This window comes from Bifidobacterium leontopitheci (assembly GCF_009193355.1).
GTDB lineage: Bacteria > Actinomycetota > Actinomycetes > Actinomycetales > Bifidobacteriaceae > Bifidobacterium > Bifidobacterium leontopitheci.
The window spans coordinates 1-57,423 of record NZ_WBVT01000001.1; the positions used below are offsets into that span (position 1 = coordinate 1).

52 protein-coding genes (1 of these 52 only partly in view) are annotated in these 57,423 nt (G+C 65.6%); 36 read left to right on the plus strand and 16 right to left on the minus strand.

Annotated features, from left to right (window positions below; translation table 11 throughout):
• A partial coding sequence (locus tag F7D09_RS00005; protein WP_193312234.1) for a transposase occupies nt 1-228 on the plus strand: 228 nt, incomplete at its 5' end.
• A 49-nt stretch (nt 229-277) separates the two neighbouring features.
• Here the strand turns inward: F7D09_RS00005 and F7D09_RS00010 are convergent.
• Nucleotides 278-898 carry a transposase gene (locus F7D09_RS00010; protein WP_152233400.1) on the minus strand — a complete coding sequence of 207 codons (621 nt, stop codon included), beginning with the start codon at nt 896-898 and terminating at the stop codon, nt 278-280.
• A complete protein-coding gene (locus F7D09_RS11255; RefSeq protein WP_226835776.1) occupies nt 899-1,465 on the minus strand; it encodes a transposase family protein in 567 nt (188 codons plus the stop codon). It abuts the gene before it with no gap.
• Nucleotides 1,466-1,699: 234 nt separating this feature from the next.
• Between F7D09_RS11255 and dtd the strand changes: the two genes are divergently transcribed.
• The gene (gene dtd / locus F7D09_RS00020; RefSeq protein WP_152233401.1) at nt 1,700-2,173 is read left to right on the plus strand and encodes a D-aminoacyl-tRNA deacylase; all 474 of its coding nucleotides are present in this window, start codon (nt 1,700-1,702) and stop codon (nt 2,171-2,173) included.
• Nucleotides 2,174-2,369: 196 nt separating this feature from the next.
• Here the strand turns inward: dtd and F7D09_RS00025 are convergent, their stop codons facing one another.
• The 3 genes from F7D09_RS00025 to F7D09_RS00035 form a co-directional block, all read right to left on the minus strand.
• Nucleotides 2,370-3,641, minus strand: coding sequence for an MFS transporter (locus tag F7D09_RS00025; RefSeq protein WP_152233402.1), 1,272 nt, complete (start codon nt 3,639-3,641; stop codon nt 2,370-2,372).
• A 179-nt stretch (nt 3,642-3,820) separates the two neighbouring features.
• Nucleotides 3,821-4,714, minus strand: coding sequence for a carbohydrate kinase family protein (locus tag F7D09_RS00030; RefSeq protein WP_152233403.1), 894 nt, complete (start codon nt 4,712-4,714; stop codon nt 3,821-3,823).
• A 72-nt stretch (nt 4,715-4,786) separates the two neighbouring features.
• Nucleotides 4,787-5,995, minus strand: a complete 1,209-nt coding sequence (locus F7D09_RS00035) for an ROK family transcriptional regulator (protein WP_152233404.1) — start codon at nt 5,993-5,995, stop codon at nt 4,787-4,789.
• 232 nt (nt 5,996-6,227) lie between these two features.
• Here F7D09_RS00035 and F7D09_RS00040 point away from each other — a divergent pair, with 232 nt between their 5' ends.
• From F7D09_RS00040 to F7D09_RS00050, 3 genes are all read left to right on the plus strand, one after another.
• Nucleotides 6,228-6,962 carry a copper homeostasis protein CutC gene (locus F7D09_RS00040; RefSeq protein ID WP_152233405.1) on the plus strand — a complete coding sequence of 245 codons (735 nt, stop codon included), beginning with the start codon at nt 6,228-6,230 and terminating at the stop codon, nt 6,960-6,962.
• A gap of 204 nt (nt 6,963-7,166) precedes the next feature.
• The gene (gene nagB / locus F7D09_RS00045) at nt 7,167-7,979 is read left to right on the plus strand and encodes a glucosamine-6-phosphate deaminase (RefSeq protein ID WP_152233406.1); all 813 of its coding nucleotides are present in this window, start codon (nt 7,167-7,169) and stop codon (nt 7,977-7,979) included.
• Between the two features lie 147 nt (nt 7,980-8,126).
• Nucleotides 8,127-9,383, plus strand: a complete 1,257-nt coding sequence (locus F7D09_RS00050) for an N-acetylglucosamine-6-phosphate deacetylase (protein WP_152233407.1) — start codon at nt 8,127-8,129, stop codon at nt 9,381-9,383.
• 98 nt (nt 9,384-9,481) lie between these two features.
• Here the strand turns inward: F7D09_RS00050 and F7D09_RS00055 are convergent, their stop codons facing one another.
• The gene (locus tag F7D09_RS00055) at nt 9,482-10,003 is read right to left on the minus strand and encodes an NUDIX hydrolase (protein WP_152233408.1); all 522 of its coding nucleotides are present in this window, start codon (nt 10,001-10,003) and stop codon (nt 9,482-9,484) included.
• A gap of 92 nt (nt 10,004-10,095) precedes the next feature.
• Nucleotides 10,096-11,694, minus strand: coding sequence for an aminopeptidase P family protein (locus tag F7D09_RS00060; protein ID WP_152233409.1), 1,599 nt, complete (start codon nt 11,692-11,694; stop codon nt 10,096-10,098).
• A gap of 225 nt (nt 11,695-11,919) precedes the next feature.
• Here F7D09_RS00060 and F7D09_RS00065 point away from each other — a divergent pair, with 225 nt between their 5' ends.
• The 6 genes from F7D09_RS00065 to smc all read left to right on the plus strand — a co-directional run bounded on the left by F7D09_RS00065 (nt 11,920) and on the right by smc (nt 21,076).
• Entirely contained in the window at nt 11,920-12,444 is a 525-nt protein-coding gene (locus F7D09_RS00065; RefSeq protein WP_152233410.1) for a hypothetical protein, read from the plus strand.
• A 96-nt stretch (nt 12,445-12,540) separates the two neighbouring features.
• Nucleotides 12,541-13,143: a response regulator transcription factor gene (locus F7D09_RS00070; protein ID WP_193312235.1), complete on the plus strand. Its 603-nt coding sequence runs from the start codon at nt 12,541-12,543 to the stop codon at nt 13,141-13,143.
• Nucleotides 13,119-14,387 (plus strand): hypothetical protein, encoded by a 1,269-nt coding sequence (locus F7D09_RS00075; protein WP_193312236.1) that lies wholly within the window; start codon nt 13,119-13,121, stop codon nt 14,385-14,387. Before F7D09_RS00070 ends, F7D09_RS00075 begins: the two co-directional genes overlap by 25 nt.
• A gap of 139 nt (nt 14,388-14,526) precedes the next feature.
• Nucleotides 14,527-15,228 carry an excalibur calcium-binding domain-containing protein gene (locus tag F7D09_RS11695; protein ID WP_152233413.1) on the plus strand — a complete coding sequence of 234 codons (702 nt, stop codon included), beginning with the start codon at nt 14,527-14,529 and terminating at the stop codon, nt 15,226-15,228.
• A gap of 347 nt (nt 15,229-15,575) precedes the next feature.
• On the plus strand, nt 15,576-17,219 hold the full coding sequence (locus F7D09_RS00085; RefSeq protein WP_152233414.1) for a bifunctional folylpolyglutamate synthase/dihydrofolate synthase: 1,644 nt from the start codon (nt 15,576-15,578) through the stop codon (nt 17,217-17,219).
• A gap of 122 nt (nt 17,220-17,341) precedes the next feature.
• On the plus strand, nt 17,342-21,076 hold the full coding sequence (gene smc / locus F7D09_RS00090; protein ID WP_152233415.1) for a chromosome segregation protein SMC: 3,735 nt from the start codon (nt 17,342-17,344) through the stop codon (nt 21,074-21,076).
• A 255-nt stretch (nt 21,077-21,331) separates the two neighbouring features.
• Here the strand turns inward: smc and F7D09_RS00095 are convergent, their stop codons facing one another.
• The gene (locus F7D09_RS00095; RefSeq protein ID WP_152233416.1) at nt 21,332-22,582 is read right to left on the minus strand and encodes a carboxylate--amine ligase; all 1,251 of its coding nucleotides are present in this window, start codon (nt 22,580-22,582) and stop codon (nt 21,332-21,334) included.
• Nucleotides 22,583-22,758: 176 nt separating this feature from the next.
• Between F7D09_RS00095 and F7D09_RS00100 the strand changes: the two genes are divergently transcribed.
• Nucleotides 22,759-24,000 carry a DegT/DnrJ/EryC1/StrS family aminotransferase gene (locus F7D09_RS00100; protein ID WP_152233417.1) on the plus strand — a complete coding sequence of 414 codons (1,242 nt, stop codon included), beginning with the start codon at nt 22,759-22,761 and terminating at the stop codon, nt 23,998-24,000.
• Between the two features lie 430 nt (nt 24,001-24,430).
• On the opposite strand, the gene F7D09_RS00105 is transcribed toward F7D09_RS00100, so the two are convergent.
• Both F7D09_RS00105 and F7D09_RS00110 read right to left on the minus strand, forming a co-directional pair.
• Nucleotides 24,431-25,429: a lipid II:glycine glycyltransferase FemX gene (locus tag F7D09_RS00105; protein WP_152233418.1), complete on the minus strand. Its 999-nt coding sequence runs from the start codon at nt 25,427-25,429 to the stop codon at nt 24,431-24,433.
• A 53-nt stretch (nt 25,430-25,482) separates the two neighbouring features.
• On the minus strand, nt 25,483-27,039 hold the full coding sequence (locus F7D09_RS00110; RefSeq protein ID WP_152233419.1) for a UDP-N-acetylmuramoyl-L-alanyl-D-glutamate--2,6-diaminopimelate ligase: 1,557 nt from the start codon (nt 27,037-27,039) through the stop codon (nt 25,483-25,485).
• Nucleotides 27,040-27,193: 154 nt separating this feature from the next.
• Between F7D09_RS00110 and F7D09_RS00115 the strand changes: the two genes are divergently transcribed.
• Nucleotides 27,194-27,946 (plus strand): sigma-70 family RNA polymerase sigma factor, encoded by a 753-nt coding sequence (locus F7D09_RS00115; RefSeq protein WP_193312237.1) that lies wholly within the window; start codon nt 27,194-27,196, stop codon nt 27,944-27,946.
• A gap of 146 nt (nt 27,947-28,092) precedes the next feature.
• Entirely contained in the window at nt 28,093-28,377 is a 285-nt protein-coding gene (locus F7D09_RS11010) for a hypothetical protein (protein ID WP_376863649.1), read from the plus strand.
• A gap of 98 nt (nt 28,378-28,475) precedes the next feature.
• Here F7D09_RS11010 and F7D09_RS11585 read toward each other — a convergent pair whose 3' ends face one another.
• The 3 genes from F7D09_RS11585 to F7D09_RS00125 all read right to left on the minus strand — a co-directional run bounded on the left by F7D09_RS11585 (nt 28,476) and on the right by F7D09_RS00125 (nt 29,773).
• Entirely contained in the window at nt 28,476-28,610 is a 135-nt protein-coding gene (locus F7D09_RS11585) for a hypothetical protein (RefSeq protein ID WP_264371955.1), read from the minus strand.
• A 50-nt stretch (nt 28,611-28,660) separates the two neighbouring features.
• Nucleotides 28,661-28,735 carry a 50S ribosomal protein bL37 gene (locus F7D09_RS11700; protein ID WP_003817083.1) on the minus strand — a complete coding sequence of 25 codons (75 nt, stop codon included), beginning with the start codon at nt 28,733-28,735 and terminating at the stop codon, nt 28,661-28,663.
• An 81-nt stretch (nt 28,736-28,816) separates the two neighbouring features.
• Nucleotides 28,817-29,773, minus strand: a complete 957-nt coding sequence (locus F7D09_RS00125) for an aldose 1-epimerase family protein (RefSeq protein WP_152233420.1) — start codon at nt 29,771-29,773, stop codon at nt 28,817-28,819.
• Nucleotides 29,774-30,009: 236 nt separating this feature from the next.
• On the opposite strand from F7D09_RS00125, the gene F7D09_RS00130 reads away from it, so the two are divergent.
• Together F7D09_RS00130 and ybaK are read left to right on the plus strand one after the other, a co-directional pair.
• Nucleotides 30,010-31,005: a 4-hydroxy-3-methylbut-2-enyl diphosphate reductase gene (locus F7D09_RS00130; protein ID WP_264371956.1), complete on the plus strand. Its 996-nt coding sequence runs from the start codon at nt 30,010-30,012 to the stop codon at nt 31,003-31,005.
• 321 nt (nt 31,006-31,326) lie between these two features.
• Nucleotides 31,327-31,836, plus strand: coding sequence for a Cys-tRNA(Pro) deacylase (gene ybaK / locus F7D09_RS00135; RefSeq protein ID WP_152233422.1), 510 nt, complete (start codon nt 31,327-31,329; stop codon nt 31,834-31,836).
• 258 nt (nt 31,837-32,094) lie between these two features.
• On the opposite strand, the gene gap is transcribed toward ybaK, so the two are convergent.
• Both gap and F7D09_RS00145 read right to left on the minus strand, forming a co-directional pair.
• Nucleotides 32,095-33,150 (minus strand): type I glyceraldehyde-3-phosphate dehydrogenase, encoded by a 1,056-nt coding sequence (gene gap, locus F7D09_RS00140; protein ID WP_152233423.1) that lies wholly within the window; start codon nt 33,148-33,150, stop codon nt 32,095-32,097.
• Between the two features lie 145 nt (nt 33,151-33,295).
• Complete coding sequence (locus F7D09_RS00145; protein ID WP_152233535.1) at nt 33,296-34,078, minus strand: thiamine diphosphokinase; 783 nt, start codon at nt 34,076-34,078, stop codon at nt 33,296-33,298.
• A 168-nt stretch (nt 34,079-34,246) separates the two neighbouring features.
• On the opposite strand from F7D09_RS00145, the gene F7D09_RS00150 reads away from it, so the two are divergent.
• From F7D09_RS00150 to F7D09_RS00230, 17 genes are all read left to right on the plus strand, one after another.
• Nucleotides 34,247-35,920, plus strand: a complete 1,674-nt coding sequence (locus F7D09_RS00150; RefSeq protein ID WP_226835780.1) for a spermidine synthase — start codon at nt 34,247-34,249, stop codon at nt 35,918-35,920.
• Between the two features lie 379 nt (nt 35,921-36,299).
• Nucleotides 36,300-37,004, plus strand: coding sequence for a translation initiation factor IF-3 (gene infC / locus F7D09_RS00155; RefSeq protein WP_152233424.1), 705 nt, complete (start codon nt 36,300-36,302; stop codon nt 37,002-37,004).
• An 18-nt stretch (nt 37,005-37,022) separates the two neighbouring features.
• Nucleotides 37,023-37,217 (plus strand): 50S ribosomal protein L35, encoded by a 195-nt coding sequence (rpmI, locus tag F7D09_RS00160; RefSeq protein ID WP_152233425.1) that lies wholly within the window; start codon nt 37,023-37,025, stop codon nt 37,215-37,217.
• 52 nt (nt 37,218-37,269) lie between these two features.
• Nucleotides 37,270-37,653 (plus strand): 50S ribosomal protein L20, encoded by a 384-nt coding sequence (gene rplT, locus F7D09_RS00165; RefSeq protein WP_152233426.1) that lies wholly within the window; start codon nt 37,270-37,272, stop codon nt 37,651-37,653.
• A gap of 169 nt (nt 37,654-37,822) precedes the next feature.
• Complete coding sequence (gene xerD, locus F7D09_RS00170; protein WP_152233427.1) at nt 37,823-38,779, plus strand: site-specific tyrosine recombinase XerD; 957 nt, start codon at nt 37,823-37,825, stop codon at nt 38,777-38,779.
• A gap of 539 nt (nt 38,780-39,318) precedes the next feature.
• Nucleotides 39,319-40,158 (plus strand): ParA family protein, encoded by an 840-nt coding sequence (locus F7D09_RS00175; RefSeq protein WP_152233537.1) that lies wholly within the window; start codon nt 39,319-39,321, stop codon nt 40,156-40,158.
• Nucleotides 40,159-40,211: 53 nt separating this feature from the next.
• Nucleotides 40,212-41,069: a segregation and condensation protein A gene (locus F7D09_RS00180; RefSeq protein ID WP_152233538.1), complete on the plus strand. Its 858-nt coding sequence runs from the start codon at nt 40,212-40,214 to the stop codon at nt 41,067-41,069.
• Complete coding sequence (gene scpB / locus F7D09_RS00185) at nt 41,066-41,731, plus strand: SMC-Scp complex subunit ScpB (RefSeq protein WP_152233428.1); 666 nt, start codon at nt 41,066-41,068, stop codon at nt 41,729-41,731. The genes F7D09_RS00180 and scpB overlap by 4 nt, the downstream gene beginning before the upstream one ends.
• 78 nt (nt 41,732-41,809) lie before the next feature.
• On the plus strand, nt 41,810-42,625 hold the full coding sequence (locus tag F7D09_RS00190) for an NUDIX hydrolase (RefSeq protein ID WP_152233429.1): 816 nt from the start codon (nt 41,810-41,812) through the stop codon (nt 42,623-42,625).
• Between the two features lie 165 nt (nt 42,626-42,790).
• Entirely contained in the window at nt 42,791-44,074 is a 1,284-nt protein-coding gene (gene nadA, locus F7D09_RS00195; protein ID WP_152233430.1) for a quinolinate synthase NadA, read from the plus strand.
• A 91-nt stretch (nt 44,075-44,165) separates the two neighbouring features.
• Nucleotides 44,166-45,866, plus strand: coding sequence for an L-aspartate oxidase (locus tag F7D09_RS00200; RefSeq protein ID WP_152233431.1), 1,701 nt, complete (start codon nt 44,166-44,168; stop codon nt 45,864-45,866).
• A gap of 24 nt (nt 45,867-45,890) precedes the next feature.
• Entirely contained in the window at nt 45,891-46,802 is a 912-nt protein-coding gene (gene nadC / locus F7D09_RS00205; protein ID WP_152233432.1) for a carboxylating nicotinate-nucleotide diphosphorylase, read from the plus strand.
• Between the two features lie 34 nt (nt 46,803-46,836).
• Complete coding sequence (locus tag F7D09_RS00210; protein WP_152233433.1) at nt 46,837-48,039, plus strand: cysteine desulfurase family protein; 1,203 nt, start codon at nt 46,837-46,839, stop codon at nt 48,037-48,039.
• A 185-nt stretch (nt 48,040-48,224) separates the two neighbouring features.
• Nucleotides 48,225-50,147, plus strand: coding sequence for a translational GTPase TypA (typA, locus tag F7D09_RS00215; RefSeq protein WP_152233434.1), 1,923 nt, complete (start codon nt 48,225-48,227; stop codon nt 50,145-50,147).
• A 282-nt stretch (nt 50,148-50,429) separates the two neighbouring features.
• Nucleotides 50,430-51,050, plus strand: a complete 621-nt coding sequence (locus F7D09_RS00220; RefSeq protein WP_319792546.1) for an alcohol dehydrogenase — start codon at nt 50,430-50,432, stop codon at nt 51,048-51,050.
• Nucleotides 51,047-52,111, plus strand: coding sequence for a prephenate dehydratase (locus F7D09_RS00225; protein ID WP_152233435.1), 1,065 nt, complete (start codon nt 51,047-51,049; stop codon nt 52,109-52,111). Before F7D09_RS00220 ends, F7D09_RS00225 begins: the two co-directional genes overlap by 4 nt.
• Entirely contained in the window at nt 52,105-53,181 is a 1,077-nt protein-coding gene (locus F7D09_RS00230) for a prephenate dehydrogenase (protein ID WP_264371958.1), read from the plus strand. The genes F7D09_RS00225 and F7D09_RS00230 overlap by 7 nt, the downstream gene beginning before the upstream one ends.
• A gap of 116 nt (nt 53,182-53,297) precedes the next feature.
• Here the strand turns inward: F7D09_RS00230 and F7D09_RS00235 are convergent, their stop codons facing one another.
• Complete coding sequence (locus tag F7D09_RS00235) at nt 53,298-53,549, minus strand: DUF6725 family protein (protein WP_152233437.1); 252 nt, start codon at nt 53,547-53,549, stop codon at nt 53,298-53,300.
• A 118-nt stretch (nt 53,550-53,667) separates the two neighbouring features.
• Here F7D09_RS00235 and F7D09_RS00240 point away from each other — a divergent pair, with 118 nt between their 5' ends.
• The 3 genes from F7D09_RS00240 to F7D09_RS00250 all read left to right on the plus strand — a co-directional run.
• The gene (locus tag F7D09_RS00240) at nt 53,668-54,591 is read left to right on the plus strand and encodes a tyrosine recombinase XerC (protein WP_152233438.1); all 924 of its coding nucleotides are present in this window, start codon (nt 53,668-53,670) and stop codon (nt 54,589-54,591) included.
• Between the two features lie 374 nt (nt 54,592-54,965).
• Nucleotides 54,966-56,600: a peptide ABC transporter substrate-binding protein gene (locus F7D09_RS00245; RefSeq protein ID WP_152233439.1), complete on the plus strand. Its 1,635-nt coding sequence runs from the start codon at nt 54,966-54,968 to the stop codon at nt 56,598-56,600.
• A gap of 265 nt (nt 56,601-56,865) precedes the next feature.
• Nucleotides 56,866-57,423, plus strand: partial view of an ABC transporter permease gene (locus F7D09_RS00250; protein WP_152233440.1) — the 5' portion only. The gene runs 369 nt beyond the window's last position; 558 of the gene's 927 nt are visible here — the first part of the coding sequence; its start codon is at nt 56,866-56,868; its stop codon lies beyond the right edge, outside the window.

Sequence of the window (57,423 nt, forward strand, 5' to 3'; positions counted from 1 at the left end):
GACGACTATCCCAGGGAGCACCGGCGGCGCATCCGCACGAACAACATGATCGAACGGCTGAACCGCGAGATCAGGCGCAGGACCCGCGTGGTCGGCTCGTTCCCGGACGGCAGGAGCGCGCTCATGCCCGTCTGCGCGCGCGTGCGCTACGTGACCTCCAGCGAGTGGTCGACGCGCCGCTACCTCGACATGTCCCGACTCGGTGAGAACGTACACGAAGCGAACTGATCATCGTCACAGGGACGGGCGAGAACCAAAGTGCGCAAGAAATCGGGCACTACCGGCCGCCGCAGCGGAGCATGACGAGGCTGATGAGGTCGTCGACGTGGTGGAAGCCGAAGGCCATGCGGATGGTGACCTTGATCCTGTTGTTGAACGCCTCGAGCCTGGCGTTCGGCCAGCCCAGCTCGATGGTTCTGAGGATGTCGGGGCAGCGTCGGCGGATTTTCTGTGAGAGCTCGACAATCTCGGGTATGCGCGAGCGCGACGCCCAGAAAATCCAGTGGTCGAGTTTGCCGCGCGCCTGGTCGAGGGGTGTCTGAGCAGGGTGCGCAGGAGTTCCTTGAGCTGCCACGCGCGGTAGAGCTGGGCCTTTCGGGTCCGTGTTCCTGACGCCGTCGAGCGCGGCGTTCTGCTTGCCGGTCAGGTCGTCGGGGTTCTTCAGAACGGCGTATTTGACGCCGCGCATGCGCTTGGCCGCCTGCTCGTCGCCGTTTCGTCTTGCGTCGTTCCACAGGCGTCTCCTGACCTTGTCGAGCGCGTCGGTCATCCATGAGACGATGTGGAACCCGTCGAGCACGCGTTCCGCGTTCGGGCAGCGCTCCTTGACGCACGAGTCGATCCAACGCGCCCCGTCGCCGGTGACGACCTTGATGGACGCCTTCTGCTCGTCGGTCAGCTATTGGCAGAACAGCCCGAACACCTCCTTGCCTACCCCGTCGTACGCCCGGATGACCCGACGCCGTTCATGGTCGACGACCACGGTGACGTACGTGTGGCCCTTCCTGTAGCCGGTCTCGTCCACGCTGATCGCCGTGAGCCCGTCGAACGGCGAGAGCGTCGACGCCTTCAGCCGCTCGGCGACCCGGCGGGCGATGTCGCCCGCGGTACGCCATGCGACGTGCAGGAAGGAGCCGGCCGTCTTCCGGTTCGCGACTGCCGTCAGCCACGCGCACTCCGCCTCGAAATCCCGCGCGAACCGGCTTCCGGGCTCGGCCCGCGGCAACCGGGCGACCACGACCCCGCATCGGGGGCAGTCCACGCGCGGCATCAAGGCGACCAGCTCGACGCGCCAGCAGCCAAAATCCTGGTGACGCCAGCGGTGCACGTCGCCGCCCCGGTCGTACCCACGGCGTTTCCTCCCGCAGCTGGAGCATCTGAGCGACCCCTTGCGCGAGCGCACGCGGATCTCGAGCACGGGTTCGGGCCTCAGGGACGAATCGTCAATCCGCACGTCCTCGACCACCGTGTTTTTGACGTTGAGGAGCTTGTTGAATATGCTGTCCGTCGGGCGCTTTTCGGTTGTTGTTTTTCTTGGCCGATGAACATCCTACCCGGAAAGCGCCTTTCTTCTACTCCCGCAACAGCTCAACGACGAACCCACACCCACGAAAAACAACAGAAGCGCCTGTTTTGTTTACCGCCGTTGTGTTGTTGCTCCGTCATCGTCCGGACCGGGGCATGGGTTAGGCTGTCGCTCATGAAAGTCGTATTGCAACGGGTATCTCAGGCGTCGGTGGATGTGCTCAACGATCTGGGGGAGCCGGATCCCACGTTCGAGCCGCAGCAGATCGGTCCCGGATTCATGCTGCTGGTCGGCGTCGCCGACGCGGACGGCGATGAGGAGATCGCATGGCTCGCGCACAAGATCCTTCGCCTGCGGGTCTTCGAGGACGAGACCGGCAAGATGAACCGGTCGATCCAGGACATCGGCGGCGAGATTCTGTCCATTTCGCAGTTCACGCTGTTCGCCGACGTGAGCCGCGGCAACCGTCCGAGTTTCGTCGCAGCCGGCAAGCCGGACCATGCGGACCTCGTGTGGATCAAGTTCAACGAGGCGCTGCGCTCCGGCGGCATTCCGGTGCGCGAGGGCCGGTTCGGCGCGCACATGATGGTCGGTCTGGTCAATGACGGTCCGGTGACCATCGTCATCGACACTGACGACCGACGCTGACGACCGACACTGAACAGCGTCACTGAGCGTCTCCGTTCGTCCGGCGGCCGCCGTACGCATCGCCGTACACACGATGAGGCCCCGTCTGCGCAGTCATCCTGCACAGACGGGGCCTCATCATCAGGGGGAGGGAGCCGGTCCCGAGAGACCGGAAGGGTATGCGGTTATGGGATGGTCGTACGACCTACCGGCCGTGTCAGGCCTTCTTGCCTTCGAGCACCTTGTACGCGAAGCCCATCGCCAGCACGTAGAGGCAGCCGACGGCCATCACGAGGATGCCGCCGAACTGACCGGACACGTCGGCCGCCGCACCCATGACGGGCGGGAAGACCGCGCCGCCGATGAGGCCCATGAGCATGAGACCGGAGATCTCGTTCTGACGGTCGGGACGGTACATGAGCGCGTGGGAGAGGAACAGCGAGAACACGTTCGAGTTGCCGAAGCCGACGAGCGCGACCGCGGTCCAGAACAGCCACACCGGCGGGTTCTCCGGCACGAGCGTGAAGATCGCGAAGCAGATCGCGGAGAGCGTCATGATGACGCCGCAGATGCGCAGGCCGACCTTGTTGCTGATCTTCTGCAGCGCGATGCCGCCGGTGAAGCAGCCGATCATACGGGCGACGAAGTAGACCATCGTGGCGGAGGCGGCGATGGAGGTGAACTGGTCGCCGGTGTGCTCGGTGAGGATTCGCGGCGCCTGCGCGTTGATGGCGACGTCGACGCCCACGTGGGCCACGATGCCGAGGAAGCACAGCAGGATGATGTGGTCGGAGAACAGCAGCTGGAAGCACTTGCCGATGGTGGTGGTGCCGGAGTCCGGAGCGGGCTCCTCGATCTTGTCGAAGGCGAGCAGGATGTAGCCGAGGATGCCGATCACGAAGTAGATGATGAAGAGGATCCACCACATGCCGATGGTCTTGCCTTCGGCGTCGGTGTAGGTGTAGGCCTTGATGCTGTTGGCGCCCCACATGGCGATCCACGGGGCGAACAGGGAGGCGAACGCCTTGACGAACTGGCCGGTGGTCAGCGTGGAGGCGAGCTTGTCGCCCTTGACGAACACGGTCAGCAGCGGGTTGAGGGACACCTGCATGAGGGTGTTGCCGATGCCGAGGAACGCGAAGGAGATGACGATGAGGACCAGCTGGGCGGTGGACTTCATCGGGAAGACCAGGTAGGCGATGATCGGCAGGGCCATGGCCACGAGGGTGACGAGGATGGACCACAGCACGGTCTTGCGGCGGCCGATCTTGTTCATCAGCACGCCGGTCGGCACGGAGAAGATGAGGAACCAGAAGAACACCATGGTGGTGAACAGGTTCGCGGTGCCGTCGGCCAGGGAGAACTCGGCCTTGACGTAGTTCGTCGCGGTGCCGACCAGGTCGACGAAGCCCATGACGAAGAACGCGAACATGACGGGCAGGATCTTGGCGAATCCGGCGTTGCCGGTCTTGGTGGTTTCGTTGCTCATTGGTTACTTCCTTGGGTTGAATGAGTCACGATGGGGGATTGTTTGCCGATATTCAGTTGTAAAAGGTGAGAGGCCTTCCGTGGGGTCGGTCGAACTGCGGTGTCGTCGGCCGGCCCCACGGGGGGAGGCGTTCGTGTGGTCCGTCGTGGCGTGTGCGGCTTGGCGGACCGGGGCGGAGGCTACTGGGCCTGCGCGAGGTAGTCGGGCATGGCCTCCGGGTACTCCGGCCAGGCGCCGTTCTGCGTGCAGACGAACGCGGCGGTGTTGACGGCCTTGCGGTGCGCCTCGACCAGCGGGTCGCCGAGCAGGGTGCGGGCGGTGAACGTGCCGGAGAAGGAGTCGCCGGCGCCGACCGTGTCCACGACCTCGACGTGCGGGGTGGCGAGCGTGGAGGACTCGCCGTTCTTCGCGATGATGGTGGAGAACGTGGAGCCGCCGGTCAGGATCACGTAGTCGAGGCCGTACTCGTTCATGAACCAACGGCAGGCGTCGTCATCGGAGGTGCCGCGGATGTCGAACAGGTCGCGCAGGAGCAGCAGCTCGGCGTCGTTGATCTTGAAGACGGTGGCCGCCTTGAGCAGCTCCTCGATGAGTTCCTTGGAGTAGTGGTCGCCGCGCAGGTTGATGTCGAAGAACTTCATCGCGCCCGGCTTGGTGTGCTTGAGCAGCTCGATGATGGTGTCGTGGGTCTCGGGGGAGCGCAGGGCAAGGGTGCCGAAGCACACGGCGTCGGCCTGCTCGACGACCTCGATGAGCTGACGGGTGAGCAGGATGTGGTCCCAGGCGACGCCCTTGACGATGGTGTACTCCGGGATGCCGTTCTTCAGGCTCACCTCGACGGTGCTGGTCGGCCACGCGTTGCGCTGGATGATGGAGTGGATGCCGGCCTTCTCTGCTTCGACGAGCAGCTGGTCGCCGAGCTCGTCCTCGCCGACGGCGCTGATGGACCAGCCGTCCGCGCCGTTCATCATCGCGTGGTAGGCGAAGTTGACGGGGGCGCCGCCGGCTCGCTTTCCGCTGGGCAGCATATCCCACAGGAGCTCTCCGAGAGACAGGACGATGGGCTTTGCCATGATGGTTCCTTCCTTAGTTGGTTGATGGTGGTTTGTTGGTGGTTGCTGTTTTCCGTTGGGAAATCTGGTAGGTCACGTCAGTTCGAAGAACTCCGAGGGGTGGTCGAGGAACTGGGTGATGGCCACTGCGGCGGCGCCGTTGAGCGCGGCGTCGGCGGGCAGTGCGGACAGGGTGATCGTGGTGGTCTCGTTGAGCTCGTGGATGACGTGTTCGTCGATGACCTTGCGCACCTCGTCGAGGAGCGGCTGGCCGGCCTCGGCGACGATATCGCCGAGGATGATCCGGGACGGGTTGAACGTGTTGAAGATGGTGATGCATCCGAAGCCGATGTAACGCGAGACGCGCCGCACCAGCTGCTGCGCCCGCGCGTCGCCGTCCTTCGCCTTGGCGAACAGCGTGCGGCACGCCTGGGCGTGGGTCATGGCGCCGGCTTCGGGGATGAGGTCGCCTTCCTCCATGATCATGTTGTGGATGGCGGGGGCGGAGCAGTACCGCTCGAGGCAGCCGACGTTGCCGCAGTCGCAGGGCAGTCCGTTGATGTCGATGCTGACGTGGCCGATCTCGGTGGCGGCGCCGAGGTTGCCGTTGAGGATGACGCCATGGTCGATGACGCCGAGGCCGACGCCTTCGCCGAGCAGGTAGTAGGCGAGGTTCTCATCGGTGATGGACGGGTCGAAGAGGTACTGCGCCATGGCGCCGGCGCGGGCGTCCTGCTCCACGAATGCGGGCACGCGGAACGCGTTGCCGAATTCCTGGATGAAGTTCACCTTCTGCCAGCCGCGCATGTAGGAGACCACGGCGATTCGTCCGACGTTGCGCAGGTAAGGCCCTGGCACGGCCATGCCGATGGCGAGGATGAGCCGGTCGGCGTCGAGCAGGGCGTTGATGGTGTCGTGCAGTTCCGCGATGGCCGAATCGATGGTCTCTTCGGTCACGTGGGTGAGCTCCTGCACGTTCAGGGGCTTGCCGGCCAGGTCGAACACGCCGATCTGGACGAAGCTTCGGGCGAATTTCACGCCGATGACGTGAAACTGCGTGGTGTCGAGCGTGAGGCCGATCGAGCGACGGTTCTTCATGCCCTCGAGGTCGCCGGTCTCCTTGATCGCGCCCGCTTCGATGAGCTTGGCGGTGATCTTGGTGATGGCGGCAGGGGTGAGATCGAGCGCCTTGGCGATTTGCGCGCGCGAGCTGATGCCGTTGAGATACAGATGCTGCATGATGCGCGACCGGTTCGACTCGGATACGGAGGCCATGGATGCGGTGGCGTTTGTGCTGCTCATCGGCTGCTCCTTTGCTCATATCGTCGGGTCGCGGTCTTTGCGTTTGTTATGCTCGTCATTGAATCTGAACGATGTTTATATATTAACACTGTTAACGAGGAGTGCAATGTCGTTGTCGTTCGGCGTGTCGCGTTGCGCCGCAACGGTTGAGTGGCAACGCGCCGGTTTTCGCTCGCCTGATGCTAGGCTGTTGACGGACATCACCGGACCGTTCATCGAAGGAGATGATGAGATGACGATTGAGATTGCCGTACAGGATGTCGACGGCGCACGCATAGCACTGGAGGAGGGCGCCGACCGCATCGAACTGTGCGCGGCGCTGGAATGCGGAGGGCTCACCCCCAGCTTCGGCATGATTCAGGCCTGCGCCCATGTGGGGGTGCCGATGGGCGTCCAGGTGCTGATTCGCTCCAGGGCCGGGTCGTTCGTGTTCGACGAGGCGGAGAAGCTCGTGCAGATCGCCGACGTCCGTTCGGCCATCCTGGCCGGAGCGTCCGGCGTCGTGGTCGGCGGCATGACGGCCGAAGGCGGCATCGACGAGCCGTTCGCGCGTGCGCTGGTCGAGGCGGCGCGCGACGAGGCCGTGCGATGCAACCGCAAGGTGAAGATCGTCTTCCACCGCGCCTTCGACATGCTTGACGACCCATTCGCCGGACTGGAGACGCTGGTCGAGCTCGGGTTCGACCGTGTGCTCACCTCCGGCGGCGCGCCCGACGCGCCGTCCGGACTGGAGACGTTGCGCGCGCTGGCCGAACGCTCGGCGGGCCGCATCGAGATCGAAGCCGGGGGAGGGGTGACCGTCGACTCCATTCCGACGCTGCTGTCGGCCGGCGTGTCGGCGGTCCATCTGTCCGCCAAGGCGCGTGTCACCTCGGACGGAGGGCCGGGCGGCGGCGGTGACGGAGACATCTTCCGCACCGACCGTCAGACCGTGCGCAAGGCGGTCTCTGCAGCGCACCGGGCGTAGTTCCGAACCGTCCAAAAAGAAAATTCAAGCAAAATTCACGTAATTTTCCGGGCGGACGGCGCTTCGCGTTGTCTATTTTGTTATTATCATTAACAAATAGCGGGAGCAACCACCAGCGCCTTCACGGTCTCATGACCGCAAGGCTGGTCGCTGGCAACAACGGGGTGGCCTATCCGCTGGAGAACACAACACAAGGAGGTAGACATGCCTGAAGTCATCATCGTGAAGAATCAGGAGGAGGCCGGCGAGCTGTACGCCCGCAGCGTCGCCGATCTGATCAAGTCCAAGCCGAACGCGGTCCTGGGTCTCGCCACCGGCTCGAGCCCGCTGGCCGCCTACCAGGCGCTCGCCAAGATCGTCAAGGACGAGTCCATCGACGTCTCCAACGTGCAGGGCTTCGCGCTCGACGAGTACATCGGCCTGCCGCTGACCCACCCGGAGTCCTACCACGCGACCATCCACCGCACCGTCGTCGAGCCGCTCGGCCTCGACCCGGCCAAGGTCCACGTCCCCGGTGACGTCCTCAACGGCGCCCCGCTCGAGGACGGCGAGAAGATCGCCGCCGCCGGCCCGGCCTACGACAAGGCCATCGCCGAAGCGGGCGGCATCGACGTCCAGATCCTCGGCATCGGCACCGACGGCCACGTCGGCTTCAACGAGCCCGGCTCCTCGATCGCCTCCGGCACCCGCATCAAGACGCTCGTCGAGCAGACCCGCATCGACAACGCGCGCTTCTTCGACAACGACATCAACCAGGTGCCGACCCACTGCATCACGCAGGGCATCGGCACGATCCTCAAGGCCCGCCACCTGGTCCTCCTCGCGTTCGGCGAGGGCAAGGCCGAGGCTATCGCCGAGACCGTCGAGGGCGGCGTCTCCGCCTTCTGCCCGGCCTCCGCGCTGCAGCTGCACCCGCACGCGACCATCATCGTCGATGAGGCCGCCGCGTCCCGCCTGCGCCACAAGGACTACTACCGCTACGCCTTCGAGCACAAGCCGGCCTGGCAGGGCATCTGATAGACGACCCTGACAACGGCACCATCCGGGCGACGCCTTCGGAGTCGAACGATTCCGAAGGCGTCGTTGTATGCGGTGCCGGCGATATGACGCCGCCGCCGTAAGATAGGGATGAAACATCCCAGAGATATCAAAGGAGATAACGATATGACGCAATCCCGTGAGCAGATCGTGGCGCAGGTCACCGACGCGCTCAAGAGCAAGGCCGGACGCGTGGCCATCCGCGGTGCACGCAAGGTCGACGCGCGCGGCATCCAGGACCACTTCTGGCTGACCGCCGCCGACGGCGTGATCACCGCGACCGGCACCGACGAGGAGGCGTTCGAGCACGCCTGCCGCTCCATCGGCATCGACCCGGCCGACGAGTCCGCGATCATCGACGCCAAGGGCCAGACCATCACCCCCGGCTACGTGGACATCCACGCCCACGGCGCCTGGGAGAAGAGCTTCGACGACGGCCCGGACGGCATCGACATCGCCCGCGCCGGCCACGCCGTGCACGGCACCACCCGTCAGGTCCTCTCGCTGATCACCAACCCGATCGACGTGATCTGCGCGAACCTGAAGAACGTGCGCGCCAAGATGGACGAGCGCCCCGACATCCTCGGCGCACACCTCGAAGGCCCGTTCCTGGCGCTCGCCCGCAAGGGCGCCCACGACCCCGAGTGCCTCAAGGACCCGGTCCCCGAACTCGTCGACGAACTGCTGGAAGCCGCCGACGGCTGCATCCGCCAGATCACCATCGCCCCCGAGCTGCCGCACGGCATCAGCGCCATCAAGCAGTTCGCCGCGGCCGGCGTCGTTCCGGCGGTCGGCCACTGCGACGCCGACTACGAGACCGCGCAGAAGGGCTTCGACGCCGGCGCCGGCATCATGACCCACATGTTCAATGCGATGAACGGCCTGCACCACCGCAAGCCGGGCCCGATCCCGGCGGCGGTCGAGGATCCGCGCGTCGTCATCGAGCTCATCAACGACGGCTTCCACGTGCAGAACCCGATGCTCAAGCTCGGCTTCGACTTCGCGCCGCACCGCATCGCGTTCGTCACCGACGCCATGGCCGCCACCGACTGCCCCGACGGCGCCTACAAGCTGGGCGCGCTCGACGTGAACGTGGTCGACGGCCACGCGCGACTGGTCTCCAACGGCGCCATCGCCGGCTCCACGCTGCTGCTCGAGGTCGCCGTCCAGCGTGCCGTCAACGTGCTCGGCATCTCTCCGGTCGCCGCCGTCGAGGCCGCCACGCTCACCCCGGCGCACGCGTTCGGCTTCGACCGTCCGAACCCGGTCACCGGCGCCCCGCTCGGCCTGCTCGCCCCCGGATACGCCGCCGACCTGCTGCTCACCGATCCGGAGAGCTGGACCGTCAACCAGGTCTGGTGTGCCGGCCGCAAGATCAAGTGAGTCTGACGGGAACGTTCGCACGTTCGCCGCGATGACATGAAGAAGCCCCGCGAGTCATCCTCGCGGGGCTTCTTCATACGGTGCCGAAGCAGGCGACGTCAGTGCTGTTCGCCGTCGAAGACGAAGAACGCGTGCGCGTCGCCGCGCCGCTTGTTCTCGATGTACCGGCGGAACAGCGCCAGCCGCTCCGTGGTGCTCGCCGCCAGCGGCTGCGGCAGGTCGTCAAGGTCGAACCAGCCGACGTTGAGGCTCTCCTCGTCGCCGACGAACGGGGTCGCGTTGCCGCCCGGCTTCAACGCGCACAGGAACGAATGGTCCATGTACATCGTGTTGTCGCCGTTCGCGTACGTGATGACGCGGTTCGAGGAGGTGACCGCCACCAGGTCGGTGACGATCGCGTCCACGCCGGTCTCCTCCTTGATCTCGCGCACCACCGTGTCCGCCGGCTGCTCGCCCGGCTCGTTGATGCCGTAGACCATCGCCCATTCGCCCGTGTCCGAGCGGCGGCCCAGCAGCAGCCGACCCTGCCCGTCGAGCACGCAGCCGGTCACCCCGTTGAGCCAGAGCAAATCATGGCCGATCTTCTTCCTCAACTCAAGTACGAATTCGGGTGTAGGCATCAGTTCTCCTTTTCTTTGCCGTTCCGCTCCCGCTGGCGGGAGCTGTCATCGCAGATGACTGAGGGTGGTCGTCCTGCCGTCTTGCCGGCCGGTCACCGCTGAGCCGTGGCGGCCTGTTCGGCCATCCAGCGCTCCACGTCCTCCGGCTGCTTCGGGATGCCGGCGGAGATCCACTCCGGGCCGTTCTCGGTCATGAGCACGTCGTCCTCGATGCGGATGCCGATGCCGCGGTACTCCGGCGGGATGAGCAGGTCGTCCTCACGGAAGTACAGGCCCGGCTCGATGGTGAAGATCATGCCGGGCGTGATCTTCGCACCCTGATACGACTCGTAGCGCGCCTGCGCACAGTCATGAACATCCAGACCAAGGTGGTGTGCCACGCCGCAGGCGAGCCAACGACGGTGTTGCTGGCCCTCGGGCGACAGCGACTCCTCCACGTCGACCGGCAGCAGGCCCCACTCGTGCAGCCGCTCGGCGATCACGCGCATGCAGGCGTGGTGGATGTCCGAATACGTGGCGCCCGGCTTGGCCGCCTCGAAGCCGGCCTGCTGGGAGTCGAGCACCGCCTGGTAGAGCCGGCGCTGGAAGGCGGTGAACTTGCCGTTGGTCGGGAACGTGCGGGTGATGTCGGCCGTGTACAGGCTGTTGACCTCCACGCCGGCGTCGATGAGCAGCATGTCGCCGTTGCGCACCACGCCCGTGTTGCGCATCCAGTGCAGGATCGGCGCGTGCTCGCCGGAGGCGATGATCGTGTCGTAACCGAGCGCGTTGCCCTCCTCACGGGCCACCGCGTTGAACGCGCCCTCGAGCAGACGCTCCGAACGCGGCTTGTCCAGCGCCTCCGGCAGTTTGGCGAGGATGCGGTCGAAACCGTGCTTGGTGGCGGCCACCGCCTTGCGCAGCTCGCCGATCTCATACTCGTCCTTGACCATGCGGGCCTCGGCGGCGAACTCGTGCAGCTTATCGTCGTCCGCGTTGTTGCGGTCCGGATCCGTATAGCCGTTCGCCTCGCGGGCCGCCTCCACGAGCGCGGTCACCTGCGGGTCGGCGTCGGCGATCACGCGCACGCGCACGGCGCCCGCCTCGGTGCCGACGTCCTTGGAGAGCGCGTCCGCCAGCTGGGCGATGTCATGCGTTTCCAGGCCGGTCATCGCGGCCATCTCCTTGAGGCCGGCGCGCGGGCCCACCCAGTATTCGCCGTAGTGCGGGTCCATGAAGAAGTCCTGTGTGGCGGTGTCGGCGCGTGGGGCGACGAACAGCTCCGCCGTATGCGTCTTGCCGGCCTTCGCCTCGTCGCTGTCCGGGTCGACAGGGTTGAGCACGAGCACGGCGCCCGCCTCGTAATCCTCGCCGAGACCCGTGTAGTAGGCGAAGCTCGTGTCCGGGCGGAACATGTAGTCGCAGTCGTTGTTTCGCACCTTCGGCTGGCCTGCCGGAATCACCAGACGCTCGCCGGGGAACGCCTTGCCCAGCTTCTCCAGACGCGCCGGCGTGTACTTCGCCGACTCGAGCGGCGCGATGTCCGGCTCGCTCGTGTCCCAGCCGGTCTTCATGAAGTCGATGAACGCCTCGGAACGCGGACGCAGCGACCGGTTGTTCACGCGGTCGCTCATCGGCTGGTCGCCGCCCGGGGCCTTCGCCTCCTCCTGCGCCTCGTACTCCTTGTCCTTGTCGGTGATGACTTCGCTCATCTGGATGCTCCTCCCGTGTCGCCGCGTGGCGTGCGAAACCGCCGCGCGGCCGGATACATGATTCCCCACTCATACTAGTCGGTGCGCGGCGCGATTCGTGTGCAAAGTCTGACCATTCGTATGACATTTGCCCGTGGTGTCGCCGCCGTTGCGGTGGTTCAATGATGGCAACGCGGTGGGAGGCGACCGGCTTGCCGCCGTGGAAACGAAAGGAAAGGAGCCGACATGGGGCGTTCGAACCATCGAGGTCTGCGTTCGGCGTGCGCGCTTGCGGCGGTGTTCGCTTTGACGCTCCCCTTTGCGGGATGCCAGGGCGAAACCTCGGCAAACCAGCCGAAAGCCAGTGCCGATCCCGCCGAGACGGCGTACAGCGAGTTCACGGTAAAGTCGCTGAAACGCTACCTTGACAAGGAGAAGTTCGACACTGGCGATGCCACTAAGGTGCAGGAGTATGGGGTGGCATCCGGCAAGGCAGGCCTGACCATCCCGATCAAGCATGCGGGCAAGCGGACGAACTCGTACGACGTGGAATACATGTGCCGCGCCGACAAGGCCGGTTTTCCGTTCTCGATCTGGCTGACGAAAGACGGCACCGGCCGTCGCATGGTCAAGCATGACGGTTGCAGTGCGGATGTGCAGTCGGTGTCGTTGGCGATCTCCGACTTTCCGGATGCCGACTCGATCATGATTTCCAACAGTGGCAACGATCTGGTCGTCGCCGCCTACGAAATCCAAGGACAGGAGGACTGATAGGCGGGGTGTGCAGGGAGGCGCGACGCCGTCCCTGCACGCCAGTGCGATATAATCATGCCCCATATCGATGCCGTACGATATGGAGGAGCTGCCATGAGGTCTGTACACGATGACGTGACGGTGGGAGTCGTGGACAACGATCCGTTCGCCGTGGATGCGGTGACGGCGATGTTCCGCAACCATGAGGCTCCGATTCGTGTATTATGGTCGGTCACTTCGGCGCGTGATGCGATGGCCATGTGCGATAGAGATTCCCTGCGGCCTCAGGTGGTGCTGACCGACATGCAGATGCCCGGCATGGATGGCGATGCGTTGGCCGACGAGCTGTCTCGGAAGCACCCGGACGTGCATGTTGTGGGCATGACCGCGTTCGATTGCAGTGTTATCGAGCATGACTTTCCCGTATTGCCCAAGGAATCGCCGGTCAATGTTATCGTGCGCGCAATCGGCGAAGCCGCCGGTGATCATCAGACTGCGCAATGGAGTGCCACACGTGACCGCGGCATCGTCCTCTCGCAGTCGGAACTGCAGGTGATCGGCCTGTTCGCGCAGGGACTGACGACGACCGCCGTGGCCGGACGGCTGCATGTGGCGGAGACGACGGTGAAGACCCACCTCAGCCGTGTGTTCGGCAAACTTGGCGTGCACACGAAAGCGGAGGCGATTGCCCTGTGCGCGAGCCGTGGATGGCTGTGACCCCGATGGTTCAGCCTGGCAGGAAGAGATCCGCATATACGATTCGACTGCATAGGTTGCGATTGCCTGCTGAGGCTATCGGCATTGTCGCCTGCTGTATCCCGTTTGCCATTGACTGTCTGCAGATCCGCATATCGCAGTGGCAGGATGTGCTGTTCGCCGTGCTGTACGCCGTGGGGCTCATAGGGTTGTCATGGAGACCGTTGCCGGCGTGCGTGCTGTTGTGCGCGGTGCAGCTTGGCGAACTGCTACTGCCGTTGGATATCCAGGGGCCCGATCCAATCTGGGGCGCCTGCCTGGCTGTCATAGGCCTTGCGGTCTCCAGGCCGGTAGGGGTGGCGGCGTCGACCGCGGTATTGATGATGTGCGCGGTTCCGCTGGGATATTGGATGTATGGTTCCGCTGTCGACATGCTGGCGTTGAGTCCGATGCTGGCGTTCGCCGCGGCGTTCACGGTCGGGTACGTGTCCCGTCTGCGTGAGCGGATGACTGAGGAGCACCGCCGCATCGAGAAGGCACGCAGCGAACTGGAACGTCAGCGTCGACAACTGGAACTGGTGCACGTTCTTCACGATTCCGTTGCCGGTTCGTGCGCGTACTCCATCATGATGTGCCGCAAGCTGCGTGACGGCGACCATGAGCTGGATGCCGACACCGCGTTCGTCATCAGTGATATCGAGCGCACGCTGACGCAGACGTTGCACGAACTACGCAACACGGTCATCAGTCCCATGCGCTCCGAACTCGACGGAGACGGCGCCGTTGACGACATGGCAGATCGGACGTCGCAGTCGTCCAGCGGTCGGCAAGACCGGGCTGCCGTTGCCGGTAGCGATGTAACGGCGCTGTCCTCCCTGCGGTGGCGGCAGGCCGAACGTCTTGCCACGCTGGGATTTGACGGAACGATACAACTGCGTGGCCCGATTGCTGGATGCCGTGAGATACCGTTGCTGCAGACCATCCTGTTGGAAGCGACGAACAACATCATCGCACACGGGTCGGCTGGGCCGTATGCCATCGTCATCACGGCGGAGCCTGACGGCGGCTTCCGGATGTCCGCATCGAACCAGTGCGGCGCCGCGAAACCCGACGATCAACGCGACCATCACGGTCTGACGATGCTCCGCGCCCTCGTGGAGACCCACCACGGCGTCATGCGCGCCGGAGCCACGGACGGGGAGTGGATTCTGTACGTGGAGATTCCGGCAGAGAAGTGCGAGACAGCTGACGACGTGCGGCAGTGACGTGTTGCAGTGCCGTGTCGGCGGCGGTGCCGCGATAGACTGGGATACGTCAGGAAGCGGGTTCGTGTGGTTCATCGTATGCAATGAACCATGGACGGATAAGGATGTCCGCCGCCCGCCATGCTGAAAGGTGGAAACCATGGTTCGTCATATCACCGTACCGTTTGCCTGTCGTGTCCGGGCACTGATCGCCGTACTCGCCGCGCTGGTCATGGCCTTCGGACTTGCCGGATGCTCCTCGGACTCCGATGCGGAAACGACAGCCGAAAGCCCTTCCACGACGGTCTCCGACATCGCGAAGATCGCGGAGAAGGGCCGGCTGCTGTCCGACGTCGAGGACGAGCTGAAGCAGGCGGGTTTCGACAATGACGATTATGACGTCAAAAGCGACACCGGCAAGATGGTCCTGCTCGCATCCAACTGGGTCGTGGAGTCGGTCACGGACGGCGATGACAAACCGGTGATCAACGTGCGTAAGGAAAGCGACGTCAAGGCCGAAGAGGAGGCCAAGAAGAAGGAAGAGGAAGCGGCCAAGCAGAAGGCCGAGGAGGAAGCCAAGAAGAAGGCCGAAGAGGAGGCCGCGAAGAAGGCCGCCGAGGAGCAGGCCGCGCAGCAGAAGGCCGCGCAGGAGAAGGCGGCACAGGAGGAGGCGGCACGCAAGGCCGCCGAAGAGCAGGCGCGACAGCAGCAGTTGCAGCAGCAACAGCAGCAGCAACAGTCCAACGTGTACTACCAGAACTGCACGGCCGCGCGTGAGGCGGGCGCCGCGCCGCTGTACCGCGGCCAGCCGGGCTACAGCAGCAAGCTCGACCGCGACGGTGACGGCATCGCCTGCGAATAGCGGCGGGCCGGCCCGCTGCGGGAACTGCCCGTGACTGACCACCCTCAGTCTCGCTACGCTCGACAGCTCCCGCCAGCGGGAGCGAAAACGATAAGCGCCCCCGCTGGCGGGGGCTCCCGCGTAGCGGGTGGGGGTGGTTGTGGCTGAATGACCACCCTCAGTCTCGCTACGTTTGACAGCTCCCGCCAGCGGGAGCGGATACCATAAGCGCCCCCGCTGGCGGGGGCTGTCAGCGGGAGCTGACTGGGGGTGGTTGCGCTGTGCACGAACCGCCGCCACAGATTCAGGGCGGCAACTAGACTGGTGACGGTTCACAAGTCGTCACACAGAGAGGAAGCCACGCGGGCATGTCATTCGAGCATCCGAACCGCAACAACGAGTCGATACTGGACGTGGAGCGCGACATCATGCGCCGGCCGCCGGAGCACAACACCACGAACATGGATCTCGACCGGATGACCCTCATGCTGGACATCCTCGGCCACCCCGAGCAGTCGTTCCGCGTCATCCACGTCACCGGCACCAACGGCAAAGGCTCCACCGCCCGCATGGCCGAAGCCATCTGCCGCGCCTACGGGCTGCGCACCGGCCTGTACACGTCGCCGCACCTCGAACGCATCAACGAGCGCATCGCCATTGACGGTCAGGAGCTTTCCGACGATGATTTCGTCGACATCTGGGATCAGGTCAAGGATCTCGTGGACCTCGTGGACGCCAAGATGACCGAGCAGGGCAAGCCGCGCATGAGCTTCTTCGAGGTGCTCACCGCCATGGCCATCTGGAAGTTCGCCGACGCGCCGGTCGACGTCGCCATCGTCGAGGTCGGCATGGGCGGCCTGCAGGACGCCACCAATGTTCTGGACGCCGACGCCGCCATCATCGGACCGGTCGACATGGACCACATGATGTGGCTCGGCGACACAGTCGAGCAGATCGCCGAACAGAAGGCCGGCATCATCAAGCCGGGCTGCACCGCCGTCATCGGCCGGCAGCCGCACGAGGAGGAGGTCATGCCGATCCTCATGGCCGCCGCCGAACGCAATCACGCGACCGTGGTGCGCGACGGCTACGAGATGGAGGTCACCGACCGCATCCCCGCCGTCGGCGGCCAGGTCGCCACGCTGCACACGCCCAAGGGCACGTACACGCAGGTGCCGATCGCCAAGATGGGCGAGCATCAGGCGCACAACGCGCTCGCCGCGCTCACCGCCGCCGAAGTCGTGATCCCCGTCAACGGACCGCTTGACGGCGACCTGGTGGCCGAAGCGCTGCAGGGCGTCAAGGTGCCGGGGCGCATCGAACAGATCCGCACGTCGCCGACCATCATCCTCGACGGCGGCCACAACGTGAACGCCGCCGAAGCGCTGCGCCACGCCATCGAGGAGAGCTACGACTTCACGCAGTTGGTCGGTGTGATCTCGATGATGGGCGACAAGCAGGTCGAGGAGTATCTCGGCGTGCTCGAGCCGATCCTCAACACGGTGGTCGTCACCGAGAACTCGTGGAAGGCGCGCGTCATGCCCGCCGAGGAGCTCGAGAAGGTGGCGGTCAACGTGTTCGGCCGCGACCGCGTGGTGCGCAAGGACAGCCTACCCGACGCCATCCAGGCCGCCGTCGACATGGTCGACACCGAGGACGAGACCGGCGTCGGCTACGGCCGCGGCGTGCTCATCTGCGGCAGCTTCGTCACCGCCGGCGACGCGCGCACGTTGCTGAAAGAGCAGATGAACCAGGATCTTGCCAAGCCGAAGGCCGAGCGCGTCGAACCGGACCTCGGCGGCGGCGCGGCGCAGGACGGCGCGGCACAGGGCGGGCAGGAGTCCGGCGCCGCCGACGACGGCATGGACGACGCCGACCGTGACTTCGCCACCGACGCGAACCCCGACTTCAACGCCAACGACTTCGGCGACTTCGGCTTCGACAAGGCGCTTGAGGCCGCCAAGGAAGACACCGCCGAGGATGCAGAGGAGTCCAAGGAGTCCGAGAAGTAAGCCTCACGGCCGCACTTTCGCCGGTCCGCCGCAGCACAAAATTTGGCGGCGGACCGGCAGGGCGCGCGGTACCATAGGTCAGACAATCGGCGACGGCGAACGAGGGAGGCGAAGCGGCGGCCATGTATCTCAAGGAACTCACCCTTCGCGGCTTCAAATCGTTCGCATCCGCCACGACCCTGCGCTTCGAGCCGGGCATCACCGCCGTCGTCGGTCCGAACGGGTCCGGCAAGTCGAACATCGTCGACGCGCTCACCTGGGTGATGGGCGAGCAGGGTGCGAAGAACCTGCGCGGCACGTCCATGGAGGACGTGATCTTCGCCGGCACGTCGTCACGGCCGCCGCTCGGCCGCGCACAAGTGAGCCTGACCATCGACAACACCGACCACGCGCTCGACATCGACTACACGGAAGTCACCATCTCGCGCACGATCTTCCGCAACGGCGGCTCCGAATACGCGATCAACGGCTCGCCATGCCGTCTGCTCGACATCCAGGAGCTGCTCAGCGACACAGGCCTCGGCCAGCAGATGCACGTGATCGTCGGCCAAGGACGGCTCGACTCGATCCTGCGCGCCGACCCCAGCGGCCACCGCGCTTTCATCGAAGAGGCCGCCGGCATCCTCAAACACCGCAAACGCAAGGAACGCGCACTGCGCAAGCTTGCCAACACGCAGGCCAACCTCGACCGTCTCGACGACCTGCTCAAGGAGATACGCCGACAGATGGGGCCGCTCGGCCGGCAGGCGCGCATCTCACGGCGTGCAGACGGCATCCGCGTCACCCTGCGCGACGCGCAAAGCCGCCTGTACGCCGACGACGCCGTCGCCGCGACCCGCAAACGTGACGAGGCGCGGCGCGAACTCGCCGCCGTACGAGGGGAACTGCAGACGGCACAAGGCGAACTGGCGAAGGTCAAGGTGCGCATCGAACAGATCGAGGCGCTCACCGCGCAATCCAGCCCGGCGCTCGCGCGCGTCAACCAGACCTGGCATGAGATGACGCAGCTCAAGGAACGGTTCACCGCGCTCGCCTCGCTGGCCGACGAGCGCAGCCGGTCGCTGCTCGGCCAGATCGTCACCTCGCTTGGCGAGGATCCGGACATGCTCAACCGGCGCGCCGACGAACTCGAACGGCAGGCCGCGGAACAGTCCCGGCAGGTGGACGACACGCGCATCGCACTCGACCAGGCGATCCAGTCGCGCGCCGATGACGAGAAACGGCTCGCCGCACTGCGCCAGACCATCACCGAACTGCGCAAGGCCACGCAGCGCCGGCAGTCGCAGGTCGCCGAACTCAAGACGCTCATCGCCCGCGAGGAAGCCGCCGTGCAGCTGGGCGACACACGAGCCAAGGACCTTGCCACGCAGCATGACGACCTGACCGGGCAGTTCGACCAGGCGCGCACGCAACGCGACACGCTCGCCGCCAAACAGGACGCCGCCACCGACGACGGCACGGCGGCGCTGGACGAAGCGAAAGAGATGCTCGCCGCACGCCAGGAGACCCTCGACGACGCCGCGGCCCGCAAGCGCGACCTCGACAACCGGATCATCGCCCTGCAGGCCAAGGCGGACGCCCTGCACGACACCTTGGAGGCGCGCAACGCCTCCGGCGCGCTGGAACACGACGACGAGGTGGCCATGCTGGGCCGTCTCGCCGACTTCATCCACGTCGAAGACGGGTGGGAGAACGCCGTCGCCAGAGCGTTGGGCGAGTTCGCCGCCGCGATGATCGTGCCCGGCGAGACCAACCTGCTGCACGCGTTGACGCGCGCCCACGAGGAACACCTCGGCAAGGCGGTCATGTTGATGCCGGACGACGGGGAAACGGCGGAGACCGGCGGCGCTGGCGCGGACGATGACAGCGACGCCGAGACCGCCGCGCCGCAGAACGGGTTGCAATCGCGTTCGGTCGCGTCGCTGGTGACCGTCAGCCCGGCCGCCCGCGACAGTGAACAGGCGCAGCGCGTCGTTACGGCCGCACGCTCGCTGCTCGGCGACGTGGCCGCCGTCGACACCGTCGAGGAGGCGCTCGCCGCCGTGCATGACATGTCGCGCGACGGTGCGCATGACGTTGCGTCCGGCGTTGCGGCTGCGCGCGGCGCCCGACCGCGCTGGCGGTGCGCCGTCACGAAACACGGTGATGTCATCAACCGTGCAGGCGCGGCAGGCGGCGCGGCAGGAGCGCAAAGCGACCTTGCGTTGGCTGCGAGACGGGACAAGGCGCTCGCGCAGATCGGTGAGCTCAACGGCAGACTGGAGGCGCTCGCCGCCGACGTCACGGCCGCGACGCAGCAGCGTGACGAGGCTCGCGTCGCCGTCGACCGCGCGGCGCAACGGCGCATGCAGGCGCGGCTTGACGCACAGCAGACGGCGAAATCGCTGGCGGCGGCCGAAACCCGGCTGTCGGGCATCGAACGCCGGATCGCCGACGTCAACGACCGTATTACACGCACGCAGGAGGAACGGCGGCACCACCAGCTCAAGCTCGACGACCTCACTCAGGCGTTGGCCGCCGCCCAGGCCAGCGAGGACGGCCAGACCGACATCAACGACCTCGTCGAACGCGAGCGGACGCTCGAAACCTCGCTCACGGTGACGCGCGAACAGGAGACCACGGCCAACATCGCATGGAACGACGCCAAACGCAAGGCCGAATCGTTCACCCGACAGGCCGGGCTGCTGCGAGACAACGCGAAGGAAGCGCAGCGCCGGCGCGAACGCATCGAAACCATGAACGCCCAGCGCCGCGAACAGGCCGCGCACGCCAGGCGCATCGCCGCCGACGCCGCGCAGGCGGCTGCGCTCATGGACGCCGACATCAGCCGCGTGGTCGAACGGCGGGAGCGGTTGCAGCGGCAGACCAGCGACCATGACGACGAACTCAGGACGCTGCGCGCCGAACGCGGACGGCTCGAACCGCAGGTGACGGACCTGCAGCAGCGCGAGCATGTGCTCGATGTGAACCGCGAACGGCTCGCCGGCGAATTCGGCCAGCTCACCCAGAAGGTCGACGATGAACTGGGCCTGCGCATCGACGAGCTGATCCGCGACTTCGCGCCCGACCTGCCCGTTCCGGTGCTTGACGAGGAGGGGCGGCCGGTGCCGCTTGACGATGGCGATGCAGGGGCGGCCGCGACTGGCGACGATGCCGGCGCTTCGGCTCCGGCTCGCGTGCGGACCGTGCCCTATGACCGTGCCGAACAGCGCAAACGGCTGGACAAGGCACGGCGCGACCTCGCGGCGCTCGGCAAGGTCAATCCGCTGGCGGGCGAGGAGTATGCGGCGCTCGAGGCGCGCAACAGCTATCTGAACGACCAGCGCAACGACGTGGCGAAATCGCGCGACGACCTGCTCACGCTCATCAAGGACCTCGACGCGACGATGGTCAGCGTGTTCAAGGCCGCGTTCGACGACACTGCCGCAGCGTTCCAGCGCGTGTTCGCCACACTGTTCCCCGGCGGCACCGGACGGCTGCGGCTGGAGGACCCGGACGACCTGCTCGCCACCGGCGTCATCGTCGAGGCGAGTCCGGCCGGCAAGAAGGTGCGCCAGCTGAGCCTGCTGTCGGGTGGCGAGCGGTCCCTGACCGCGCTCGCGCTGCTGTTCGCGATCTTCACCGCGCGGCCCAGCCCGTTCTACGTGATGGACGAAGTGGAGGCCGCGCTCGACGACATCAACCTCACCCGGCTGCTCAACGCGCTCGAGGAGTTGCGCCGCCACGCCCAGCTCATCATCATCACGCATCAGCAGCGGACGATGTCCATCGCCGACGCGCTGTACGGCGTCACCATGCGCGCGGATGGGGTGACGGCCGTCATCTCGCAGAAGCTCGCCGACACACCGGAACGGTGAGCCGGCATTGTGGCGGTTGCGTACTGCAGCGTCGGCTCTCGCCACCCCCTCGGTGGAGGGAGCCGACTGAGGGAGCGTCGCCCGCAGTCATAGCGAACCGTGCTGATACATGCGCCACGGGTACGGTCGGTCGATGGGACGTCGGCCCGCACCTTGGCCCCCTCGGTGGAGGGGGCTGTCGGCGAAGCCGACTGGGGGAGCGCCGCCCGCCGGATATTGGAATGACGCTGATGTGGACGTGCCCCACGTCTCGCGCTAGAAGCCGGTGTTGGTCGGCTTCGGGTAATACTCGCCGAACTTGCGGTACTGGTTGAGCTCCGACTCGGTCAGATGCAGCCAGCGTTTGAAGCCGCCGTCCTTCGGATTGCGCTGCGGACTGATGCGCCCCGCCTTCTGCAGGCGCTTCACCTGCGCCAGCAGCTTCGCGTCGGTCACATAGCGGCGCAGCAGGCGGTCGGGGATGATCGAGTACAGCACCTCGCCGCCTGCCACGCGCGGGGCCATCGGATGCCCGTCGATCACGTCGGAGACGAGCACCTCCATCGGGTTGACGCCGGCGCCCGCCACGTAGAAGCTGTTGCGGCCGATGCGCGGGTTCACCTCAAGGAAGTAGAAGCGTCCGGTCTTCGGGTCGCGCTTGACGTCGAAGTTCGCGAAACCGCGGTACGGCATCGACTCGAGGAACCGCTTCGCCGGGGCGAGGATCTCATCGATCGGCTCGGTGACCATCGCGCACGGATTGCCGAGCGTCGCCGGATGATGCTCCTCGAGCAGCACGTGCGCCGAGCACAGCAGCGACACGGTGCCGGTCGTGTCCACGTAGGCGGTCACCGAATACATGCCGGTGTCGTCGCCCTCCACCAGCTCCTGCGCCACGAACGTGCCGCGGAAGCCGGCCTTCGCCAGCGTCGCCCACAGTTGCTGCAGCTGTTCGTCCGTGTCGATGCGGTACACCTTCTGCCGCCCCTCGAACATGAGGTTCTCATACTGCGAGCTGTCGGCCGGCTTGGCCACCACGGGGAACGTGAGGTTCGCCGGGGTCGGCTGCGGGGTCCAGCCGGGGGTGCCCGCCTGCGAGAAGTCCTCGTAGAATGATGTCGGCACGGGCATGCCCTGCGCGGTGGCGAGCCGCTCGAACTCCTGCTTGTCGCTCACCTGCTCGATGACCTCGAGCGGCGGGATCGGCACGACATAGTAGCGTTCCAGCTCCGCCCGGTGAGACGCCAGCACATGGATGCGCCAGTCCGTGTTGGCGAGCAGCAGCAGCTTGCGCTGCGGGTTCTCGGACTTCAGCTTCTCGCCGAGCCTCAGCAGTTCGGCGACCAGTGGATCCTCCTCGTTGGCCTGCGCGAAGGGATGCCGGGTGAGGATGCGCGAGTCGCGGATGGCGTTCGGGTTGTAGGCGGTCACCATGATCGGCTTCACGTCGTAGGCGTCGTTGAGCTCCCTCGCCAGCGCGTACGCGCCAAGGTCGCCGCCGAGGATCACCGGTTGGAAAACAGTCATCGTGTCTCGCTCCTGCACTTCGTGTGTTCTGTTGCAATCGTCTGCCATTGTACCGGCATGGGGGATTGTTGCGGCGCGGCGTGCGGGGGTTGCGTGGCCGCGCGCGAGGGACGCGGTAGAGTGGTGGGGACGGCCAGTGGCGTGCGATGGGCGCACGTCGTGACGAAAGAGGATGTATGAGCGATCAGACAGTGGACAGCCGGGCTGCGGACGGTCAGGCTGCACAGCCCAGCGGATTCGGTGAGTTGCGCGGCGTGTTGGCGGAGCGCACCGGCACCCGCCCCCAGGACTGGTATCCGGTGTTCAAGGCCCGGTACGGCATGCAGGTGGCGTTCGACGCGCTGCGTGAGTCCCGCGGCGCCGGCTCCGTGCTCACCCAGCTGTTCACCTGCTGCACGGCGGTCGACCCGATCGTCGTCGCACGGCTCACCCCCCGGTACGTCGATGTGGACGCCGACACGATGAGCCTGGATGCGGACAAGGCCGGAGCCATGCGTCTGGAGCCGGACGAGCAGGTGCATGCGGTGATGCTGCAGCACACGTTCGGCGTCATCGACGAGGCGTCGGCGGGACGGACCGCCGAACTCGCCCGAGACATGGGCGCGCTGCTCGTCGAGGATTGCGCGCACTGCGTCGCCCGGATGGCCTGCGACGGGCAGGGCGAGCCGCTCGCGGACGTCTCCGTGCACTCGTTCGGCGTGGAGAAGATGCTGCCCACGCGGTTCGGCGGCGCGATCTGGGTCAATCCGCGGCTGCACGGCGACGATCCGGCCCTTGACGCGGCGTTGCGCGGCCGGCTCACCGCCCTGCCGCAGCCGTCGAAGCATCTCGACACGGTCACGAAGCTGTACATCAACGAGAATCGCGTGCTCTCCCGGCTGGGCGGTCTGGGCGGCAGCCTGCGCGCACGTCTGACTGGTGCCGGCTGGTACGAGCCGCCGATCGCCGACGTGGAGCGTGCGGGCGGCCTCGCCTACGAGCCGATGACCGTGACCGCGTGGATCGCCGCGCAGGCGACCGCCGGACTGCGCGGACTCGACGCCAACGAGAACGCGCGGCGAACGGTGGTGACACTGTACCGTGACGCGTTGCGCGGCTGCAACGGCATCACCATCCCCGGCGCGGTGCTTGACGGCGACGCGCAGCCGCTGCTGCGGTTCCCCCTGTTCGCCGACGACACGGCCGCCGCGGAGCGTATCATCGCCGCGGCTCGGGCGGCAGGCGGATACGCCGAACGCTGGTACCGGCCGGAGCTGTTCCCCGGCGTCAGCGACGAGGCCGCCTACGGCCTGGACCGGCTCGACCGTGCCACGGTGACGGTCAGCGACCGGCTGTCGTCGACCGCGGTGTGCCTGCCCACCGAACTGTCGGAATCCCGCGTCCACGACGTCATCGCCGCGGTCCTCCAGTCGCTCTGAGCTTGGCCGCAAGACAGGTCTCGCTTCCCCTTGCCTTTCAGCGGAGGGCCGGGCGTTACCATGCGTCTGCTCCGAGTACGGTCGGTTGATTCTTCTCAACGAACCGTACCCGAAACGGGCTGTTCGAGTACGGTTCGTCGAGTATTTATGACCGACCGTACTCGGACGTGCACCTACGAGTACGGTCCGTTGGAAACAGCTGACCGACCGTACTCGGACGTGCACCTATGAGTACGGTCGGTCATGGATTATCGACGGAACGTACTCCGGCGTGTGTCTACGAGTACGGTCGGTCAGCTATTCTCAGCGAAAACATACTCGTGCGGTCTGGTACTGAAAACGTGTCGGGGCCCTGCCGAATCAATCGACAGGGCCCCGACACGATATCGTCCGCTACGACGGGCGCAATTCCGAAGAATCCTGGCGGACGCTACTTCTTCAGTCCGTCCTTGACCGACTTGGCGAGCTTGAGCGTGCTGTAGAACGCCTTCTTGATCGGCACGTCACGGCCGGCTGCCACCGGCGTGACCTCCTCGGTGAACTTGCACTTGAACTCGTTGAGGCCCTTGAGGCTTGGCGCGAAGTCGGAGCCGATGCCCATGAGGTCGTATTCGGTGATGCCCTGCGCGCCCAGCATGCAGCACTCGTTGTACAGCAGCTTGTCGGTCACGTGCAGGCGCATCACCTCGTTGCGCATGCCGGCGTAGTAGCGCACCGCGTGCGTGCCGTTGACCGTCACGATCGACCATGCCACGACACGCCCGTCGATGCGCGCGGCGAACACGCGGCAATGGTCGGCGCCCAGCGCGGAGATCATGTCCGAGTAGTCGGTGATCGGCGCCGGAGTGAAGCCGTCGCGCTCGCCGGTCTCCACCATCACGTCGTAGTATTCGGCGAAGTCGGCGATCGCCTTGTCGGTCTCGTCCGCGCATTCGGCCGGGCATTCGCGCAGCGACTTGCGCACGTCGCGGCGTCCGCGACGCTTCATACGGCTCAGAATCGCGTCGTCGCCGCCGGTCACGTCGATGACGACCGTCTGGTCGTACGGCACGGTCGACAGGACCGGAACCGTGCCGTCCTCGAACCATGTGTCGATGCGGATGAACGCGACATGCTTGTCGGCGCGCTTGACCTCCGCGGCGATCGCCTCGACGGTCTCGCGTTCGAGCGCCTCGTCCGGCTTGGCGATCCAGGTCGGCCCGTGCAGGGAACGCAGGTAATGGTAACCGTGCGTCTCCATGTCGATGAACGCGATGAACGCCACGGTCTGGCCGTCGCGCAGGATGAGGTACACGCCCCACGGCGTGCGGCCGGGGATTTCAGCCTGGTATTTCGCCCAGATTTCGGTCTGCTCGATGGGCAGCGTCACGCCGGCCTCGCTCGCGGCCTGCTCCATGGTGGTGTAATCGGTCTTCTGCAGCGTGATCATCGTTCTTCTGTTTCCTCCATACGAATCATCGTGCTCTGTGGTGGCCCGTCCGTTCAGGCGAACATACGCTCGACGACATGATCGTCGCCCTCGAACGGCACATGCTTGTTGCGGTCCTTGATCCAGCGTTCGTTGCCCTTGCCGATGATGAGCAGGACGTTGAACCGGTCCTTGTGCGCACGGGCGTCGTAGATCGCGTTCATGATGGCGGTCGAACGGTCGGAGATCACCGTGGAGGTGACGGCGTCGTTCGTGATGTACCCCTGCATCTCCATGCAGATGTCGATGAACGGTTCGGTGTCCGTGTCCTCCGCGGTGAAGATGAAGTTCGCGATGCGGTTTTGCGCGGCTTCGACGATCTCCTTGCGCCGGTCGTACGCCTTGTTGCCGGCCGATCCGGTGACCAGTGTGATGCGCGGGTCGCGCGAGCCGAACCGCTCGTCGACGAAATCGAGCAGCGCGGTGACCGACGCGTAGTTGTGCGCGTAGTCGACGATGGCGATGGTGTCGGACTGCGGGTCGTGGAACTGCTCCATGCGGCCGGCGATGCGCACCGGCTCCATGGCCTGAAGGACCTTCGCGTCCGTGACGTCGACGCCTGCGGCCTGCGCGATGGCGAGCGCCGCGGCGGCGTTCGCATAGTTGAAGTCGCCGTCCAGAGACAGCGAGAGCGTGCCGAGGGCGGCGCCTTCAGCGGTCATCCGGTAGGCGCTGTGGTCGGCGCTCGCCCGGGTCGCGACGAGGTCGGCCGACTGTGCGGCCGTCTCGTCGGCGCCGTCGTTGCGCAGCGCGAACGTCGTCACCGGGACCTCGGCGGCAGCCGCGTCCTGACGGATCAGGTCGGCGTGCGCGCAGTCGGCGCCGAGCACCAGGCGGCGGCTGTTGCGCACGATCTGCCGCTTGCAGTACAGGTAATCCTCGAACGTGGGGTGTTCGATGGGGCTGATGTGGTCGGGGGAGATGTTGAGGAAGGCGCCGACGTCGAAGGTCAGGCCGTAGACGCGCTCCACCTTGTACGCCTGCGAGGAGACCTCCATGACCAGGTACTTCATGCCGTTGTCCGCCGCCTCGCGCATCATGCGGAACGCGTCCATCGACTCGGGCGTGGTCAGGTCGGATTCGACGTACGTGTGCCCGTCAAGGCAGTTGTCGACCGACGAGAACAGCGCGCACTTGCCGTCCGACGCCGCATTGAGGATCGCCTGCGTGAAATACGCGGTCGTGGTCTTGCCCTTCGTGCCGGTGATGCCGATGACGGTCAGCTCGTCCTGCGGCCTGCCGTAGAACTCGGCGGACAGCAGGCTCATCGCCCGGCGCACGTCATTGACGATCAGGCCGACGGCCTTCGTCTCGGCGGAGAAATCGGTCTCGGCCACATACGCGGCCAGTCCCTGACCGTCGATGCCGTGCAGGTACTCGGCCTTGAACCGGCCCTTGCAGCACAGCAGCGCCCCCTCGGTCACCTTGCGCGTGTCATAGGTGATCGAAGAGCATTCGATATCGTCACCGAGCCCGCTCGGGTCGAGCGTCCACACGCCGTCGCGGATGATTTCGCGGAGCAGGCCGTGCCTGGTGAGCAGTCGGGCCGCCGACGCCAACGTAATCGTCATACCACACCTTTCCTCAAGTAGTCGGTGCCATTGTACAAGCAGCGCCGTCTTAGGGAAGATATCTACCGCTTTTTCTGCATGGTCCGTCACAAATGCCATACACGCGCCACCTCTTGCGACCGAAAGACGACATGGCCGGCCGCACGCCGATACAATGGTCGATGTGAACGACGAGACGCACACGACGGAAACGACGGCACAGAAACGGGCCCGGTTCGAGCAGCTCGCCATGCCGGCGGTCAACGCGCTCTACCGGCAGGCCATGAAACTCACCAACAACCCCGACGACGCGCAGGACCTGGTGCAGGACACGTTCGAACGCGGATTCAAATCATTCGACAGCTTCGAGCAGGGGTCGAACTTCGAGGCGTGGATGACCACCATCGAACGCAACGCCTACTTCAACCAGTACGCGAAGGCGAAACGGCGCCCGCAACGCGCCAACGCCTCGACCGGCGAATACGACGACTGGGACCTCTACGAGGCGTCCGAGCATTCGCCGGACGCGCCAAAATCCGCGGAGGACGAGTACCTCGACACGTTCGCGCCGCAGGAGATCATGGCGGCGCTTGCCAAACTGTCGCCCGAGCGGCGTCAGGTGTTCATCGACGCCGCCATCGACGGCAAGTCGTACCAGCAGGTCGCCGACGAGCAGGGCGTGAAGATCGGCACGGTGATGAGCCGGCTCAACCGCGCCCGCACCCAGCTCAAACGCGAGCTCGCCTCATACGCGCGCGAGCACGGGTACATCGATGGCCGCAGCCGAGCCTCACGGAAGGGCGATGAGACGGAGAACGCAGCGCCTGCTTCACGACGGCGTTCACCGTCCGCGAACCGGCGGCCGGCGGCGGGCCATAATGGAGGAGGAAGGCCGGATAGCGGCCTGACCGGAAAGGAGCGATCATGAGCGAGCCGATGCGACCGATGCTGCGGCACGGTCATGTCTCCGTGACCCACATCACGCAGGATGGGACGACGCACACCGAAGTGCACGTCAGCGAGGTGTCCTACGCATCCGGAGCCGTGGGTGACGTTGTTGAGAATCGCGTCGTTGTGGGTGGCGCTGTTGAGAATCACGTCGTCGTGGGTGGCGCTGTTGTGGATGGCGCTGTTGATAGTGGTGCCGTCGAAGACGCCGTTGCTGATGATGACGCAATGGCCGGCGGCGCTGACGTTGACGGGGAGTGTTTCAACCCGGAGACGTGCTGCGACGCGCGGGAGAGAGCGATGATCACGATGCTGCGCGCCTACCTGCGCCCCGAGGCTGCACCCGAATGCCTGCTTACCCGGCTGCGGGCCACCTTGGACCGATGCTGCTGCGACGACGATCAGCGGTGACGCGACGACGGTCGACAATGACGGCCGTCGCGCTGCTCGCCCGGGCACGGTGACACTACTCTGAAACCCCAGTGTTTTCAAGGGTTTCCGGCGTGCCGTCACGATGCAAGGGCGAGCAGCGTGACGTGATTGACGTTGACGCGGTTGACATTGACGTTGACGTGGATGCGGCCGATGTCACGATGCTGCGGAATGCAAAAAGACCTGTGACGCTGGAATGAACCCTGCGTCACAGGTCTTTGTTGTTCGTCACCGGTACGTCATGCGACGTGCCGGGCAAGAATCAGGCGTTCGGCCTCTTGCCGTGATTGGCGGCCTTCTTACGACGATCCTTGCGCTTGCGTCCGCGCATGCCCATGATGGACTCCTTTACTACGATTAATAAGCCTTGGAAATTATCACATACGGTACGGACGACGACGGAACGGGTGTCGGAACGTCAGCGGACGGATACCTCGTAGCGCACCACGGTCGTCACGCTGGTGCCCGGCTCGATGACCGTCAGATGGTCGCCGCTGCGGAAGGCGTTCGCCGGAGCGGTCATCGGCTCCACCGCGATGCCGTTCGGATGCTGGTCGAACGGCGCGCCGGTGGCCGTGTAGCACTGCCAGGCGTTGATGGTCCTGTCGCCGACCAGCCTGACCTCAAGACCATCCGGACGGGAGAACACCGTCGTCGTCGTGCCGTCCGCAGCACGATGCACGTCCACCCATGCGTCGTCGAACGAACGGCCATCCAGCACCGGGCCCTCACGCAGGTCGAACGCGGTGCCGTCGACCGGCTCCGTCCCGTTCGGCACCAGGCCGGCGTCGACCGTCACATGCGTGTCCGCGTCGATCTTCAGCCGGCAGCGCGCGGAATCGGCGTCGCGCTCGGCACTGGTCGCGCCGCTGCGGCCGTTCGACAGCCACGGATGCAGGCCGAGCGCCCACGGAGCCGGCTCGTCGCCGTCGTTGCGCGCGGTGACGGTGGCCGTCAGCCCCTGCTCGCCCAGCTCGTAGGTGGCGCTGACCGTCACGTCGAACGGGTACCCGTCAAGGTTCGGGAACCGCAGCGACTGGGTGACGCCGTTCTCGGTGAGCGACTCCAGACGCCACATGTACTGGTAGGCGTAGCCATGGTTGGCGTTGTTGCGCGGCGACGGATGGTATTCGTTCACCGGGGCGCAATAGTGCTTGCCATTGAAATCGTATTCGCCGTCCTTGATGCGGTTCGGCCACGGGGCGAGGATGTAGCCGCAGCAGGTCGGGGTCAGGTCGTCCGGCCCGTAGCTGCAGAACACCTCCTTGTCGCCGTAGTCGAAGCGGCGCACTTTCGCGCCGAGCTCGCAGATCACGGCGGAGAAGTCGCCGTAATGAATCGAATACTGGTTTCCTGTACGTGGTGTGGTACCCATGTTTGCGCTCCCTGATCGACGGTGATGGCATCGCCTGACGATGTTATCGTCACCATCGTAATGCTCCCGCCGGTGTTTTGCACGTTTGCAGCCGCATGTCGCGATACGTCGGACCGCGCGGGTGTCGCGGTGTGGCTGATACCCTTGGATGCGGATTTCGATTCGGATGTTCGATCCGGGACGCGGCGGCGGTCACTATCGTGACGGCCGCTGTCGCGACCCGGCTGAACGAGGAGATGACTATGGGCAAGCGCATCGTACTGGCCGACCCCCGAGGATTCTGCGCCGGCGTCGACCGGGCGATCCTCACCGTGCAGACCATTCTCAAGGCGTCGGGTGGTCCGCGCAAGGACGGACTGCCGCCGGTGTACGTGCGTCGCCAGATCGTGCACAACCGGCACGTCGTCGACGATCTGGCCGCGCAGGGGGCGGTGTTCGTGCAGGAGCTGTCCGAGGTTCCCGACGCGGCCGCGGCTGCCGGCATCCCCATCGTCTTTTCAGCCCACGGCGTAACGCCGGGCGTCAAGGCCGAGGCGGCGGCACGCGGCATGCATGTCGTCGACGCCACATGCCCGCTGGTGAGCAAGGTGCACCGTGAGGTGCTCCGGTTTGTGCGCGAAGGCTACGAGATCATCTACATCGGGCACCGCGGCCATGACGAGGCGGTCGGCGTGGTGGGGGAGAGCCCCGAGCATGTACATCTCATCGAGCATGCGGCGGACGTCGAATCACTGGACTTCCGGCCCGACCAGCCGCTGGTGCTCCTGACCCAGACCACGCTGAGCATCGACGAGACGGCGGGGACCATCGCCGCGCTCAAGGCCCGATTTCCGTGGCTCAAGGAGCCGCCGAGCTCCGACATCTGCTACGCCACATCCAACCGTCAGGCGGCGGTCAAGCTCATTGCGCAGCAGTCCGATTGCGTGGTGATCGTGGGGTCGGCGAACTCGTCGAATTCGGTGCGGCTCATGGAGGTCGCCCAGGAGGCTTTGGGCGATCGCGGGCTTGCCCACCGGGTGGATGACGCCGGCGAAATGGACCCGACATGGTTCGACGGGGTTGATGCGGTCGGCGTGTCGTCCGGCGCGTCCGTGCCCGACGAGCTGGTCGCCGGCGTGATCGAGGCGCTGCGCGGACGCGGCTTCACCGAAGTCTCCACCGTGGAGACCATCAAGGAGAACATGCATTTCGTACTGCCGTCGGAGCTGCGCCGGCAACCTTCGCGGGCGTAGTAGTCGCTTCGCCGTGTTTTCGTGGAGCCACCCCCAGTCAGCTTCGCTGACAGCCCCCGCCAGCGGGGGCGGACGAGCGACTTGCGCCGGCGACGCCGACCCTTTTCCCGGCCCCTCGGCGGCAGAGGCTGGCGACGTGATGATGGGGCCCGTAAGGGGCGAATCCCTCGGCCCCCTCGGTGGCGGGGGCTGGCACGGCTGCAAGCCGTGACTGGGGGAGCGTCACCCGCGACGAGCAATCAACATGCCTTGCAGCGTGCCTTGTCGCCGACCTTGATCCTCATCCGCACGAATCCGCGTTGAATGGTTAGGATGGTGCGTATGGCGAAGAAATCGAAACATGAGAAGGGCGCCGGTTCCACTCCGGCGACCGTGCAGTTGGAAAAGGCCGGCGTGCCGTTCAAGACTTACGAATACGAGCATTCGAACGATCACATGGATGACGGATATGGTGTGGAGGCCGCGAAAAAGCTCGGCTTCGATGAGCATCAGGTGTTCAAGACCCTGATGGCCGACACCGGCTCCGAACGTGTGGTGGGCGTGGTCCCCGTCAGTGGGCACATGGATTTGAAGGCGCTGGCCGCCGCCGTCGGCGCCAAGAAGGCGGCGATGGCGGATCCGAAGGTCGCCATGCGCGAATCCGGCTATGTGGTCGGCGGTATTTCGCCGCTCGGCCAGCGTACGCGGCATAAGACCGTGCTCGACCAGAGCGCGATGCAGTTCGATGAGATCCTGCTCTCAGGCGGCAAGCGCGGCTTCTCGATCGGCATCGACCCGCATGACCTGCTGAAGGTGCTTGACGCCGTCGCCGCTCCCATCGGCACCTGGTGACAGCGGTTTCTCCCTTCCCCTCTGTTTGCCGCATCCTTTGTGTGTTGTCACAGCGGGTAGCTACCCGCTGTGACAACACACAAAGGATTGTAATAGGGAAGAAGAGAGAGAAGGAAGCTCACGGCGTGCGCCGGGCGTTGTGATGCTGATACAGTGCGGCATATGAAAAGAGGCCTTGCAGCGAGTGAACGCTGCAAGGCCTCTTATCGATTCGTCACGAATCCGTGATGCATCCTATGCGGCTGTGGCCGCGGGGACTCACTCGGAGATCTCGGCGAAGTACAGCAGGGTACGGATCATGTTGGAGGTGAAGCCGTACTCGTTGTCGTAGAAGGAGACCGTGCGGGCCATGGTCACACCGTCCACGGTGTTGACGTCGGTCTGCGTCGGGTCGAACACGCCACCGTGGGTGTCGCCGATGATGTCGGAGGACACGATGCCGTCTTCGTTGTAGCCGTAGTAATCGGTGTTGGAGAAGGCCTCCTTGAAGGCGGCGTTGATCTCGTCGACCGTGGTCTCCTTGTTCAGGACGGTGGTCAGCTCGGTGATGGAGCCGTCCGGAACCTGGACGCGCTGGGCGTGGCCCTGCAGCTTGCCGTTGACCTCAGGAACGACCTTGCCGATGGCCTTGGCGGCGCCGGTGGAGTGAGGAATGGTGTTGATCGCGGCGGCGCGGTTGTTGCGAGCCTTCGGGAAGCGCGGGCCGTCGAGGATCATCTGGGTGCCGGTGTAGGCGTGCACGGTGGTCATGAAGCCGACCTTGATGCCGAACTTCTCGTTCAGCAGCTTGACCATGGCGGCCATGGAGTTGGTGGTGCAGGAGCCGGCGGACACGATGTTGTCGGTCGGCTTCAGGATGGTGTGGTTCACGCCGTACACAACGGTCGGGGTGGTGTCGTCCTTGGCCGGGGCGGAGATCAGGACCTTCTTGGCGCCGGCGTTCAGGTGAGCCTGGGACTTGGCGGCGGAGGTGTAGAAGCCGGTGCACTCGAGGACGAACTCGACGCCATCGTTCTTGACCCACGGGATGTTGTTGGCGTCCTTCTCGGCGTAGACCTTGTAGGACTTGCCGTCGACGACGATGGAGTCCTCGGTGGAGGTGACCTCGACCGGGGTGCCGTCATCGTGGCGGAAGGTGCCGTGGGTGCTGTCGTACTTCAGCAGGTAGGCCAGCATGGACGGGGTGGTCAGATCGTTGATTGCAGCGACCTCGATGTCACCGGCCTGGCCGCCACGAGCCTGGAGCTCGAAGATGCGGCGGAAGGCGAGACGACCGATACGACCAAAGCCGTTGATACCAATCTTAACTGTCATGTGTTCTCCCTTGTGGGTAGATCGCGGGTGGCTGGCACTCGCGACCGCATTTTGCCAACATCACCTACTGTAATGCGCCGTCTGTACTAGAGCAACGGTTCCGGTGTCGCTTTGGGCATAATATGGACGACATTCCCGTGAGCGCTCACAAGGGCGTTCGCAGTGCCGTTCCACCGGCCGCCGGACGTGCCAGCGCCGCCGAGACGGACATGTCGAGCTCGCCTAAACTCCCGGTGAATTCATGATGATGCGTCACCGACGGCAACGGAGATCCTGCCGGGAACGTGACGACCAGCGTGCCCCGCGCCACGTCGATCGACGCCTCCGCATGGTCGAGGAATTCGTTGCTCACCCCCTGCACGGCCGTGTTCGCGAGTTCGGCGTCATGCAGCACGTATTTCAATCCGCTGATGGTGACGCCCTCGGACCGGTCGCTCAACGAGAACACCGAGACCATGCTTCGCGGCGCGGCCGGATGGGCGGCGAACCGCAGCGAACCGTCATGGACCGCCGTGACGACATAGCCGTCCCCGTACAGGAAGCCCGTCCCTCCTTGCTCGGCCAGAAACCCCATAAGCCGTATGGACGCGATGGTGTGGTCGATCCTGCCGCCGAGCGCACCGTAGACATGGAACCTGCGCGCTCCCCGGTGCCAGCCGACCTTCAGCGCGCACAGCAGGTCCGGGTCGTCCTTCTGCGCGGGCAGGCGGATCGCGCCGTCCCCGGGGTCCGCGTCACTGCTCACCGAATCGAAGTCGCCGATGACGAGATCCGCGTGTATGCCCAGCCTTCTCGCATGGTCAAGGCCGCCGTCCGCGGCGATGACCAGCGCTCCGGGCGCGGCTGACGGAGGGGTGGAGCCGTAGTATTCGCCCGCGGCGAGGATCGTGCATTCCTTGATCGTGCCGGCGGGCGTGGCGGCGCCCATCCTAGGGGATATATGGTCAGTCAACGTATGCTCCTTGCCGTGTCGCTGGAGTTGATTTGTGCCGGGGTACTGTTATGGTATTCAAACATATGTACTGATATCGGGGTGCGTGTCGGGCGATGGGGGTCCCGTTGCACCACGGCGGATCAAGGCAGGAAGGCGGTTCCCATGACCACAACCAAGGACGGCGCGGCCAAACGCCCGATACTGTCGTCGAAGCTGTTCCTCTATATCACCGAGTTCTTCTCCGGCATGGGCGTCATGGCCGCCGAGCTCGGCGCGTCGCGGCTGCTGGCGCCCTATTTCTCCAGCTCGCAGATCGTGTGGACCATCATCATCGGCACGATCATGATCGCCCTGGCGCTGGGTGCCGTGTTCGGAGGCCGCTGGGCGGACCGCGACCCTAATCCGGACCGGCTGTACCTGCGCATCCTGTTCGCCGCCGTGTGGATCGCGTTGATCCCGTTGGCCGGCAAATACGTGATCATCCTCATATCCGGTCTCTTGATCGTCACCGTATCCACGAACTTCCTCGTCATCGCCGCGTTCGTCAGCTGCATGATCATCTTCGTGCCGCCGCTGTTCCTGCTCGGCACCGTCACGCCGGGACTGAACAAATTCGCCACCGACTCGCTGGAGAACAACGCGTCCGTGGTGGGCAGGCTGTCCGCCTGCAACACGGTCGGCTCCATCCTGGGCACGTTCCTGCCGACATTCGTCACCATACCGGCCGTAGGCACCTTCGTCACGTTCCTGATATTCTCCGGACTGCTCCTGACGCTCGCGGTGGTGTACTTCCTCGCCTCGAAGGTGCGGCGCATCACCTGCGCGTTGTGCGCCGCGGTCTTCGCCGTCAGCGCCTGCCTGTCGCCGATGAGCGGATTCGCCTTCTGGGAGAACCGGTCGGTCGTCGTCTACGAGGGCGAGTCCATATACAACTATCTGCAGGTCAAGAACCTGCCGGACCGGACGATACTGTCCACCAACGTGCTGTTCGGCGTGCAGTCGGTCACCATGAAGCGCCCCGGGCTGACCGGCATGTACTACGACACGGCGCTCGCCGCCCCCGCGCTCGCCGACAAGGCCGGGTCGGCGCTGATCCTCGGCATGGGCACTGGAACCTACGCCCGGCAGCTGAGGCGGTTCTATCCACGCATGTCGGTGACCGGGGTCGAGATTGACGCGAAGATCACCGCGCTGGCCGGCCGGTACTTCGACGAGCCGGACGACATCCCCGTCAGCACCTATGACGGCCGGGCGTGGCTTGCCGCCTCGCACGACACCTACGACGTGATCATGGTCGACGCGTACCAGGACATCACCATCCCGTTCCAGATGAGTTCCGCGGAGTTCTTCCGCATGGTCAAACGCCATCTGAACCCGGGCGGGGTGATGGTGGTCAACATGAACATGATCTCCGACGGCGAGGGGTCGATCAACGAGGCGCTCACCGGCACGATCGCCTCGGTGTTCGGACCGCGCGCGCTGCTTGCCGCCGACGTGCCGGGCGCTACCAACCGCGAGCTGTTCGCCAAGAACGGGGAGGCCTCCGCATTGGACGGTCTGGGCGACCTAGGCTCGTATGCGGGCACCGGCAAGCTGCGGGACGCCTCCGACGAGAGAACGCAGGACGCGCAGCTCGGCTCGGCCATGGAGGACGTCGCGCAACGGCTTGAGCCGGTGACGTCCGATGCCGGGGCGACCGTGCTCACGGACGACAAGGCGCCGGTCGAAGTGCTCGGCATGCAGGCCATCGACCGGCTCATCGCCGAACAGGCGGGACCGTACCGCGAACTGCTGCGCAAGGAAGGCGTGTCGGGACTACTCAAATCCGTGCAGTAGCGTGCGCGTCCTGCACCCGGCGGAGCGAGGCACCGGCGCCGCAGCATCGGTATGTCGCAGTACCGGTACGTCGCGGCGCTGGCACATCGCCACGGCGGTATCGCCTTCGCGCCGACATCGCGCGACACGCCGATATCGCACCATGTGGTATTATCTACAAGGCTTGAGAAATCAAGAAAGCGGGTATGACCCCACCTGGAAGCCCATCATGGCTTCGGGTCCAAGGCTGACAGCCTGATTGTGCGTCGTCTCCGATAGAGACCGACGAACGCGCGAGGAACGTGACATCGCCATGTGATGGATCATCAGGGACGTTGCGTCATGCTGTCATTCAAGGATTCGAATCCGATGACCTCCCAGCGGGAATGCCCAGGGAACCATGAGGATTGGAGTCATCATTAGCGACGAACCACGTATCAATGACGAGATTCGCGTCTCGCAGGTACGCCTGATCGGCCCGAACGGCGAGCAGGTGGGAGTGATCGCGACCTCGGTCGCACTCAACCTTGCGAAGGAAGCGAACCTCGATCTCGTCGAGGTGGCGCCCAATGCGAAGCCTCCTGTCGCCAAGCTGATCGACTACGGCAAGTTCAAGTACAACGAGAAGATCAAGGCCCGCGAAGCCCGCCGTAACCAGAGCACCGCAGAAATCAAGGAGATTCGCTTCCGTCTGAAGATCGATGACCATGATTTCGAGGTGAAGAAGGGGCATGTCGTCCGCTTCCTCACCGGTGGGGATAAGGTCAAGGTCACCATCATGCTGCGCGGACGCGAGCAGTCCCGTCCCATCGGAGGCGTTGAGCTGCTGCAGCGTCTCGCCGCCGATGTGGAGGAGTACGGCACCGTCGAATCCCGTCCCAAGCAGGAGGGGCGCAACATCATCATGACGCTTGCCCCCAAGGGCAAGAAGGTGCACACCCAGTCGGAGCAGCGCCGTCGCGGCGACCAGTCGCGTGCGGAACGGCAGGCACGGCAGGCGGCACGACTCGCCGCCAAGCAGGAAGCGCTCAGTCAGGCCGCAGCCAGCGCCAAGGCTGCGGTGTCCGGCGCCGACAAGCACGACAAGACTTCCGAAACGAAGTAACCAACAAGGAGGGCAGCAATGCCGAAGATGAAAACCAATTCCGCTGCGAAGAAGCGTGTCCGCGTCACCGGTTCGGGCAAGCTCATGCACGCCGGCTCCGCCATGCGCCACAACCTGGAGCACAAGTCCGCTCGCAAGCGTCGCGCCCTGAAGGCCGACGGCGTGCTGGCCACCGCGCAGTCCAAGAACATGAAGCAGCTGCTGGGCCGCTGAGCACAGTCGACAGCATCACAGACGTCATACCAAGAAAGCTGAGGAATAGAATATGGCACGTGTCAAGCGCGCAGTGAACGCCCACAAGAAGCGTCGCGTCGTTCTCGAAAGGGCGTCCGGCTACCGCGGCCAGCGCTCCCGTCTGTACCGTAAGGCCAAGGAGCAGCTGCTGCACTCCTTTACCTACAACTTCCGCGACCGCAAGGCTCGCAAGGGCGACTTCCGCAAGCTGTGGATCCAGCGCATCAACGCCGCCGTCCGCGCTGAGGGCATCACCTACAACCGCTTCATCCAGGGCCTGCGTCTCGCCGGCATCGAGCTGGACCGCCGCGCCCTCGCCGAGCTGGCCGTCTCCGATCCGGAGACCTTCAAGGCCATCGTCGAGCAGGCCAAGGCCGCTCTGCCCGCTGACGTCAACGCCCCGGTCGAGGCGTGAGCCGTCCGTAGCGTATAAGACGCAACGATAAGGACCTCACCGTCCAGTCGAAACCCCGCCTTAGTGCGGGGTTTCTTCGTATCCGCCCGTCTGCCGGCGACGATCTTGCCGGAGACGATCCTGCGTCGGCGGCATACGGATGCGGTACGGGTGCCGTAGACTGTAGACCATGCCAATTCAGGACCTGCCGACACTGCTGGACCATTTCATCGCGCACATCGACGTGGAGCGTGGATTGTCCCGCGCCACCGTGGCGGCATATCGCTCCGACCTCGACCTCTACACCCAATGGCTGGAATCACAGGGCCACCACCGTCTGCGCGAGGTCACGACGGACGACATCGAAGCGTACGTCGTCATGCTGGCCATGGCGCAGGAGAGCGCGAGCACCAGGGCGCGACGGCTCGCCAGCATCCACGAACTGCACCGGTTCGCACTGGCCAACCACGAGGTGTCCTCCGACGTGTCGGCCGTGGTCAAGGCGCCCAAAGCGGCGTCCACCCTGCCGGACGTGCTCACCATCGACGAGGTGACGCGCCTGCTCGACGCCATACCGACGGTCGGCGAGGGAACGCCCCTCGACCTCGAACAGGCGGTGTGCCTGCGCGACCGTGCGCTGCTGGAATTCATGTACGCCACCGGCGCCCGCGTCTCCGAAGCGGTCGGCGCGAACCTGGACGACGTCGACCTTGACGACGCTCGCGTGGCGCGGCTCACCGGCAAAGGCAGCAAACAACGCCTCGTGCCGGTCGGCAGCTACGCATGCCGGGCCCTGCGACGCTACATCGCCGACGGCAGGCCGGTCCTGCAGGCGCGTATCGCGAAATCCAAGGGAACGCCGGAGCGCCGCGCGATCTTCCTCAACAAGCGCGGTCGCAGGCTCTCCAGACAATCCGTGTGGGAGATCATCAGACTCGCCGGCGAGCGTGCGCACATCACCAAGCCGTTGCACCCGCACACGCTGCGGCACTCCTTCGCCACGCACCTGATTCAGGGAGGCGCGGACGTGCGCACCGTGCAGGAGCTGCTCGGCCATGCGAGCGTGACCACCACGCAGATCTACACGCATGTGAGCCCGGAGACGCTGATCGAGACCTATCTCACCTCGCATCCGCGCGCACGGTGATTATCCGCACGGTGACCATCCGTACAGCGTCCGCATGTACAGTGACCAAGCGCGCCTGTACTCGGCCGCCTCTTCCGCCCGCGGCCGCAAGGCCATACCCGCGCTAAGATGATACAGGGCTTGCGGATGGCGCCGTCATCCCGGCCCTCGCCGTCCATCCGCGCGCATGGATGAACGGCATATCGCGTCCGTGACATAAGGAGGGGCCGGGCATGGTTCGTATCGCGTATTCGCGGTTCTCCGTCGACGATGCAGGCGACCGTCAGGGGGCGCTGCCCATTCACGGGACGTATGCGGCGGCCCCCGTCGACGACATCGCCGCCGGCATGTCCGTCAGACCGGCCGACGATACCAGCGACGATGATATGACCGATGACGACTTGAACGAAGACGACTTGGCCGCAAACAACTTGAACGAAGACGCTGCAACCACTGGCGATGCGGCCGAAGCCTCCGCCGGCGCGGCGCGGCAGCGCCGATCGCACACCGCCGGAGCGTCTTCGTCCACGGTGAACGCCGATGATGATAAGGTGAACCCTATGCCTACTGATCTGCTTGGACGAGAATACGAGACGTTCCCCGCGCCGGGACCGCTGCTGCGCCACGGTCCCGCGCGCATCATCGCCATGTGCAACCAGAAGGGCGGCGTGGGCAAGACCACCAGCTCGATCAACATCGCAGGCGCGCTCAGCCAGTACGGCCGCCGCTGCCTGATCGTGGACTTCGACCCGCAGGGCGCCGCCACGGTCGGCCTCGGCATCAACGCGAACGCCGTGGAGAACACCGTGTACACGGCCCTGTTCAATCCGAGTGTCGACCCGCATGACATCGTCCAGCACACCGATTTCGAGAACCTGGACATCATGCCTGCGAACATCGACCTGTCCGCCGCCGAAGTGCAGTTGGTCACCGAGGTCGGGCGCGAGCAGATCCTCGCCGGCGTGCTGCGCAAGCTGCGTAACGAGTACGATGTGATCATCATCGACTGCCAGCCGTCCCTCGGCCTGCTCACCGTCAACGCGCTGACGGCAGCCGATGGCGTGATCATCCCCGTGGCAGCCGAGTTCTTCGCGCTGCGCGGCGTGGCGCTGCTCATGCAGTCCATCGAAAAGGTGCAGTCGCGCATCAACCCCGACCTTCAGGTGTACGGCGTGCTCGTCACCATGTTCATGCGTTCGCTGCACTGCGAGGAGGTGCTGCAGCGCATCTACGAGGCGTTCCAGGACAAGGTCTTCCATTCGGTGATCTCGCGCTCCATCAAACTGCCCGACGCGACGGTGGCGGCGGCGCCCATCACCATCTACGCGCCGAACCACAAGACCGCCAAGGAGTATCGTGAGGTGTCCCGCGAGCTCATTGCGCGCGGCATCGTCGCCTGACCGCCATGACCGGCTACGACGGGGCTCCGGACGTGCGCCCGGACGCGCCTGACATGCCGCCCGACATGTCAGGCGCGACGTTCGCCGAGGGGTTCTCGGTCGACCTGGCCGTGTATTCGGGACCTTTCGACGCGCTGCTGTCCATGATCGCGAACCGTCGTCTCGAGCTGACCGAAGTGTCGCTGTCGACGGTCACGGAGGAGTTCCTCGCCTACGTGCGCACGCTTGATCTGGCGCGCAACATGGAGGAGGCGAGCGCCTTTCTTGACGTCGCCTCCGTGCTGGTGGAGGCGAAAAGCGCCGCGCTGCTGCCGCACGACGAGGCGGATGACGAGCGTGACGACCAGACGCTGGAGGCGCTGCGCGAACGTGACCTGCTGTTCGCCAGGCTGCTGCAATACCGGGCGTTCAAGCAGGCGGCGGACGATTTCCGCGCCCGTCTTGCCGCCAACGCCGGCAGGTTCCCCCATCCGGCCGCGCTGGACGATGCCGTCGCCGCCATGCTGCCGGAGCTGGCGTGGACGGTCGGTCCGGACGATTTGGCTCGCATCGCGGCGCAGGTGATTGCGAACGCCCCCGTCGATGAGGTGGCACTGCATCAGCTGCATGTGCCGCTCGTGGATCTGCGTGCGCAGGCGCGGGTGGTCAGGGATCGTTTGTGTGCGCTGCCGGAGGGTTCGTCGATGACGTTCGCCGAGCTGACCGCCGATGCCGGCAGCCGCATCGAGGTGGTCGCCCGGTTTCTTGCGGTGCTGCTGTTCTTCAAGCAGGGGGTGCTGCAGTTTCGGCAGGCCGGGCCGTACGCCACGCTCGACCTGCGGTGGGTGCGCGGCGTTGTGCCGGCGGGCGGCGGGGGAGCCGGGGAGGAGACCGCGGACGATGTGTCAATCGATGAAGGAGATTTCGCATGAGCGTCGGTGATAGTGGTGTTCTGGATGATGACGTTCCGAACAGTGACGTGGTGGGTTGCGGTGTGACGGACAGTGACGTGGTGGACGGCCCGGCCTCGGACGGTGCGGCGGCGTCGCTGCCGGGCGGGCTGGAATCGTGTCTTGAGGCGATCCTCATGGTCGCCGATCAGCCGCAGCAGGCGGCGGACCTCGCCCGTGTGCTGTCGGTCGGCCAGAATGAGGTCGAACGGGCGCTGCGCCGGCTTGCCGACGACTACGACGCGCAGCGGCGCGGCTTCGAGCTGCGCCACACGGCCAGGGGATGGCAGTATGCGAGCCGCGCGCGGTTCGAGCGGATCGTCGCCGCGTTCGTGACCGACGGTCAGGTCGCACGGCTGTCGCAGGCGGCGTTGGAGGCGCTCGCCATCATCGCGTACCGCCAGCCGGTCACCAGGGCGCAGGTGGCGGCGGTCCGCGGCGTGAACTCCGACGGCGTGATCCGTTCGCTCACGGTCCGCGGGCTGGTGCGCGAGCAGGGGGTCGACGCCGACTCCCATGCCGCGCTGCTGGTGACGTCCGGCCTGTTCCTGGAGAAGATGGGGCTCGATTCGTTGGAACAGCTGCCGTCGCTGGCGCCGTTCCTGCCGGATTCCGCGGCCGCCGTCGAGGGGGACGCCGCATGACACGCTGACTTATGGTCATGGTGACTATAAGTGATATGCTCGGGTACCGTTCAGCAACGGCGACCGGAGGGCAGACGCATGGCCATGGGCAATATCGCGGAACGACGGATGCAGCCGCCGCAGGTCGGCGTGTCCGTCGTCATCCTCGCGTTGGGACCGGAGGATGCCGATGCGGACGCCGGTGACGCGCACTCCGGCACCAAACTGTGGATTCCGCTGGTCCGCCGCGTCCGTCAGCCGTATCTGGACTGCTGGGCGCTGCCGGGCGGAGGCCTGAGGGCCGACCGGTCGCTCGAGCAGTGCGCCTACCGGGCGTTGGAGACCACCACCGACCTGCATCCCGACTATCTGGAGCAGCTGTACACGTTCGGCGGCCCCGGCAGGTCGCGCGGCGGCCTGCCGATGATCTCCATCGTGTACTGGGCGATGATCGGTCACGCGGCCGCAGGCGACTTCACGGACGGCGACAACGTGCGCTGGTTCCCGGAGGACGCGTTGCCGCGGCTCGCCTTCGACCACCGGCGCATCATCGACTACGCGCTGTGGCGAATGCGCAACAAGATCGAATACTCGGACATCGCCACGCGGCTCGTCGGCGAGACCTTCACCCTGCGCCAACTGCGCCGCGTCTACGAGGCGGTGTCCGGCGAGCCCATCGACGCGGCGAACTTCCGCCGGCGGATGCTCGCATCAGGCCAGCTCGAGGACACCGGCGACAAACTGCGCGAGGGCAGGCACCGGCCTGCGGCCGTCTACCGGTACACGCCACAGCGGCAGCGGCACGACATACCGTTCGAGCCTGACGACGGCGGGGAGACCGACGCGCCCGACCACGGTGAGCGTTCACCCTTGGAGGAGGCCATGGCCGTGCTCATGCCCTCCGCCCTGCCCTAACCCACATCCACCCCGCTCTATGCCCCCGCCGAAGCCGGCTGTTTTCTCTTGGCCCCCTCGGTGGAGGGGGCTGTCAGCGAAGCCGACTGGGGGAGCGCCACCGCGCCAAACACCAACCGTCATCATTCACAACACCACGAAACCCGTCAAGGAAAGGAACCACCCATGAGCGTTGCCACACTCTCCGGACCCTCGGTCGACGACATCATCGCGCGACTCGGCGCGACCAGCACCTGCGATGCAGGCCTGACCCAGGACCCATGGCATTTCGACACCACCACCCCCAGTTACGGCCCCGGAGCCTCGATGCTGGACCGGCTGCCCGCCGGCGCCCCCCGCCAGCAGGTGCTGCCGGAGGAATACCGCACCGCATCCGACGACGAGCTGCAGGAGCGCATCCGCGCCGCCAAGTCCCGCCTCGGCTCCAAGCTGCTCATCCTCGGCCACTTTTATCAGCGCGACGAGATCATCGTGCACGCCGACTACGTGGGCGACTCCTTCCAGCTCGCCAAGAACGCCACCCAGTGCCCTGACGCCGAGCACATCGTGTTCTGCGGCGTGCACTTCATGGCCGAGACCGCCGACATCCTCTCCAAGCCCGACCAGAGCGTGACGCTGCCGAACCTGTCGGCAGGATGCTCGATGGCCGACATGGCCAACATCGACCAGGTGGAGGAAGCCTGGGAGCAGCTCGGCGACATCTGCGGCCGCACCCCCGGCGCCGATGGCCTGCAGCCGATCATCCCCGTCACCTACATGAACTCGTCCGCCGCGCTCAAGGCGTTCTGCGGCCGTAACGGCGGCATCGTCTGCACGTCCTCGAACGCGCACGCCGTGCTCGAATGGGCGTTCGCTCGCGGCAAGCGCGTCCTGTTCTTCCCCGACCAGCATCTGGGCCGCAACACCGCGCGGGCCATGGGCATTCCGCTGAGCCGGATGCCGCTGTGGGACCCGTTCAGGGCGATGGGCGGCGCCGCCGACCCGGCGGACTACGCGAACGCCCGAATGATCCTGTGGAAGGGCTTCTGCTCCGTGCACCAGCGGTTCACCGTCGAGCAGATCGAACGCGCACGCCAGACGTTCCCAGGCGTCAAGGTCATCGTGCACCCTGAATGCTCGATGCAGGTCGTCGACGCGGCCGACGGCGTCGGCTCCACCGCGTACATCGTCAAGCAGATCGCCGAAGCGCCGGCCGGTTCCGCCATCGCCGTGGGCACCGAGATCAACCTCGTCAACCGCCTCGCCGCCCAGTACCCGGACAAGACCGTGTTCTGCCTCGACCCGGTCGTCTGCCCCTGCTCGACCATGTACCGCATCCACCCGGCATACCTCGCCTGGGCGCTGGAGAACATCGAACAGGGCAACATCGTCAACCGCATCACCGTCGACGAGGACACCGCGCGCGAGGCCAAGGTGGCGCTCGAACGCATGCTGCGCGTCCACCCCTGAGCCGTTCAGTGGACGATCGGACCGTCCGCAGGTTCAGCCGAACGGCGGCAGCCGTGAGGGTAACGAGTCACTCATCGAATGGAGCGTACGTATGAGCAACAACGACATCATCGTCATCGGCGCCGGCGTCGCGGGACTGTCCGCCGCATTGGCCGTGGCCGGCAGCGGCCATGACGTGACGCTGGTCACCAAGGCCGAACTGGTCGAATCGAACACCTACCACGCGCAAGGCGGCATCGCCGCGGCCATCTTCGCCGACGACGACCCGAAACTGCACGCCGCCGACACCATCGCCGCAGGCCATGGCCTGTGCGACCCCAAGGCCGTCGACATCCTGACGAGGGAAGGCGCCGACCGGGTTCGCGAGTTCGCCGCGCTCGGCGTGCACTTCGACCGCGACGCGCAGGGGCGTATGCTGCGCGGGCTCGAAGCCGCGCACTGCAGGGCGCGCGTCGTGCACGCCGGGGGAGACGCCACCGGCAAGGTGCTCGAACTCGACGTGTCCGCCATGGTGCGTGCCAACCCGCGCATCCACACCATCGAACACGCGTTCCTGCGCGGTCTCATCGTCACCGATGGGCGCATGACCGGAGTCCGGCTGCTCATCGACCCGTCCGGAGAACAGACCGGCGACGGTCTGACGTGGAACGGCCTGTCGGCCATGGTGCATGGCGACGGCCCGGTGACGGTCGACCTCGACGCCGATCGCGTCATCCTCGCCACTGGCGGCGCGGGACGCCTGTACCCGTACACCACCAATCCTCAGGTCGCCACCGCCGACGGTCTCGCGGCGGCATGGCGCGCCGGCGCGCAGGTCGCCGACCTCGAGTTCTACCAGTTCCATCCCACCGCGATGGCGGTCGGCGAGCACTTCCTCGTCTCCGAAGCCGTGCGCGGCGAAGGCGCCATCCTGCTCGACGAGCATGGACGGCGGTACATGAAGAACGTCGACCCACGCGCCGAACTCGCGCCGCGCGACGTCGTCGCCCGCGAGAACTTCCGCGTCATGCAGCGGCAGGACGGCCGTCCGGTCATGCTCGACGTCTCCCCGATGGCGCACGACCACCCGGACCTTGCGGCGTTCCTCGCCCACCGGTTCCCGACCATCGACGCCTACACCCGTTCGCTCGGCTACGACTGGAGCCGTGAGCCGATTCCGGTCGCCCCCGCCGCGCACTACTACATGGGCGGCATCCGCACCGACCTCGACGGCCGCGCCTCCATCCCCGGACTCTATGCGGCCGGCGAATGCGCCCGCACCGGCGTGATGGGCTCCAACCGCCTCGCCTCCAACTCGCTGCTCGAAGGGCTCGTCTACGGGCGGCGCGCCGGACTGGCCGCCGTCACGGACCCGGATGACACAATCTGGTCGCCGCAGCCGCTGCTCAACTCCGCGACCGGAAAGGCCTACGACGCCGAACCGGTCAAGCTGACCGCGCCCGCCGCGCAAGCCACGGCTGAGCCCGGCGACGTGTGGGACCGCGCGCGCATCCAGCGCACGATGTGGACCGGAGTCGGCGTCCTGCGCGACGCCGACGGACTGACGACGGCCATCACCCAGCTGCGCAACGGTCTCGCGGTTACGGACGTGAACGCCGCAGCCGGCGACAGCCATGACACCACGTATGCTGACTCCATCGAAACGCTCGAAAACCGCAACATGCTCACCGTCGGCTATGTCGCCGCCACCGCGGCGCTCGCCCGCACCGAATCGCGCGGCGCCCACGCACGCACCGACCATCCCGAACCGCTGGACGCCTGGGCGCACTCCGTCGCCTACGTCAGAGGCTGAACCGCCAGACAAGGAAACCCAGCCATGCTCACCCAGCACATCATCCGCACCGCCGTCGAAGCGGCGCTCGCCGAAGACGCACCCTACGGCGACATCACCTGCGAAACCACCATTCCGGCCGACGAAACCGGCACGGCGTCGCTCACCGCCCGCGAAGACGGCGTGATGAGCGGCGTCGACGTGTTCGCGGCCGCCTTCCACGCGCAAAACCCGGCGATCGAGGTCACATCGGCCATCGCGGACGGCGAACGGTTCCACAAGGGGCAATCGCTCGCCACCGTCGCCGGGCCCGTACGCGACCTGCTGACCGCAGAACGCGTCGCGTTGAACTTCACGCAGCGCATGAGCGGCATCGCCATGATGACCGCCGCCTTCGTCGCCGCCGTCGACGCGATCTACGAGGGCGGGTTCGAGACGCGCAGCGGCATGCACGTCGCCAGACCGCGCCGCTACCCGCGCACCCGCATCGTCGACACGCGCAAGACCACGCCCGGACTGCGTCCGTTCGAGAAATACGCGGTCGTCTGCGGCGGCGGCCACAACCACCGCTACGGCCTGTCGGACGCGGTCATGCTCAAGGACAACCATCTCGCGGCGCTCGCCGCACGCGGCATCGACCTCGCCGGCGCAATCCTCCACGTACGCGAACAGGTCGGCCACACCACGCACATCGAGGTCGAGGTCGACTCGCTCGGCCAGATCCCCGCCGTGCTCGAAGGCGGAGCCGACACCATCATGCTCGACAACTTCACGCTCGACGACACCCGCCGCGGCGTCGAACTCATCGCCGGACGCGCCATCGTCGAAGCAAGCGGCAACATGAGCCTCGACCGCGTGGCCGCCGTCGCCGCGACCGGCGTCGACGTCATCTCCGTCGGGGCGCTCACCCACTCCGTGCGCTCCATCGACCTCGGACTCGACTGGCAGGGCCGGTAAGGGTCCGGCAATGCATGATGCGGAAAGGACGATCATGACCGACGAACCAGAGGAGCTGTACCTCGACGCCGCCGCCACCGAACCGGTCAGCCGGGACGTCATCGAATCGATGCTGCCGTTCCTCACCGACGCGTACGCGAACCCGGCCAGCGTCCACCAGCCCGGCAGGACCGCAGCCCGCGCGCTCGACGCCGCGCGCGCCTCGTTCGCCGCCGACCTCGGTGCCAGGCCGGACGACGTGATCTTCACCTCGGGCGGTACCGAATCCGACAACCTCGCCGTCAAAGGCATCGCGATGGCGAGGATGAAGGCGCTCGGACTCGCCCCCGGATCGGGCTCCGGCAGGCCGCCGCGCATCGTGGTCTCGGCGATCGAGCATCCGGCCGTCATGCAGTCCGCCGAATGGCTCTCACGCTGGTTCGGCTTCGAGGTCGTGCGCGTCCCCGTCGACGCGCAGGCCCACGTCGACCTTGCCGCACTCGAACAGGCGCTCGCCGGCGAGGCGGGGGAGCGGACCGCCGTCGTTTCCGTGATGCTCGCCAACAATGAAGTCGGCACCGTTGAGCCGGTCGAGCGGATCGTCGAGATCGCGCACGGCCACGGCGTGCCCGTCCACGTCGACGCCGTGCAGGCCGCAGGACTGATCCCCATCCGCATGCGTGCCTGGGACGTCGATTCGCTCGCCGTCTCCGGCCACAAGTTCGGTACGCCGAAGGGTCTCGGCGCGCTGCTGGTACGCGGCCGCACGCCCATCGAGCCGTTGATCTCCGGCGGCGGCCAGGAACGTGGACTGCGCTCCGGCACGCAGAACGTGGCCGGAGCGGTCGCGCTCGCGATTGCCTTGCGGCGTTCGACCACCCGCATGGCCGCGCATTGGCGTGATCTCGTCGCATCGCGCGACATGCTCATCGACGCGATACGACGGGTCGTGCCCCGCGCCGAACTGACCGGCGACCCGGAGCGCAGGCTCCCGGGCCACGTCTCGTTCGTGTTCCCCGGCGTCACCGGCGAGGCGCTGCTCGTGGACCTGGACGCGCGCGGCATCGCCTGCTCGTCCGGCTCCGCGTGCGCGATCGGCAGACATGAGATCCCGCCGACGCTGCTGGCCATGGGATTGGAGCCGTCAATCGCCAAATCAGCCCTGCGCATGACCTTCCGCGAGCCGTTGACCCGCGAGCAGGTGGAGCGCGTCAGCCTCGCCGTCGAAGAGTCCTACGACTCCCTCACCGGGCGGTGACATTGCGTCGGCGCCGCAGACGAACTCAGCGGCGCCTACGGACGTCGGTCGCGGTCGGGTCGTCCGGGTATCATCGTGGCGGTTTGTGTGTAAGTGACAGGTGAACAGCCGAAACAATACCAAGCAAGTCAGAACCGAACGGTTACGCAACAAGAATCAACAAAATCGATTAAGAGAGGTTTTCGATGGCGGTTCGTGGTGATATTCGAAATGTGGCGATCGTGGCGCACGTCGATCACGGCAAGACCACGCTGGTGAACGCGATGCTCAAGCAGTCCCACGTGTTCTCCGACCGTGAAGAGGTGCCGGACCGTGTGATGGACTCCAACGCGCTCGAACGCGAGAAGGGCATCACCATCCTCGCCAAGAACACGGCCGTGGAGTACACCGGCCCGCTGGCCGCCAAGTACGGCTACCCGGACGGCATCACCCTCAACATCATCGATACGCCTGGACACGCCGACTTCGGCGGCGAGGTGGAGCGCGGCATCTCCATGGTCGACGGCGTCGTCCTGCTCGTGGACGCCTCCGAAGGCCCGCTGCCGCAGACCCGTTTCGTGCTGCGCAAGGCCCTCGAGGCCAAGCTGCCGGTCATCCTGTGCATCAACAAGGTCGACCGTCCCGACGCGCGTATCGACGAGGTCGTCTCCGAGGCCACCGACCTGCTGCTCGGCCTCGCCCAGGATGTCGTCGAGGAGGGCATCGACCTCGACCTCGACCACCTGCTCGACCTGCCCGTCGTCTACTGCGCCGCCAAGGCCGGCTACGCCTCGATCAACCAGCCCGCTGACGGCGCCCTGCCGGATAACGACAACCTCGAGCCGCTCTTCGAGGACATCATCAAGTACATCCCCGCCCCCGAATACGAGGAAGGCGCGCCCCTGCAGGCGCACGTCGCCAACATCGACTCCTCCGACTTCCTCGGCCGACTCGGCTTGGTCCGCATCTACAACGGCACGCTGGAGAAGGGCAAGACCTACGGCCTGTCCCGCGTGAACGGCACCATCGAGAACTTCCGCGTCGCCGAGCTGCTGCGCACGCAGGGCCTCGAGCGCCAGCCCGTCGAATCCGCGGGCCCCGGCGACATCGTCGCCGTCGCCGGCGTGAACGACATCATGATCGGCGAGACCATCGTCGACCCCAACGACCCGAAGCCGCTGCCGCTCATCCACGTCGACGACCCGGCCATCTCCATGACCTTCGGCGTCAACGACTCCCCGCTGGCCGGCCGCGAAGGCAAGGACCACAAGCTCACCGCCCGCATGATCAAGGACCGTCTCGACCGCGAGCTCATCGGCAACGTGTCCATCAAGGTGCTGCCCACCGAGCGCCCCGACGCCTGGGAGGTCCAGGGCCGTGGCGAGCTCGCGCTGGCCGTCCTCGCCGAAGAGATGCGCCGCGAAGGCTACGAGCTGACCGTCGGCCGTCCGCAGGTCGTCACCAAGAAGATCGACGGCGTGATCAACGAGCCGATGGAAAGCACCACCATCGACGTGCCCGAGGAGTACATGGGCACCGTCACGCAGCTCATGGCCGACCGCAAGGGCCGCATGGACTCCATGTCCAACCACGGCTCCGGCTGGGTGCGCCTGCAGTTCACCGTGCCGTCCCGCGGCCTGATCGGCTTCCGTACCGCGCTGCTGTCCGCCACGCGTGGCACCGGCATCGCCTCCTCCCTGTCCGCCGGCTACGCTCCATGGGCGGGCGCCATCGTCACCCGCCAGAACGGCTCCATGGTCTCCGACCGCGCCGGCGTCGCCACCCCGTACGCCATGCAGCGTCTGCAGGCCCGCGGCAACTTCTTCGTCGAGCCGCAGTCCAACGTGTACGAAGGCCAGGTCGTCGGCATCAACAACAAGCCCGACGAGCTCGACGTGAACATCACGCTCGCCAAGCACATGACCAACATGCGCTCCTCCACCGCCGACGTGCTCGAGACCCTCACCCCGCCGATCAAGATGAGCCTCGAGGAGTCCCTCGACTTCGCGAACGAGGACGAGTGCGTCGAGGTGACGCCGGAGGCGATCCGCGTGCGCAAGATCATCCTCAGCCGCGAGGACTGGTACAAGTGGCGCGCCAAGCAGCGTCGTGCAAATAACAATGCCTGACGGCATTGTGGCACGACGCCTTCGCGGCGGTGCCGCTCACTTCGCCTACGGACGGTCCACTGGACCGTCCGCTTGACGGCTCAGCGTGCAAATAACAATGCCTGACGGCGTTGTGGCACGACGCCTTCGCGGCGGTGCGTATGACGCAAGTGCATAGCGCATGACCTGTGGGGCGGTCCGGGAGCATCCGGGCCGCCCCATAGTCGTCTGCACGACCCCTCGACGGGCGGAACCGTGGGACGCGGCCGGCCGCACGACACGGCCGCACTTATACTGGTGGGCATGACTTCACCAGTGACCTCCAAGAACGATGCCGACACGCGGCAGGCGGACGACGCCGCACGCCCATGGTCGCACCGGCTCAACCCGGCGCTCGCCATCCTTGTCACCGCGCTCGCCGGCATCGCATCCGGACTGATCGGCACATTCGCGCATCGCATGGGCGCATCGGCCAACATCCCCTATGGATTGCTGCTCGCGTTCGTCCTGCTCGCGCTGTCCACGTGGTGCGCCCGTGCGCGACTCGGTGTGGCGGGGCTCGCGGTGCACCTCATCACGTCATCCGGCGTCGTGTGGATGATCGCCACCCAAGGCACCGGCGATGCACTGACCCCGATCGGCTTCTCGGGAGGCTCGATTCCCTACTGGTCTCAGCATGTGGGCTATGCCTGGCTCATCGGCTGCATCGTGATCCAGCTGCTCATGCTGCCGATGCCCGCCCGCTGGTTCACCATCCCGGCGGCAAGCGCCAAGCCCGACACGCAGTCTGGCCGCTCGTCCGCGGATCCTGCCGCAAGAACGACTGCGCAGACTGCCGACACTGAGGCCGGCGACCGTCCTGCCGCCGAGACCGGCTTGGCCGACACCGGCGACATCCCTGATGAAGCGGCGGCCCGCCAATGACCAGACGCACGCTCCATTTTCTCGGGCCGCAAGGCACCTTCACCCATCAGGCGGCGCTGGATGCCGCCACGCTCCTGCCCGATGCCGCCGATGCCACGCTTGTCGCCGAACCCGATGCCGCCTCCATCCTCTCCGCGGTCCAGAAATCCGGCGAATGGGGCGTCATCGCCTGGGAGAACAACATCGAAGGCTATGTGGTGCCCAATCTCGATGCGCTGATCGACGCGACCGACATCGCAGGAATCGCCCGCATCGGCGTCGACGTCTCATTCGACGCCTACGTCCGGCCGGGCGACACACTCGAACGATGCTCCACAATCACCGCGCATCCGCATGGGCTTGCGCAATGCCGCGAAATCGCCGCACGTCACCATCTCAAACCGGTGCCGGCAGCCTCCAACGGCGCGGCATGCCGGGATCTGACCGTCGGTCAGGTGGCGCTCGGCCCGCGCATCTGCGGCAACCTGTACGGGCTCGACCGCGTGGCGGCCGGCGTCGAGGACTATGCCGGCGCGCATACGGACTTTCTGATGCTGGCGCCCCGCTCGCAGGCCGCCGACATCCTCGCCGCATCTGCAGCCGACCCGTCGGCGACGGAGTTCGAATCCATCATCGCCTTCATCCCCCTGAGCACAGGACCGGGCGTCCTGGCGAACCTGCTGGACGTGCTTCGCGACGCCGGCCTCAACATGACCAGCTTCATCTCGCGTCCCATCAAAGGCCGGGCCGGCACCTACAGCTTCATCGCCACGATCGACGCGGCGCCATGGCAGGACCATCTGCGCTCGGTGCTTGCCGAGGTCGCCGAACACGGCGACTGGGTGAAGACGCTGGCCGTCTACCCGCGGCAGGAACGGCCGAACCCGCCCGTCTACGCCTGGTCGCTGCCCAACGGCGGCGTACGCCTCGACAAGAGCGGGGCGCATGACGTCGTTGAGCATGACGTCGTCGAGCATGACGTCGTCGAACATGACACCGGGCGGCAGACGCCGCATGAAGGCATGACCGCATCCGCACGCTGGCAGGACGACGCCGCCGTACGAAAGGAGCTGCTGTGGTAACGCGCGCCGACATTCACCATAACCAAGTCCACGGCACGGTCGGCATCGTCGGGCTGGGACTCATCGGCGGCTCGCTCGCCCGCAGGCTCGCCCACGCCGGAGTCGACGTCATCGCATGGAACCGACATCACGAGCCGTACGCGCAGGCGGCACGGGACGGCATCCGCTGTGTGCCGGACCTTACCGACGTGGCCGCCGCCAAGCCGGACGTCATCGTCCTGTGCAATCCGCTCAAGGCCATGCCGGCCGTGCTTGCCGCGCTCGAGCCGGCGATCGACCGCGACGTCACCACGTTGACCGACGTCGGCAGCGTCAAGGGCATGGTCCGCGATCAGGTCATGCAGGCGGGGCTGAACGACTGCTATGTGGGAGCGCACCCGATGGCCGGCAACGAACTGTCAGGATGGTCGGCTGCCGACCCTGCACTCTATGACGGCGCGCTCTGGGCCATCACCGTCGATGACAGGACGCCGTTCGGCAGGTTCCGGCAGGTGGCGGCGCTCATTTGCAGTCAGGCCGGCAACCAGGCGATCGTGCTGGACGACGAAACCCACGACCGTGCCGCGGCGATGATCTCGCACATGCCGCACGTCGTCGCCACCGCGCTCATCAACGAACTGACCGACAACCCCGACCGCAACATCGCGGCGGCGCTCGCGGCAGGCTCATGGCGTGACATGACGCGCGTCGCGCTCACCGACCCTGACCGCACTCGGGCCATGGTCGACGAGGACGCGATTAATGTCGAGGCGTTGCTGCGCTCCATGGCCGCGCGGCTGACCGCCGTGGCCGACGCGCTGCAGACAGGCGACGACGCGGTGATGACGGATTTCTTCGCGGACGGCCAGCCGTTCCGCGACTACAAGGCGAGGCTGCGAGCGGCCGACGCCGTGGCCGACACGCCGGACTCCACGCGCCGGTTCACACTTGACATTGCCGCCGACGCCGGCAGCGCGACGGACTGGCGGCGTGTGCTGCTCGACAGCGCCCGCGCGGGCGAGCGGATCGTCGACATCGACGACGCCGGAACCGTGCGCGTGATCTCACGTGCCGCGTTCCCCGAAGCCTGACGCAAGTTCCGGCAGCCCGACCTCTGGAGTTTGCTGACTGGCGGCGGTCTTGACGGCTCATCTGTCACAGCGGGTAGGTACACGCTGTGACAGATGGATGGCGGCTGTGACACGAATCAGGGACGGGTGAAGTTGCGTTCCGGCACCGGCTTGAGCGTGATGATCGTATCCGCGTCGATGGTCACCCGTTGCGCCGGCCGCGAGCCGTTGGCGGCCGCGTCGCGGACCATCTCCAGCGTGTGCCCGTCCCACGAGGTGACATGGCCGACGTAGTCGCGGTATTTCATCCGATGGTCCACCGGGTCCACGCCTTCCGAAACGCGTACGACGATGCGTGCATGTGCGGGGATTTCATTCGGGATCGCCATGATGACTCCTTTGCCTGACCGTTGTTCCAGTGTAGCCCCTGGCGGGTATGGTGCGGCGTAACGACGCGTGCGAATCGCGACCATATATATAAAGGTATATGTACAAGGAGCGTGCGGTATGACGACGGACGACGTGCTGGACCGGTACGTGACGTATCTCAAGGCGAACCGCGGCCTGTCGGACAATACGATCAAGGGCTATCGTGACGATGTCTCGTCATGCCTGACGATACTGCGCGGGCGTGGGGTGGAGGACCTTCGCGAGACGACCATCGACGACCTGCGCGGATGGATGGCCGTGGAATCACGCGACCATGCGCGCTCCACGATGGCGCGCAAGGTTGTCTCGGTCCGCTCGTTCTTCTCGTGGGCGTTCCTGCATGGGGTGATCGGCTCGGATCCTGCCGCGGCGCTGATGACGCCGAAGGTCGGCGTGACGTTGCCGACGGTGCTTACCGAGGCGCAGGCGGCGCGGCTCATGGATTCGGCGGACGAGCAGGCGGTCAGGGCGACGGGGGAGGGCGACGGCCGCCGCGCCGCGGTGGCGTTGCGTGACGCCGCGATGCTGGAGATGTTGTACGCCACCGGCATCCGCGTGGGGGAGCTGGTGGGGATCGACGTCGACGACGTGGATTTCTCGACGCGTACCGTGAGGGTCACCGGCAAGGGTGATAAGCAGCGTGTCGTGCCGTTTGGCGCCCCGGCCGCGCGCGCGTTGGCGTCATGGCTGCACGACGGCCGGCCGGTGATGGCTGCCGCTGACGGCACGGCGGCGATGTTCGTCGGCATGCGCGGGCAGCGCGTCGACCGGCGCATCGTGCGGGAGGTGGTGCACCGGCAGGCCGGGCAGGCCGGTGTGCCGGACATCGGCCCCCATGCGCTGCGTCACAGCGCGGCGACGCACATGCTTGACGGGGGAGCGGACCTTCGTGAAGTGCAGGAGATGCTCGGACACGCCTCGCTGGGCACGACGCAGCGGTACACTCATGTGTCGATCGAGCAGCTGAAGTCACGTTACCGTCAGGCGTTCCCCCGCGCATAGCGGCGGCGTCCGCTATCACATGATGCGCCGATCATGAATGGCGTATCGCAGGAATTAACCTGTTTGTAACATAGCGTATGGCCTGTGACCGTTGACATGAGGGGATGCCCCACTGCCGCAAACTGGCAAAAAACTGCGTAATCCATTGGAATTCCGGGGTATTGGCGCTGTGTGCGCGCTGAAAGGCCGATTATTGCGTGTTATATCCGCGTTTCGGGAAACGGGTTGTATGTGTCATCTTGATGCGCAATACTGAGAATCAATCAGCAAAGGGGTTGTGCACATGAATCAGGAGGTTCGTGCCGCGACCCTTTTTGCTTGAGGCCTTTCGGGATGGAGAGTCCCGGAGGGCGACAACGATAGGAGAAACATTCATGAAGAAGAAAGCACTTGCCATTGCGGCTGCTGCGTGCGCCGCGGCGATGCTGCTGAGCGGCTGCGGCTCTTCGAGCAACAACAACGCCAGCGCCGAGAGCAACATCATCACCGTGAACGGCTGCGAGCCGGCGAAGCCGCTCGTTCCGTCCAACACCGTCGAGACCTGCGGCGGCGACCCGATCTCCGAGATGTTCTCGAACCTCGTCCGCTTTGACGACAAGGGCAACGCCCAGAACGAGGTCGCCGAGTCCATCACCGCGAACGACGACATGACCCAGTACACCATCAAGCTGAAGGACTGGAAGTTCTCCGACGGCACCACCGTCAAGGCCGAGAACTTCACCAAGGCCTGGAGCTGGGCCGCCAACGCGAAGAACGCTCAGCTGGGCTCCTCCTTCTTCAACGTCATCAAGGGTTATGACGACCTGCAGAAGAGCGGCCTGAAGGGCGACGAGCAGCTCTCCGGCCTCAAGGTCGTGGACGACAAGACCTTCACCGTGGACCTCAACGAGCCGAGCTCCACCTTCCCGATCCTCGTGGGCTACGCCGCGTTCGCTCCGCTGGCCGACTCCTTCTTCAAGGATCCGAAGGCCTTCGGCAACAAGCCCGTCACCAACGGCCCCTACACCTTCCAGTCCTGGGATCACAACCAGTTCATCAAGCTGCTGAAGAACAAGGACTACAAGGGCACCGCCACCGTCAACAACGATGGCCTGACCTTCAAGGTCTACACCGACACCGAGGCCGCCTACAAGGACGTCCAGGCCGGTAACCTTGACGCCATGGACACCGTGGCTCAGTCCGCCATCAAGACCTTCAAGACCGATTCCTCCGTGCAGGCCGTCGAGTCCGCGGGCTCCGTGCTCCAGTACTTCATCTTCCCGGCTGACATGCAGTACTTCGCGCAGGGCGACAAGGCCGGCCTGCTGCGTCGTCAGGCCATCTCCATGGCCGTCAACCGCCAGCAGATCATCGACAAGATCGGCAACGGCACCAACACCCCGGCCGTCGACTTCACCGCCCCGGTCATCCCGGGCTACTCCGACAGCCTGAAGGGCAACGAGTACCTGAAGTACAACAAGGAGAAGGCGAAGGCCGCTTGGGACGAGGCCAACAAGATCAGCCCGATCCCGTCCGACTACGTGTTCAAGATCTCCTACAACGCTGATGGTGGCGGCAAGGACACCTACGACGCCATCGCCAACTCCATCAAGAACACGCTCGGCATCAACGCCGAGGCGACCCCGATTCCGACCTTCTCCGAGTTCAACAACACCATCGAGAAGCGCCAGATCAAGAACGCCTTCCGTCAGGCCTGGCAGCCGGATTACCCGTCGCCGGATTCCTACCTCAAGTCCCTGTACTCGTCGGGCGCTGCCGACGGCAACGGTTCGAACAACGGCGACTACAAGAACGCCAAGTTCGACTCCCTGCTGAGCCAGGCCGCTTCCGCGAAGACCACCGACGAGGCGAACAAGTACTTCCAGCAGGCCGAGGAGCAGCTGCTCGCCGACATGCCGTCCGTCCCGCTGTGGTACGCGAACGCCAAGGGCGTCGCCGCCAAGGGCGTGAAGAACTTCAAGATGAACTGGCAGAACGTGCCGATCTACGAGGAGCTCTCCAAGAAGTGATCGTCGGCCGGGTCAATTGATTCGGCAGACATGATCATTCGATGAAGAAGGGGAGGCAGTCTTACTGCCTCCCCTTCTTCATATGCATCACCATCCGACAGAAGATTGTCGAAAAAACAGTGCCGTACGTAACGTGATTGTCTCGGATGTGAATATTTCGTTACATAAAATCAAATCGCACTGGTACACTACAGAACGTTATTCTAAAGACGAGTCGATGCCGCAGTAGCCGTATCCGATTCGCAGAAGAAAAAGGAGATAGCCGATGGGTCGATATCTGCTGCGACGCATATTGCAGGTAATCCCAGTAGTCCTCGGCACGACGTTGTTGATTTATGCGCTTGTCTTCGCCCTCCCAGGCGACCCCGTCACCGCGATGTTCGGCGGCAAGCCGGTAAATCAGGCCGTTGCCGCGCAAATCCGAGCCGAGTATAACCTCGACAAGCCGTTCATCGTTCAGTGGCTCATTTTCTTGAAGAACTCGCTGACCTTCGACTTCGGCAACACGTTCGCCGGCCAGCCGGTCATCGATGTCGTGGGACGCGCTTTCCCGGTCACCATCAAGCTCGGCCTGATGGCGTTCGTCTTCGAGGGCATCTTCGGTGTCATCTTCGGCATCATCTCGGGCCTCAACAAGGGCAAGTGGTACGACACCGTCATCCTCGTCCTCTCCCTGCTGCTCATCTCGGTGCCGACCTTCGTCACCGGCTTCGTCATGCAGTACTTCTTCGGCGTCAAGTGGCACATCCTTCCGGTGACGGTGAGCGCCAACCCCGGATTCCTCGACCTGCTCATGCCGGCCATGGTGCTCGGCAGCGTCTCG

Excerpts from the sequence above, each read along its gene's own strand:
- F7D09_RS00190 (WP_152233429.1), top strand. The coding sequence starts at position 41,810 with ATGGCCATGGGCAATATCGCGGAACGACGGATGCAGCCGCCGCAGGTC.
- ybaK (WP_152233422.1), top strand. The coding sequence starts at position 31,327 with ATGGCGAAGAAATCGAAACATGAGAAGGGCGCCGGTTCCACTCCGGCG.
- F7D09_RS00065 (WP_152233410.1), top strand. The coding sequence starts at position 11,920 with ATGGGGCGTTCGAACCATCGAGGTCTGCGTTCGGCGTGCGCGCTTGCG.
- F7D09_RS00040 (WP_152233405.1), top strand. The coding sequence starts at position 6,228 with ATGACGATTGAGATTGCCGTACAGGATGTCGACGGCGCACGCATAGCA.
- F7D09_RS00060 (WP_152233409.1), bottom strand. The coding sequence starts at position 11,694 with ATGAGCGAAGTCATCACCGACAAGGACAAGGAGTACGAGGCGCAGGAG.
- nadC (WP_152233432.1), top strand. The coding sequence starts at position 45,891 with ATGCTCACCCAGCACATCATCCGCACCGCCGTCGAAGCGGCGCTCGCC.
- F7D09_RS00220 (WP_319792546.1), top strand. The coding sequence starts at position 50,430 with ATGACTTCACCAGTGACCTCCAAGAACGATGCCGACACGCGGCAGGCG.
- F7D09_RS00035 (WP_152233404.1), bottom strand. The coding sequence starts at position 5,995 with ATGAGCAGCACAAACGCCACCGCATCCATGGCCTCCGTATCCGAGTCG.
- xerD (WP_152233427.1), top strand. The coding sequence starts at position 37,823 with ATGCCAATTCAGGACCTGCCGACACTGCTGGACCATTTCATCGCGCAC.
- F7D09_RS00235 (WP_152233437.1), bottom strand. The coding sequence starts at position 53,549 with ATGGCGATCCCGAATGAAATCCCCGCACATGCACGCATCGTCGTACGC.
- F7D09_RS00070 (WP_193312235.1), top strand. The coding sequence starts at position 12,541 with ATGAGGTCTGTACACGATGACGTGACGGTGGGAGTCGTGGACAACGAT.
- F7D09_RS11695 (WP_152233413.1), top strand. The coding sequence starts at position 14,527 with ATGGTTCGTCATATCACCGTACCGTTTGCCTGTCGTGTCCGGGCACTG.
- F7D09_RS00145 (WP_152233535.1), bottom strand. The coding sequence starts at position 34,078 with ATGGGCGCCGCCACGCCCGCCGGCACGATCAAGGAATGCACGATCCTC.
- F7D09_RS00025 (WP_152233402.1), bottom strand. The coding sequence starts at position 3,641 with ATGAGCAACGAAACCACCAAGACCGGCAACGCCGGATTCGCCAAGATC.
- infC (WP_152233424.1), top strand. The coding sequence starts at position 36,300 with ATGAGGATTGGAGTCATCATTAGCGACGAACCACGTATCAATGACGAG.
- F7D09_RS00100 (WP_152233417.1), top strand. The coding sequence starts at position 22,759 with ATGAGCGATCAGACAGTGGACAGCCGGGCTGCGGACGGTCAGGCTGCA.
- F7D09_RS00210 (WP_152233433.1), top strand. The coding sequence starts at position 46,837 with ATGACCGACGAACCAGAGGAGCTGTACCTCGACGCCGCCGCCACCGAA.
- F7D09_RS00030 (WP_152233403.1), bottom strand. The coding sequence starts at position 4,714 with ATGGCAAAGCCCATCGTCCTGTCTCTCGGAGAGCTCCTGTGGGATATG.
- nadA (WP_152233430.1), top strand. The coding sequence starts at position 42,791 with ATGAGCGTTGCCACACTCTCCGGACCCTCGGTCGACGACATCATCGCG.
- F7D09_RS00110 (WP_152233419.1), bottom strand. The coding sequence starts at position 27,039 with ATGACGATTACGTTGGCGTCGGCGGCCCGACTGCTCACCAGGCACGGC.
- F7D09_RS00130 (WP_264371956.1), top strand. The coding sequence starts at position 30,010 with ATGACTATGGGCAAGCGCATCGTACTGGCCGACCCCCGAGGATTCTGC.
- nagB (WP_152233406.1), top strand. The coding sequence starts at position 7,167 with ATGCCTGAAGTCATCATCGTGAAGAATCAGGAGGAGGCCGGCGAGCTG.
- rpmI (WP_152233425.1), top strand. The coding sequence starts at position 37,023 with ATGCCGAAGATGAAAACCAATTCCGCTGCGAAGAAGCGTGTCCGCGTC.
- smc (WP_152233415.1), top strand. The coding sequence starts at position 17,342 with ATGTATCTCAAGGAACTCACCCTTCGCGGCTTCAAATCGTTCGCATCC.
- F7D09_RS00150 (WP_226835780.1), top strand. The coding sequence starts at position 34,247 with ATGACCACAACCAAGGACGGCGCGGCCAAACGCCCGATACTGTCGTCG.
- F7D09_RS00085 (WP_152233414.1), top strand. The coding sequence starts at position 15,576 with ATGTCATTCGAGCATCCGAACCGCAACAACGAGTCGATACTGGACGTG.
- F7D09_RS00095 (WP_152233416.1), bottom strand. The coding sequence starts at position 22,582 with ATGACTGTTTTCCAACCGGTGATCCTCGGCGGCGACCTTGGCGCGTAC.
- F7D09_RS00055 (WP_152233408.1), bottom strand. The coding sequence starts at position 10,003 with ATGCCTACACCCGAATTCGTACTTGAGTTGAGGAAGAAGATCGGCCAT.
- F7D09_RS00125 (WP_152233420.1), bottom strand. The coding sequence starts at position 29,773 with ATGGGTACCACACCACGTACAGGAAACCAGTATTCGATTCATTACGGC.
- dtd (WP_152233401.1), top strand. The coding sequence starts at position 1,700 with ATGAAAGTCGTATTGCAACGGGTATCTCAGGCGTCGGTGGATGTGCTC.
- F7D09_RS00175 (WP_152233537.1), top strand. The coding sequence starts at position 39,319 with ATGCCTACTGATCTGCTTGGACGAGAATACGAGACGTTCCCCGCGCCG.
- F7D09_RS00245 (WP_152233439.1), top strand. The coding sequence starts at position 54,966 with ATGAAGAAGAAAGCACTTGCCATTGCGGCTGCTGCGTGCGCCGCGGCG.
- F7D09_RS00180 (WP_152233538.1), top strand. The coding sequence starts at position 40,212 with ATGCCGCCCGACATGTCAGGCGCGACGTTCGCCGAGGGGTTCTCGGTC.
- F7D09_RS00200 (WP_152233431.1), top strand. The coding sequence starts at position 44,166 with ATGAGCAACAACGACATCATCGTCATCGGCGCCGGCGTCGCGGGACTG.
- F7D09_RS00225 (WP_152233435.1), top strand. The coding sequence starts at position 51,047 with ATGACCAGACGCACGCTCCATTTTCTCGGGCCGCAAGGCACCTTCACC.
- rplT (WP_152233426.1), top strand. The coding sequence starts at position 37,270 with ATGGCACGTGTCAAGCGCGCAGTGAACGCCCACAAGAAGCGTCGCGTC.
- gap (WP_152233423.1), bottom strand. The coding sequence starts at position 33,150 with ATGACAGTTAAGATTGGTATCAACGGCTTTGGTCGTATCGGTCGTCTC.
- F7D09_RS00050 (WP_152233407.1), top strand. The coding sequence starts at position 8,127 with ATGACGCAATCCCGTGAGCAGATCGTGGCGCAGGTCACCGACGCGCTC.
- typA (WP_152233434.1), top strand. The coding sequence starts at position 48,225 with ATGGCGGTTCGTGGTGATATTCGAAATGTGGCGATCGTGGCGCACGTC.
- F7D09_RS00105 (WP_152233418.1), bottom strand. The coding sequence starts at position 25,429 with ATGATCACGCTGCAGAAGACCGATTACACCACCATGGAGCAGGCCGCG.
- F7D09_RS00240 (WP_152233438.1), top strand. The coding sequence starts at position 53,668 with ATGACGACGGACGACGTGCTGGACCGGTACGTGACGTATCTCAAGGCG.
- F7D09_RS00115 (WP_193312237.1), top strand. The coding sequence starts at position 27,194 with ATGGTCGATGTGAACGACGAGACGCACACGACGGAAACGACGGCACAG.
- scpB (WP_152233428.1), top strand. The coding sequence starts at position 41,066 with ATGAGCGTCGGTGATAGTGGTGTTCTGGATGATGACGTTCCGAACAGT.